This window comes from Paenibacillus glycanilyticus NBRC 16618 (assembly GCF_004000805.1).
Lineage (GTDB): Bacteria > Bacillota > Bacilli > Paenibacillales > Paenibacillaceae > Pristimantibacillus > Pristimantibacillus glycanilyticus.
The window spans coordinates 57,672-115,342 of record NZ_BILY01000001.1 but is presented as its reverse complement, the minus strand read 5'-3'; the positions used below and the strand labels follow the sequence as shown (position 1 = coordinate 115,342).

The window sequence follows — 57,671 nt, the reverse complement described above, 5'->3', positions numbered from 1 at the left end:
AAGGTAGATCCGTTTACGACGGCAACGAATTTGATTCCTCCGGCACCGGAGAGTCTGAAGATGGCATCCGTCATCGTGTGCACGTTGCCCGTGCTTGTCGTATATCCTTTCCTGCTGAAATATTTCGAGAAAGGAACGATGATTGGATCGGTAAAAGGCTAAGCGAAGGGAACCACAAGGTTCCCTTTCTATTTGAAGCAATAAGGAGGAATAGTTAAGCATGAAGAAGAAAATGCTGATGGTCGTATGGATAATGGCTTTGCTTCTGAGCGGATTCCCCGCAGGCGGCGTGCTCGCGGCAGAATCCCCGGATTCAAGCACAGGCTCCGGCGAAAATGCCGGAGCGGTCTTTTTCGTCTCGCCAAATGGAAGCGATTCCAACTCCGGGACTTTAGAATCGCCTTTTCTTACTCTGGAGAAGGCGAGAGATGCCGTCCGTCAATTAAAGCAAAGCTCGGGACTGCCAGGCGGAGGCGTTACGGTCTATTTAAGAGGCGGCGTTTACAACCGGACCGGAAGCTTTCAGCTCGAAGAGCAGGATTCGGGTACGGCGGATAAACCGATCACCTATAAAGCTTACCCGGGAGAATCCGTCAGCCTGAGCGGGGGCCGGAACTTGGAGAAGGACTGGTTCGAGCCTGTAACCGATGAAGCGGTATTGAACCGGATAATCAGCACGGATGCAAGAACAAAGGTATTGCAGGTAGATTTGAAGGCACATGGCATAACGGATTACGGCGTCCTGAGCCGGCATGGCTATTACAAAGCAAACGATGTCAGCCAGACGCCGCCCATGGAGCTGTATGTGGAAGGCCAGGGCATGACCCTGGCAAGATGGCCGAATAACGGGACGGTACAGATGGGCGATATCGTTGACCCCGGTCCAACCCGCAAGGATGCTGACCTGCAGACGCGGGGCGGCACGTTCAAGTATACTTACGACCGGCCGGCGTTATGGACGCAGGCGGACGATATATGGCTGGACGGCATTTTCGGCTATAGCTGGGAATGGTCCTACAACATGGTTGCTTCTATAGATACCGTGGGCAAAACCATCACATTGGCTTACGGGGAAATGAGCGGTTTGTTCAAGAACTGGTACCCGGACTTTCATTTTGCCCAGAACCTATTGGAAGAGATTGATATGCCGGGTGAGTACTATGTGGACAGGAGCCAAGGCATCCTGTATTTCATGCCGACAGCCGCTTTTCTTCAAAAAACCAATCCGGATATTACCGTAACGATGCTGAAGACTCCGATGATTAATACGGTCAATACGTCTTTCGTGAATTTTGAGGATTTAATATTGGAAAATGGCCGCGATTCCGCTGCGGTAATCATGGGCGGCAATCACGTGCGGATCGTGCATTGTGAAATCCGCAACTTCACCGAAGGCGGCGTGCGCATTAATACCCAAAGCCGGTGGCTTTACGATGACTTCGCCAAGGCTTCCGGGGTGAATCATGCGGTGATCGGTACCCATATCCACCATATTGGAGGAACGGGAGTCATTCTGAACGGAGGCGACAGGCTGACGCTGGAGCCGGGAAATAACGTGGTGGAGAACAGCCATATTCATGATTTTGCCTATTACCATAAAGCTTACAATCCTGCCGTCATCCTGACCGGAGCCGGTAACCGCATATCCCATAACGAGATTCATGACGCTCCGCACCCGGGTGTCCTTATCTTTGGCAACGATCACGTGGTCGAATACAACAACATTTATGACGTATGCAAAACGTTCTCGGATCTTGGCGCAATCTATATGAATCTAGGTGCGTCGCCGCAGGAACGGGGAACCGTTATCCGAAGGAACTATTTCCATCATATCGGGGAAGGCAAGGCTGGCGTGCAGGGGGTATATCCGGACAACTTTACGATGGGACTTACGATTGAGGAAAATATTTTTTACCGGATGGGCAATTCCGCGATTCTGAACAATGGCGGCGCCCATATTAAGACCAGCAATAATCTCTTTATTGACGCGAAGACGCCATATGAATATTCGGATATGTACCTGGGCGACGGTCCGGAGCAGCAAATCTCCAAAAACTACATGGGACCGTGGCATGCTTTATTCGACAAGTACAATAACTTCGTTGGCATGCCGCATCTGACCAAATATCCGGAGCTGGCGGATTTCTTCACCGAAAACCGCTATTATCCGGACACCAATACGTTTAAGAACAATGTTATTTACAATCCGACTAAAGCGAGAAGCAGCACGACAAACGCAAACGGCGCTTACGATAAGCTTAATCTGGTGCAATACGCAAACAACTGGGTGACGAACTCGGATCCTGGATTTGTAGACCTGGCCGGCGGGAATTTGAATTTGAAGTCCGACGCGGCGGTATTCCAGCAAATACCGGGCTTTGCGGATATTCCGTTTGGCGAGATGGGACTGACGGAAAAAGCGGGAACCTACCTGGCTCCAGACGTTATTCCTGTCGAAGGCGTGGAGCTGTATGAGGATAACCTTGCGATCGGAATCGGCAAATCTTACGATCTTTATGCGGCGGTGCTGCCATGGAATGCGACTAATCCTGCACTGGTGTACACATCAAGCAATCCATCCGTCGTGAAGGTGGATGCAAACGGCAAGCTGAAGGGAGTGAACTTGGGCAGCGCAACGGTTACGGCCGCATCGGCAGACAATCCGCTTCTCAAGGACGAGGTTCAAGTGACCGTTGAGGTCGGAGACGGCATTATGGACGATACGAACTTCGAGAACGGCAGGAATAGCTGGCCAACCGATCCTAACCGCAGCATTGTAGACGTTGGCGGCGGCAATCACATGTATAAGCTGCTCAAAGGCGCCACCGCGCTCAACGATAACGACTTCAGCAATTACGAGCTTGACTTCAAGCTGAAGACGCCGCCGGCTATTCCGGAGCTGGCTACCTTTTACGTATTCGACCGGTTGAATCCAAGCGGCAGCGGAGGAAGAATCGGTTACCGGAAGTTTGCGGACGGAACCTCCTCGTGGATTCTATATAATGGGGCATGGGCAACGATTAAGCAAAATACGTCAGCCTCCCAGGATCTGCAGCCCGATACCGTATACGATATTAAGATTATTGTGAAGGGACAGGAGATTAGCGTTTATGCCAATGGCCAGCTGAAGCTGAAAGCGTCGGATCCGACCTTTAATCCTTCGGGCAAAGTCGGGTTCTATGCCGGCGGCTTTGATTATTTGCTGTTCGACGATATTCAGTTCAAGGTTCCGACGACCGATGTAGCCGGCTTGCTGCTGGATAAGAGCAGCTTGAACATGGTCATTGATGAACAGCAGCAGCTGCAGGTGCAATTCGATCCGTCGGATGCCGCCAATCGCGCTGTTGTCTGGCAATCCATAAATCCGGATATTGCATCCGTCGACGAGAGCGGCAAGGTAACCGCCTTGGCAAAAGGCGAGACGACAATTACGGTCACCTCCGTTGCCAATCCGCAAGCTTCGGCTTCTATTAAAATAGTCGTCTCCGATATCCTTCTGTACACGGATTTCGATTCAGGAGCGAACAGATGGCCGGTTGACCCGAACCGGAGCATCGTAACCGTAAACGGCAATAAGATGTACCGCATTGTAGCGGGCGCTTCTGCTCTACATCCGAAGGTATTTACCGATTATGATTTAACCTTTAAGCTGAAGACGCCTGCGGAGATGCCGGCTCAGGGTACCTTCTACGTGTATGACCGATCGGCTTCCGGCACTTCAGGCAAGATCGGATACCGGAAGTTGGCGGACGGCACGTCGCAGTGGATTCTATACAATCCGAATTGGACAGTGCTGCAGACGAATAACTTCTCTGGTCAGGATCTGCAGCCTAATTCGGAATACAGCATCCGTGTTCTGGTAGACGGAGCAAGAATTAGAGTGTATGTCAACGGGGAGCTAAGGCTGGACGGCACGGATACCAAGCATAATGCATCCGGAACGGTGGGCTTTTATGTCGGGGGCTTCAGCGAGTTCTGGTTCGACGACGTCAAGTTTACGAGGATTGACCGGACTGCTCCGGTAACGGCGGCAGCTATGACTCCATCGCAGCCTGATGGCACCGGAGATTGGTATTCCAAGCCTGTAACCGTTGATCTGAGCGCAATCGACAGCGGAACTGGCGTGACAGGCACGGAATACAGCACCGATGGCGGGGTGACCTGGCTTCCTTATCAGAGCCAGCTAATGTTTAGTGAAGACGGGAGTTACTCGCTGCACTACCGGTCGGTTGACTCGGCCGGAAATCGAGAAGAGGACAAATCGATAAGCTTTAAGCTTGATACTAGTAAACCCGAGGCTTCTATAACGGGATTGGAAGAGAAGGCATACGCAAACTCGGAAACAGTGACCTTGTCTTGGGCGGTCACGGATACCGTCTCCGGAGTGGATGAAGGCAAAACAACCGCGCAGCTGGATGGTCAGACACTGCAGCAGGGAGCAGCTATTCCGTTGTATACGCTGGCTGCAGGGTCCCATACGTTTACGGTTTCTGCCATTGACCTGGCAGGAAATACGCGGCAGAGCACGGTGACCTTCACCACCTATGCCGACATCGGTTCGCTGAAAGAGTTAGTTGCGCAATTCTATGAGCTCAACTGGATTGATAACCAGGGCATCGCTAATAGCTTAACGATGAAGCTGGACAACAGCAGTTTGGAAGCTTTTATTAACCATGTGGAGGCGCAAAGCGGCAAGCATATTCAGGCTGAGGCAGCCGCTTATCTTCTGCGGGATGCAGCGTATGTTTTGCAAGGGAATAGCTTAACGGTGTAAGTGGAAAAAGCGGTGCAGGGGCAAGCCTCTGCACCGCTTTTTGTGATTTTGGGTCTGCTCAAGCCAGCTTGGATTACGTACGTTGGATTTTATCCAATAAAATGGTACTGCTAGCAGCATCTCACGGGCTACGTTGGATTTCGTCCAACGAAATGCGCTTAAAACGTGGCAAAGGGAAGAAAATCGAAGATTTTACTGGAGTGAATCCATCCTAGTGCCAATGATTGGCCCAAATAAGAGGAATATAGTGGATGAAATCCAACGTACGTCGTTTTGCTGTTTAACATGTAAAGAAACAAGGTTCTACCCGAGTCGTTAATGACTTTGGTAGAACCTTGTTTCTTTTTACAGCAGCTCGGGGAAAACCCAAGCGTAGGACTGAAAATAACCACTGCTTTTGTTCCGGTTGCCGATGATCGGGCGGTATGGGGAGACGAATTGATCGTATTCGGGATCTTTGAAAATGTTGGACATCGCTTCATAGAGATCAAGAGGCCAGGTCTGCGAAGAAAGAGGGTCCGGGACGTTCTGGCCTTTCTCGTATGGCCACTCCCCGGCACGGCCGTTGGCATAATAAAGCAGCGTATCTAGCGCTTTCTTGATGGTATTGCCGCTAGGGGAGGTCCAGCGGAACAAGTCCTCGCCGGTATAATCCAGCACCTGCTTGGCCGCAGCCGTGAGAGGAGCAAGGGCAAAATAATGGTACCAGATCGAATTGGTTCCTCTTAGCGTTTCTTCCGGGATAAAGCCGGTAAGCGACAGGGAAGAGTCGATATGCTCCTTCAAATGAGCGACCTCCTCCGCAAAACCAGCTTGATCATCCAGGAAACGATAGAGCAATAGCTGGGCGTACAAGCTCCAGCTCCACCAATTGTTCCGGAGCGGGATACGGTCCCACTCCGGTAATAGAACAGTAGTAATCCAAAGGATAAATGAATCCCGATCCTCCTGGCTCCATCCCGGATGACCTTTTAGCCACTCCGCCGCTTGAAGAAAGCCTGATCCCAAATAAGCGGACACCAGCGGACCGTCATTGTCCGTGAGCTCCCGGTTAATAGAAGCCCAGCCCTGCAGCAGCTCCACTGCTTTGTCCGCATAGATGGACTGACCGGTAACCCGGTAAGCCAGCGCTGTCGCGTAAGCGGCTTGCGCATCGGCCTCCATGAGTTTTTTCGCGGCCTGGTGACCGGCGGCATCGAAATAAAAGCCGGGAATATGCCAGACGGGAACGGCATGACAGCTGACGGACATACTCTCCTTCGCTAAACGCAGAAGTTCATCCTTAGCTGCAGCAGCGGTTTGGGAAATGAGTTCCTTTTTGCTCATGAGGACGTTCCTCCTATTTTATTTAGGCTCTACTTCGTCGAGAGTCAGCTTGTATTGCAGATGCTTCATCGGAGTGCCGTCCGTATTTTTTAATACCATGCCAATCCTGATATCCTCTTCCGTACCGTCCACAATGGCAATCAGGCGGTTAATTCCGGCTTGGAGAGTAATCTCTTGATCCGGCGCGTCCACCGGGCTGCCGTTTATATAAATCATGCAGGAGCTGTTGGTTGTAATCTGTAGCCGGCCCTTCTTTACTTCAGACGAAGGGTCCAGCATATAAACAAAGCAGCTGAGAAACCAGCGATCTCCGTTTGAATTAACAATGCGGAATGTTCCGTCATCGCGGCTGCGCTCTTTTTTCTGCATCCAGCCGTAAAGTCCTTCGCCTAGATTGTTAAGCGAGAACTCGGAATCGATATAGTAGGCTTTCATGGCTTCATAATCGACGTAAGGCCGGCAAGGCATGGCCATGATTTTCTCCACGGCCCATTGACCGCTGCCTTTGACTGCCGACAAGAGACGGTCATCAAACGACGCGCCGAGATTAGCAAGCAATCTCGTATACAAACGAATCGACTTGTCGCTTTCCGGTTCCAGAAGAAGCTGAGAGAGCATAAACAACCCTTGGCCTGCCTGCATTTGAAGGAGGTAATGCCCGGCTGGCTGTTCTTTCTCCCGATTCAGTTCAACCAGAGCTAGTCTGCTGTATTCATCCGTATGCTGGCCGATGAAATAATCGTGCCACGCGGTACCTTCCACGCTCTTGCATAGTACGTCAGCGCCATCCACCGACAGGCTATGCGAAGCGAGAGGGCGGTTCACGACGTCCCTCGGAGACAAGAACACCTTGTCGTAACCAAACAAATCTACCGGACTAAAGCCTTGAACCGCCGGATCCGAATAGTCCGCTTCAAGATGATAGGTTACTTTCTCCCGGACGGTGACATTCCGACTAAGAAGTGCGGCCAGCGTAGCATCTTGCCCGTCTACTGCCGGGAGGAGGATCACCTTACCGCCTTTTGCCGCATATCCCCGTATAGCCGCAGCCGAATTAGGATCTGCGAGCAGATGCGGCTCAATCAGAATAAGGCCATAATCATCGAGCTTATTAGAAACGTCCGTAAGCCGATCAAAAACAAGGCTAATTGTATGCAGGAAAGCCTCCGTTTTTCCTCCCGGCTTTATGAACGCCCCTGCACGAAGGACGATCGTATCTTCGGCGTTCCCCGCATAAGCAAGCAAATTGCGAAGCAGGAGGCAGGCTTGCGGTACCCGGTGGAAGTTCGCCATCAGCTCCAGCTGATTGGCAACAAACAGCCCTTCCTTGCTCCGGTATTCCAGAAGCGGCGACCATAAATCTCCGCCATCCCCGAAATCTCCCGCGCTGCATTCCAGAAGCATCTTGAAAGGGCCTTTCACCGGCTTCTCGAAAGCGGCATGGATAATCGGTAGAGGCCCGTCTTCCCGAAGCTCTTCATGCCAAAACATGAAATCTTCGTTATCCAGTCCTTGAAGAACGGGATGGCTGTAATCCCCGGAATGAGCTCTCATGAAGTCTTGCCGGGAGATCGCCAATTCTCCAAAGGACAAATGAAGCTGCTCGAGAAGCACAATTCTGCCGCCTTGACCGGCGTACCGGTTAAGCGCCTCCTCAAGCCGTCCATCCGGATCTTCGAGTTTGCTTCCCGCCACGAGGAGATGATCAGGAGACAGCTGCAGAATCTGTTCCGCAGTGACGGGCTTGCATTCCGGAATCAATGTACGAATTATAGCGTAGTCGTGCTCGCCGCCTGTATAAACGACGGGCCGGTTGATGACGACGGGCTCCGTCTTATATCGGGAAGGATACAGCTTGAAGCTCAAATCCAGTTCATGCACAGGTACATTATCATGCAGCAACACGGCATGTAATTGAATAAGAGATTCATCATGAACGGATTCCGGCTTCCATCTTGTCGTTACCGTGGTGCGATTAGCGGGAGCTTGCCGGAACTCGAAAGTCTCCTTGTGAATGAGCCGTCCTTCCTGCCGTACTTCGCAGACAACAGTCGTCTGACGGGTATGCAGCGTTTCGTTATATACATCAAAGCTCCGGACAATTGGCTCATCATCAAAAAACGAGCGGTTGTATTCGGCCGGAATAAGAGTGGCGGGCTTAAAAGCAGCGGCCAAAATATCAAAGGACGGATTTTTCCGGTACATCGGATACTCCTCCGGAAGAAGGCCGTTATTAAGGGTTAGGGAGTACCGCGGAATCACTTTCAGCTGCGGACCTTCCGCTTCCGAATGAGGCAGCTGAAGCGGGATGTCCCGCTCGGGCATCGCACGCATGAAATAATGGGCGAAGTTAAAGGTGCACAAGCCGGATACCCCTTGCCGCCTTGCATATTCGATAAACAAGCGTTCCTTTTCCGCCAGCCCCTTTGTGCATTCCTCCGTATCCTTGTACGCAAGATGACCAACATACATGCTGCTGTTCTGAGGGCAAATATACCACCAGCCGCCATGCTCGCCAAAGACGAGAGGCGCCTTGCGTTCCCAACCGTCGATGGTTCCGTCGATATTGTAATGCCGGGTCTCTACTTCGGTTAATTCTTTGGAGAGAAGACGGTTATCTCCTTCCAGAATGATGGGACGGGTAGAGTCAAGCTCGCGAATGACAGCCATCATAGACGGGATATGCAGCTTGAAGCCGTCGCGCCCGTCCACCCAGCGCATCTCGTTCTGCAGGCTCCACAGAATAACGGAAGGATGATTCCTGTCCCGTTCCACCAATCTTCGGATATGGTTCTTGCAGTTCGTTATAAATTCGGGATGATCGGCCAACATCGATTTGCTGGAGCCGTAAATCGCGGTTTCGTCCACAATCAGCATGCCTTCTTCATCGGCAATGTCCAAATAATAAGCCGGATGCGGCTCCGCATGAAGGCGAACGCAGTTGACGCCGGCTTCCTTGCACATGCGGTACCAGTTCCTTACGTACTCCTTCGTTTGTTGAATCCCGCCTTGGAAATGCCAGGAATCGCCACGCAGGTTAAGGGGAATCCCGTTTAAATAAAATCGAGGACCTTCGGTAGTGATTTCGCGAAAACCAAACCGTTCCTCCACCCGGTCCAGTACACGGTTACAGTCTATTAGCACCAGCTCCAGCGCGTAGAGGAAAGGATGATCCGGATTCCACAGCTTGGCATCTGCCCATTCGATAGAAAAAACGGCTTGGCTGGATTGACCCTCATTCGACCATTCAGCCGAAACAGCCTCAGCTGCTATGATAATAGGGGAGGCTGCTTGCGAGCTGCTCTCCCTTACGCGCAGTTCAACTCTGATAGACGAGTCCAGCTGCTCCCTACAGGAATGGCTTATCCCGGTACTTACGTGGAGCCGGCCCTCCCGGACGGATGTGCGGATCGTTACATCCGAGAGCGATAGCAGTGGCCTGCTTACCAAATAAACATCCGCCCATAGGCCTCTCGCTAGAGCGCCAAACCAGGAGCCGACTAACCCGGTAACCTTTTGCTGTCCGGAAGGCAGCGTAACTTTGTCAAAGCTGCCGCACACGACATGCAGCTGGTGGCTGCTTCCCGCCTGGATCCGCTCTGTTACCTCCACGAGAAGCGGGAGATAACCATCCTCCCAGACAGCAACCAGCTGATGATCCAGATAGACGGCGGCTTTTTGCATAATGCCGTCAAACCTGAGGAATAGACGCTCGTTCTTCTCTACGGGCGCCTGAAACACCCGATGGAGCACACCGGCATCCGCCCGTGCCCATTCCTTCGGATAACCATACCAATCATAGGGAGCATATCCGTGATCGGCTATTTCCCCAAAGCTTTTGCCCGATGCCCGCACGTAAGAAGAACGCCAGCTGGACGGGACCTGTACTTTCCGTTCCTCGAAGATAAGCTGCTCGGGAAGAGTCAAGTCCGGTCCATGCTCATACAGAGGCATGAAATCCCATTCGCCATTTAGGCTAAACGTTGTTCTCATCGTGCATGCTCCTTGCCATAAGCTTCGCCTTCAAGCTGGAGCAGCAGGGGAATCTCCAGCCAGGCCAGGGATTTGCCGGCGTCTTGATCCCACATGATGAAGTGGGGATCCATTGCGGCTTGCCAATCGGAAGGCGTATTTGCGGTGTCAAGCTTGCCTGCATACGGTGGCGGTTCAATTGTAGCCGGCGATTCGGAATAGAAAAACAACAGATTCTCGTAGAGCGAGATCATACCGTATTTGTCTCCGTCACCGGGGCGCTCTTCCTGGTATTGATAATGGTAGAAAATATAGCTGGCCACTTGCTCCGGCTTCAGCCGCGCGATCCGGGCATAAGGCTGTGGCGAGAGGTGGATTCGTCGCCAATGCTCCGCGCCGGCAGGCTGCTGATAATGGAAAATATCCATCATCGGTACCCATCTCCGGGGCGTGTCCGTACCCGGCCATTGCTCAAGTCCGGATTCGCAGCGCTTGAAGAGAGCGTGCGGATCGGCATCCATTAAGGGGCTCTCATAGTAGAGAAAAAGCTTGGATCCATAGTGGAACAAGCTAAGATGGTGAACGACCGCTTCCTTCATCCGTTCTTGAAGCTCGCTTGCAACATCGCGGAAGTAGACGGAAGGATCTACGCCATGGCGGCAGTGCGCCAAATAATGATATCGCTGCATAAGGCACCTCCGGGTTCTATCATCAAGATGCCTTCATTATATAGCCGGACGAATTATTCTCTGTTGTGCTAAGATATAACTAAATTGCGATTCTATCTTTGGGGGAGAGATACAATTGGCATCTCGCATCGAGCATGTAGCACCGGGGCATAGCAGCTTTTTTCTCGCTTTCCGGGATGAATGGACGGAGGAGCATTTTTTGCGGTTTCATGCCCATCAAGGTCTTGAATTGCTTTTTATTCATGAGGGTCGCGGGGTCGTGGAGGTGGAAGGCAATAGCTACGAGCTTGAAGGGGGTTCGTTGTTCTGCTTTCAGCCGTATCAGCTGCACAAGCTGGAAATTCCGGGTCGGAAGAGTGCCCGCTATGTCCGAACCAATCTGACCTTTGATCCCCGGTTTCTGGAGCCTTATCTGGCGCCATTTCCGAAGCTGTTATCCTTTTTCCGTTACTTGACCAGGGGAGCGCTGCCCATGCCTAAGTTCTCCTTTTCGGAAAATCAATTTATGTCCGTCATGGAAGGCCAGGTACAAGCGATACGGGAGAACGGGGAGGAGCAGGAGGCTCGAATTTTGCTGCTGATTTCTTTGCTGCGATACCTGCAGCTGTCGGTTATTGCTCAGCCGCAGCTGTCTCCGGAAGAATGGTCCGCAGCCAAAACCGTCCATATCGAAGCGATGATGGATTGGATCGAGCGTCATTTCCGTGAGCCCTTCAGCCTTGAGCTGCTCGCCGAAGAGCTGCATTTGTCCTCTTACTACGTCTCTCATCTATTTAAGCAATATACGGGAGTTTCGCTGACGGATTACGTGACGGCAAGGCGAATGCGCGAGGCATGCGTGCTTCTCGGAAGCACCGACATGCCGGTGCGGCAGATCGCTGATGAGGTTGGCCGGTTAAGCGCTCCTTATTTCTGCAAGCTGTTCAAAAAGCAAAAAGGAATGACGCCTCTGGACTACCGCTCGGCGCTGCATTATGCCGCCAAGTAGCCGGCCCGGGTTATACCCGTCCGAATCTGACGGAACGGTATTGCCCTGGAGTCATGCCCGCTTGTTTGCGGAACAGCCTTATGAAGTAATTCGTATTCTCGATCCCGACCTGCTGGCCGATTTCGGATACGGAATACTCGGTGCTCTCAAGCAGCGTTTTAGCCTTTTTGATCTGCAGATTATGCAAATATTGAAGCGGACTCATCCCCGTATATTTCTTCAGACAGCGGGCGAGATAGTCGAAATGAAAATGCAGGGTCTGCTCCATATGCTTTGCGTCAAACGGACGGGTCAGATTCTGCTGCAAATAAGCGATCGTCTGATCGCAAAGCAGTCTGGACCGGGGAGCGAATTGGCTGCTTACCGCTGTCTGCAGTTCAACAAACAGTCCGGCTAGCAGCGTCTGGAGCGGCAAGGAGCTTGCAGGCGACAAGGTATGATGGAGCTCCAGCATCTGCTGCAGGAACGGCAGAATGTCGGTGGCGCGTATATTCATAAATTTCGGTAAGTACATAACCTGCCGGTGGGGAGTGAGATCGTCGACGGTCCCTTTGGTGAAAGGAATCGACCACGAGATTTGCCCGCTGTCCATCGTGCGGACCGGTGCGGGATGAGCGAAATGGATCCAGTAGATTTCGGTTACTTCCTCGCATGGACGATGGCCGATATGCATGCGGTTCGGCTCCAGCACAAGCATGGTGCCTTCCTTAATCTCGTAAGGCACATCGTCTTCGGTCATATACAAGGTTCCTTTCAGAACAAACAGCATGTCGTATACGTTAAACGATCTTGCCACATGCTGCTGTCCCGGCGTCCAGAAGGAATGACCGATCGTCAATAGCTGCGGAAGCGGAGGGATGACAAGTTCCAGGCAAAACATGGTGAAGGCTCCTTTGCGTTGTAATCGCTTACCCGATTGTATCACGGCCGTTATCCGTTAGGTAGAAAATGTGCTATAAAAAGTCGTTAATGAACCTGTCCGGTCAAACGCGGAACTTATATAGTTAAGGTAAACCGAACCGGAAAGGATGACAACTTATGCGTTTTCGCCAGGTCCATCTTGATTTCCATACCTCGGAGGCTATCGCCCCCATTGGTCAACGTTTTGACAAAAAGCAGTTTCAGGAGATGCTGCGGCTAGGCCATGTCGATTCCATTACCGTATTCTCCAAATGCCATCACGGCTGGGCTTACCATCCTTCGGAAGCAAACGAGATCCATCCGGGTCTCAGCTTTGATCTGCTTGCCGCCCAGATCGAGGCTGCGCATGAGATTGACGTCAAAACTCCGGTCTACTTGTCCGCCGGACTTGACGAGAAGCTGGCCAGACGGCATCCGGAATGGCTGATCCGCGACGAGAACGATACGACCGGATGGGTAAAAGGCTTTTTGGAGCCGGGCTATCATCAATTTTGCATGAACTCCCCTTATCTCAATATCCTTCTCGCGCAAATTCGCGAAGTGGTGTCGCGTTACGATGCGGACGGCGTATTCCTCGATATTGTTGGCGTACGCAAATGCTATTGCCATAACTGTATCGAGAGCGCAAGGCGGGAAGGCATGGATCCAAGGGATGAGCAAGCCATGCGCCGTTTATGGGAAAGAACGTATGCCAATTATACGGCAAAGGTGAAGGAAACGGTGGAGTCGGTTAAGCCGGGGCTGCCGATCTTCCACAATGGCGGACACATTAAGCGGGGACGCCGCGACTTGGCCATGATGAACACCCATTTGGAGCTGGAATCGCTGCCGACGGGCGGCTGGGGTTACGATCATTTCCCTCTGTCGGCCAGATACGCCCAAACTCTTGGCGTTGATTTCCTTGGCATGACGGGGAAATTCCATACGTCCTGGGGAGAATTCGGCGGCTATAAGCATCCGAACGCCTTACGTTACGAAGCGGCGCTCAGCATAGCCAATGGCGCGAAATGCTCCATCGGGGATCAGCTGCATCCGGACGGTTATATGGATAAAGCGACGTATGCGCTTATTGGTTCCGCTTATAGCGAGGTTGAGAGCAAGGAAGCCTGGTGCGCGGACACGTCAAATGTCGCCGATGTGGCGCTTCTGTCGCTTGAAGCCGTTGGCGTCCATGAGAAAGCGCGGGATGGGTTGTCCAAAGGGGCATCCGATGCAGGGGCCGTACGGATGCTGCTTGAGGGTAAAATTCTGTTTGACGTTATCGACAAGGAGCATGATTTCAGCACCTATAAGGCGTTGATATTGCCGGATTACGTAGCAATTGATGAACCACTGCGGAACAAGCTGGAGTTGTACATGCGGCAAGGCGGAAAGCTCCTCGCCACGGGCTGGTCCGGGCTTGATCCGGCAGGGGAAGCGTTTGCCGTTGACTTCGGAGTACGTTACCTGGGAGTGAACCCTTTTAACCCCGATTACTTCCGTCCGGGCTTTGCGTTAAAGAGTTTAGGAGAGGCCTCCTTCATCTTTTATTCCGAGGGTCAGAAGATTGAGCTTAACGGGGGAACCGAGCTGGGCAGGCGCGAAGATCCGTTCTTTAACCGGGAGGCCTTCACCTTCTGCTCCCATCAGCACACGCCAAGCAGCTACAATAACGGAGGCCCCGGCATGGTGGAGAGCGGCAGCGGAATCTACATCGCCTGGAACGTGTTTGAGGATTACGCGAAGAAAGGCAGCCTGATTCTGAAGGAAGCCGTTCTATACGCGTTGGATCGCCTGCTTCCGGATAAGACGCTTCAAACCAGTCTGCCCGCGCAGGGCATCGTTACCCTTCAGGAGCAGAAGGAACGGAATCGCCTTGTTAATCATCTCCTGTATGCTTCGCCGGTAAGAAGAGGCGACGGGGTGGAAGTCATAGAGGATATTATTCCTCTGTACAATGTTCAGGTTTCGGTTCGGACAGCTCGTCCCGTGAAGCAGGTCTATCTAGCGCCGCAGATGACTCCGCTGCCGTTCAGCAGCAACGACGGCGCAGTTGCTTATACCGTGCCTGAGCTGCAATGCCATCAGATGGTTGTTATGGATTACGAATAGAACTTATCTCATAAAGTAGAATGGAAGTGCAACTATGAAAGCTTTGACCGAATTTATCGACCGATTGACCTCCTGGCGCATTCCATGGGCGGAAGTAATGGTCATTCACCGCAATGAAACGGTATTCCGTTATCGTAGCGGATTCTCCAATCTGGAGAAAGAAACTCCTATTGAAGAGGGACGTATCTTCAACATCTATTCCATGACGAAAATCATGACCTGCGTGGCGGCTCTTAAGCTTGTGGAGCAGGGCAAAATGCTGCTGAACGATCCGCTGTCCGCTTACCTTCCCGAATATGCGGATATGAACGTCCGCAAGCGTCTTCCGGGCGGCAAGCTCGAGATCGAAAGAGCAAAGAAACCGATTCTTGTTCGCGATCTGTTTACGATGACGGCCGGCTTCTCTTATGATATCGGGTCTCCTTCCTTGAAGGAGGTTGCGGAGCAAACGAATGGAAGGGTGCCGACTCGCGCCTTTGCGGAGGCATTGGCCAAAGAACCGCTTCTTTTCGAGCCGGGCACCCGCTGGAATTACAGCCTATGTCACGACGTGCTTGCGGCACTTGTTGAGGTTGTGGACGGCCGGCGTTTCGGCGCCTATATCCGGGAGGAGATTACGGGCCCTTTGGGTATGAAGGATACGGCGTTTGATCTTTCCGGGGAGCAGCAGAGCCGCCTCCTGCCGCAATACGAATACAAGGATGAACAGGGCCGACCGGTCCGCAAAGACGGAAACGGCTACCGGCTTGGAACGGAATACGAGAGCGGCGGCGCGGGACTGCTCTCTACGGTAAGCGACTATGCTTTATTCCTCAATGCCCTCACCAATAAGGGAACAAGCCCGGATGGCGTGCGTATTTTGTCGCCGGCGATGGTTGATCTGATGCGGACGGACCATTTGACCGACCGTATGCGCGGGGATTATAACTGGGAGCAGCTGAAAGGCTACGGCTACGGATTAGGCGTCAGAACGCATGCGTCCAAAGCGCAAAGCGGATCGCTTAGCCCGCTGGGAGAATTCGGCTGGAGCGGTGCCGCAGGCTGCATGGCGATTATGGATCCGGACTCCGGGCTGACCGTCATGTATGCTCAGCATCTTCTCAACAATCAGGAGCCTTACATCCATCCTCGGTTAAGAAATATCGTATACGCCAATCTATAAGGTTGTTTAAGAAGGGAGCCGTTCCAGGAGGAGCGGTTCTTTTTGTTTAAGCAAAGGGATTGACTTGGAGTTCACTCCAGCATGTATACTCCGATTGTGTTCTTTATTTCATAGATTAAAGGAGCAGAGAAAACCTATGTGTAAATCTCATGTACTCAGTGTTGCAAGCGCAAAAGCGCCTTTCGAAAAAACAACGATTGAACGGAGAGCCCTGCGTCCGGATGACGTTCTAATTGATATTAAATTCAGCGGTATCTGCCACTCCGATATCCATACGGCCTTTGGCGAATGGGGCGAGGCAATCTTCCCGCTTGTTCCCGGGCACGAAATTGCGGGTGTCGTGGAAGCAGTGGGGTCTGAGGTTACGAAGTTTGCCGTTGGCGACCGCGTTGGGGTAGGCTGCTTTGTAGATTCCTGCGGCGAATGCGAATATTGCCTGCAGGGCGAGGAGCAGTTCTGTACGAAAGGCGTAGTCAGCACGTATAACTCCCTCGACTATGACGGGCAGCCGACTTATGGCGGTTACAGCCAGAAGATCGTGGTAACGGAGCGATTCGTTGTCCGAGTTCCGGACAGCCTGGAGCTTGACGCTGCAAGTCCTCTTTTATGCGCAGGTATTACAACATACTCTCCTTTGAAGCATTGGAATGCGGGCCCGGGTAAAAAGGTTGCCATCGTTGGCATGGGCGGCCTAGGCCATCTGGCCGTGCAATACGCTCATGCCCTTGGAGCGGAAGTGACCGTTCTGAGCCAGTCGATGAACAAGAAGGAAGAGGCCATCGCGTTTGGCGGGGATCATTATTACGCAACAAGCAACCCGGATACGTTCAAAGAGCTGGCCAACCGGTTTGACCTGATCTTGAATACCGTGTCCGCCAATCTGAATGTGGATGCCTATCTGTCCATGCTTCGCGTTGACGGCACGCTCGTTAACGTCGGCGCTCCTTCCGAACCGGATTCCTATCGAGCCTTCTCTCTGATCATGCAGCGCCGAAGCCTTGCCGGCTCGCTTGTTGGCGGCATCCGCGAGACGCAGGAGATGCTTGATTTCTCGGCGGAGCATGGCATTAAGCCGCAAATTGAACGGATCAACGCCGATCAGGTGGATGAAGCTTATCAACGCGTACTCCGCAGCGATGTCCGTTACCGGTTTGTCATCGATATGTCGACGATGTAAACTACTATTATATCGATTATGGATAGGAGGGACATTTCGTATGAGAATGGCCGAGGTCAGCGCCAAGTACGACCTGTCACAGGATACGCTCCGTTATTATGAACGTATTGGATTAATCCCGTCCGTGAACCGCAATAACAGTGGCATCCGGGAGTTTAACGAGGATAATCTCAGATGGGTGGAGTTTATCAAATGCATGAGATACGCCGGTCTCCCGATTGAAGCTTTGATCGAATACGTCAATCTGTGCCAGCAGGGCGATCATACGACGGAGGCGAGGAAAGAGCTGCTAATCGAGCAGCGGGAGCAGCTCCGTCTCCGGATCGACGAAATGACAAGGACGCTGGAGCGGCTGGACTCCAAGATTGAAAATTACGGACAAAACCTGCATCTCAAGGAACAGGAATTATACAAGCCGCAGGAGCGGGATGAATAGGAAGAGCGGGCCGTTTGCTTATGAACGGCCCGCTCTTTTTTATTGCGATATCGTTTCCTCTGATTCAGGTGCTATTATCGGCGGAATGACTTGCTTAAGCCTTTGAAAGGTAAAGGTGTCAGGGAGGACGTAGTCTTTGGGCTGAGCTTTCATAATACGTCTCCAAACTTCTTCATCCGTTTTTGAAAGGATAAAGTTTGGATCGAGAGGAGAAGCAAAGAGAGGCGCGAGGTTTAGCGTTTCAATTGCAGCCGGCACATGCTTCCTTCTTCGTTTATTAAACGGCTTTTTTGCCTTTTTTATCTTTTTAAACCTCTTATTTTTTTTCGATATTTTTTTGTTTTTCGAGCTGTCCGTTTTCTTTTTCTTGATGAAACCCATTTGCGCTCCTCCTCTGGCATTGAGATGGCTTGTTCCCCAGATTGAGCCTCAAAGGAAAGACGCTCCTCCTCATGTTTACTCCGCGCGAACTCATACAGCTCCAGAACCCGTGAGATCATCGTAGACAATGACCAGTGATGATGTCCCCACGCTTTCGCTTGTTCGGCCATCACGCTTAACAGCTCCGGCTCCTCCAGGGCTGTTCGAAGGCATGAATAAAGCTGCTCCGGGTCTCCCAAGCGGGATACCAACCCGTTCTGAAGATGGGTAACCATTTCCGGAATGCCTCCGGCATCAGAGGTGATGACCGGTTTACCCGCAATTTGAGCTTCAATGATCGCAAACGGCTGATTGTCCTGCATGCTGGGCAACACGACAAAATCAGCTTGCTGCATCATTTCGGGCACGTCCTCCCGGTGTCCCCAGAAAAGAATATGATTCGAGAGGCCAAGCTGATTGGTCAGTTGAATTAATTCCTCGCGCAGGAAACCGTCCCCGACCAGCCAGCATACCCAGTCGGAGCGTACTTCCTTTAGCTTGGCTAAGGCATGAATGAGAGTGGAATGTCCTTTGACGATATCGAAGCGGGCGGGGCATATAAATACCTTTTCGGCAAGGGGTTTAACCGTCTTTGGTTCTCTTAGCATTTTATTTTGAAATTCCGCGATATCAAATCCGTAATGACTGACCGTCACGCGTTCTTCGGGAACGGCAAAATCATTAACCAGCTCGTTTTTTAACCAAAGCGAAGGAGAAATCGTTACATCGCTAACCGTTGCGCCAAGATACTCCCGCAAGGACGAATAATGCCACAAGGGAGAGTTTATATTTTGGTCGGTCAAGCCCAGTTCCTTCAATTTAACAAACCATTCCTTTGTCAGACAGCCATGAATGGTTGTGACTAGGGGGATATGGGCAGGTTTAACGCGGGCTATCGCGTGTGCGCTTACGATATCCTGCGCGTGTATGACATCGTATTCGTTTAGCCCAAAATACAAAGCGGCCGCTTCCATGCACAATCTATCAACCTCTGCTTGTTTGATCCAAGGATCGAGACCCGGGAGCATTTGATTCAAATAAAGCTCCGTTTGGTGGGCAATGAGAGGTGCTAGCTTACTCTTCTCTATCAATAAATTTCTGCTTGGAATATAGAAGCCTTGCGCATCCGGCGTTGAGGAAAATATATCAACTTCATGGCCGGCACCTTGTAATCCCTTGACCAGTTGATTGACATAGGTATTTACGCCGCCGGCATGCGGCAGTGCCCACATGCAAGCGATTAAGATTCGCATGTATTGTCCTCCGATTGGTCCGTCGTCCCATTAGTATATGATTCAGCACATGTATTGTTAACGTACACGAACCTATTTCGCTCGCATTTTCGGACGGGCATTTCCCTATTAAACAGCCCCGTAAAATAGAAGGATTTCCAGCAATAATCGCCAAAGCATGGCATTTATCTCTTTTAGTCCGTAAATTCGGGATAAACTACTATTTTCATAGCCTTTAGACGTTAATCCAATGCTTCTCTGATTCATTTGCGTATCATGCTAGAAGATGAATTGAAGGAGTTGAAAGAGATTGGAGCTTGCCCTTAAATATAAAATCGCCATAATTGGCCTGGGGTATGTCGGATTGCCGCTCGCGAAGCTGTTCGTAGAGAAGGGGAATACGGTCTACGGAATCGATACCGATATTCGCAAGATTCAAATGCTGCAGAAACGTCAATCCTATTTATCCGACTATAAGAGAAACGATATACGAGAGCTTTTTAGCGGGAAAAACTTTCATGTCAGCCATTCGTTTGAAGTGATAGAGAAGGCGGATGTCATTATTTTGTGCGTTCCGACACCGCTTGACGAGCATATGCAGCCGGACTTGAGATTTGTGGTAAACGCTACCCGCTGCATACTTCCTCATCTGCGAAGAGGGCAGCTTGTAGCCCTCGAGAGCTCCACCTTCCCGGGAACAAGCGAGGAAATCCTGAAGCCGCTTCTGGAGAGCACGGGACTGGAGGTCGGGAAGGATCTTCTGCTAGCTTATTCGCCGGAACGAATCGATCCCGGATCGCATTGGGAGCTGTCGCAAATTCCGAAGGTTGTAGGCGGAGTGAATCCGGCAAGCACTTCGTACGCCAAGGAAGTCTATGGCACCGCATTTGAGAAGGTGGTGGTCGTCTCTTCCCCTCGCGCCGCGGAGATGACGAAGCTGCTGGAAAACTGCCAGCGATTCCTGAACATTTCTTTTATGAACAGTCTTCTTAAGTTATGCGAGGAGCTGGATATCAATCTCTGGGAAGTTATTGAGGCAGCAGGGACAAAACCGTTCGGATTTACCAAATATTATCCCGGTCCTGGAATCGGCGGACATTGCATACCGGTTGATCCCTTGTATTTGCTCTGGAAGGCGAGAGAGCATCAGATCGACATGCCTTTCATCGAGCTTAGCTCGCATGTCAACGAGAGTATGCCCGCTTATATCGTTGGGAGAGTTTCCAAAATCCTGAAGCCTAAAGTGCTGAAGGGCAGCAGCGTGCTGATTATTGGAGTCACGTATAAAAAAGACGTTAACGATATGCGCGAATCCATCGCTTTGCCTATTATTGAACAATTGCTGCAAGAAGGGGTCCATGTCGGGTTTTTCGATCCCTACGTTAACGAGCTTCAAGTCGGAGGAACAACCCTCCATTCGCTTCCGCTTACTGCAAGGAATATGAAAAATTACGATTGCACCGTCATTCTGACGGATCATTCCAATATTCCATACGAGCTTATTGTCACTCATACCCCTATTGTCCTGGATACGAGGAATGCAACCGGCAAACTTGCGGACCGGAATAACGTGATCCTAATTTAAGGAGGGAATTCTCTTGAAGATATTAGTAACGGGCGGGGCAGGATTCATTGGCTCCCATCTTGTGGAAAGCTTGTTGGCGGCAGGACACACCGTCACGACATTGGATGATTTCTCGAACGGAAAGCACGAGTTTCTCGTTCACTTATCCAATCATCCCCGTCATAGGCTTATCGAAGGCTCGGTACTGGACCGGAAGCTGGTGAAGAAATGCATGAGTCAAGCGGATACGGTCTATCATCTGGCAGCCGTGCTTGGAGTGAAAAATACGGTAGAGGATCCGATCAAGGTCATTGAAGGCAATATCGACGGGACCCGAAATATTCTTGAACTGGCTTATCCAAGCCGCACGAAGGTTATATTCGCATCGACCTCGGAGATCTACGGGAAAAACGAGAAGCTGCCGTTTAACGAAATGTCGGACCGCGTATACGGCGCGCCTTCCATTCATCGCTGGAGTTACGCGACGGCCAAATCCATTGACGAGCATATGTGCTTTGCGTATGCTGCGAAAGGACTTCCGGTAACGGTGCTCCGTTATTTCAATGCCTACGGACCTAGACAAACTAACTCGCAATACGGTGGGGTCGTAGCCAGATTCATTACCGCCGCATTAAAGGGAGAACCTCTCGAGGTATACGGGAGCGGTACGCAGCGGAGATGCTTTACCTTTGTGGACGATACCGTAAGCGGAACGATCGCGGCGCTTGGCCCGGAGGCAAACGGTCTGGCTATTAACATCGGTTCGACTCATTCCGTGACGATCATTCAGCTTGCGCAGCTGATCATTCAGCTAAGCCGTTCTACATCGCCGGTAATACACAAATCCTATGCGGAGGCTTACGGTCCGGGTTACGAGGATATGCCGGCCCGCGAGCCTGACTTAACCCGGGCGGAGACTATATTAGGTTATAGGCCATCCGTTTCCCTGGAGCAAGGACTTCTTAACACGATTGAGTGGTACCGTGAACGGATCAGCTTGGAGACGGTCTAGCCGGAGGAGGGAAGCGGAATGAAGATTGCCCTTGTTTCCTATTGGTGTATTCCTTATTCCGGCGGAGTTTCCACGTATACGCTGGCATTAAGGAAGGGGCTCGAAGACCTGGGACATGAAGTGGATATTATCTCCCATAACGAAACGGGGATGAAATACCACATTGTAGACAAGGGGAAAACCATCGATAAACCGTTGGTTTCGGCGGCGGTAAAGCGGCAGATCGGTACACGATACAATCATAAGATGCCTTCCTTTGACCCTTGGCTGGCTGATATGGAAAGCGAGCGCATCGCTTTCCGTCAAGCGTTATCCCTTTTCGGATTGGAGAATTACGATCTCATCCACGCGCAGGATGTCATATCCGCGATAGGCGCTCATGAAGTGAAACCACCGCATATCCCGCTGCTATTAACTCTTCACGGAGACTTGGCCGCGGAATGGATGCATCAAAATGTTGTCTCAAAGCGCTCCTTATCCCGGGAATGGGCCAAAGCGCTGGATCATTACGGAAGACTGGCAGCTGACCAGGTTATCTTTCCATCCAGGTGGCTTAAGGGGCAGTATGACGTCAAACCCGGCCGAACAAATTTCACGGCAGCCGTTATCGCTTACGGCTTCGATACGATGAAATTCCTCCATCAATCCGCCCTTTATACGCCTGCCTTTCATAAAAACGGTTTGAAATTAATTCTATGTCCCGCGCGCCTCGATCCTGTAAAGGGGCATCGAGTGCTGCTGCAAGCTTTGTCTAAGCTAAAGGAAACCCGATCGGATTGGATTTGCTGGCTGGCAGGGGACGGTCCCCTGCGCAGCCAGCTGGAACAATCGGTAAGCCGGTTGGGGTTGGGACAACAGGTCAGCTTTCTTGGTCACCGAAACAATATGGCACTTCTGCTGCAGGAAGCGGATCTGATTGTGCTGCCAAGTATTCATGACAATTTGCCGTTTGCCGTAATGGAAGCGCAGGTGGCTGGAAAACCCATCATTGCCTCAGACACAGGGGGAATACCCGAAATGATCGATAACGGAAAGACCGGCGTGCTTTTTCCAAGCGGGAACGCGGATCTGTTATGCGGGGGCTTAAATCAACTGCTCGGTGATGAAGACCAGAGAAAGAAGCTGGCCAATCAAGCGAGATATCAAGGTCTTCGAAATTGGTCTTTACAGACCATGATTAACCGGACGGTTCTTCTCTACGAGAGAACGATAGCTTCGAAGCGTGCTGACAGCCTATGAAAATTCTTATAGCCACGTATTGGCTGATTCCGCATGTAGGCGGGGTATGGGTCTATATGCAGGATCTGAAAGCTAGTCTGGAGAAGCTGGGGCATGAAGTAGACATACTCGCGAGACATCCGGACGAGAACAGCTACTATATCGTGAATTCCGGCCGCAGGGTTGAGAAAAAGCTGTTTAGACCTTTGATAGAAAAAGAAATAAAAGCGGTGTATGCCTCGCAGCCGATTCCAATCGACCCTTGGATCGTGGACCAGGAAATCGAGTTTTGCTCTTATGCGCTGGCGGCTTCGTATTTGGGCCTTCGGGGTTATGATATCATCCACGCGCAAGATGTGATTTCCTCCCGTGCTTTATGGCAAATCAAGCCGAATGGCGTTCCTTTGATCAATACGATACACGGGTGCCTCGCTACCGATTTCTGGGTTTCCCTGGAGGGCCGAGCACCTTCCGATTCAATTTGGAAGTATGCTTGCGCCAGAGAATATTACGGGGCTACCTCGAGCGATTTGGCCGTCGTACCGACCAACTGGCTGCATCGGACGCTTGGCAGTTATTTGGTGCCCGGCGATCATATGGAGGTCGTGCCTTACGGAATGAACATCGAGCATTTTTTGCAGCGCACAAAAGAAAGAACTTCTTTCAAGCTACCAAAAGACAACTGCAATATTCTATGTCCAGCCCGCCTGGATAAAGTAAAAGGACACAGCAGCTTGTTGGATGCCCTGCACCTGCTCAAACAATCCAGAAACGATTGGAGATGTCTGTTTGTTGGCGACGGCAATCTCCGGGCAGAGCTGGAGATCAAAGCGCTTGAACTCGGCTTATCGCCTTATGTTGTATTTGCGGGAAGCAGGAATGACGTGCCTTCGTTAATGCGGCAATCGGATATCATCGTCCTTCCAAGCTTGAATGACAACCAGCCGTATGCCGTCATGGAAGCTCAGCTTGCGAGCAAGCCGATACTCGTTTCGGATGCCGGAGGTATTCCGGAGATGGTTCAGCACGGTCAGACCGGTCTGATGGCAAGAGCCGGGGATAGCGGCGAGTTGTCAAGATGCCTGCAATTGTTGATCGAGAACAAGCCGCTTCGCAACCGTTTAGCCAAGAACGGACACAGCTGGGGCCTTAAGCAATGGTCTCTCCCCGCAATGGCAGAACGAATCGAAGAGCTGTATGAACGGCTTCTGAGCAAACAGCATATCCGCAAGGCTTCCCATCCGCCTAAGCATCCCGGTCACCATGGGGCGAAAATATGCACCTATTTCCGGAATGCATATCAGATGGACATTCCTAAGTCTTTTTCAATCGTAGACGACCATATTGTCGGCTCGATCTTGTTCCAAGCGAACCAGACATAATAAATAATTAGAAAGGAGTAATGATAATGGCAAACCAACAAATTACCCCTTCCGGACCTCAGCAGGAGCCGTCCATTGCGCTTAATACGCTTGACCAGTCTACCATCGTGGTAACAACAAATGATTTGCGTTCGGGCAACAACATGACAACGATCTATCGGTCGATTAACGCAGGGGTATCGTATACTCAAACCTTACTTTCACCTCCACCGGGATTTGACGCCTCGGGAGATGGAGTTGCCGCTTTTGGTTATGGTCAGACCTTTCTCGTCGCCGCTACCGCGCTCACTGTAAACCCTGTGCAGAACTCGTCTATTATCGTCTATCGTTCAACCGACAACGGAGCTTCTTTTTCTGCTCCAATCATTGTCAATCAGGGCTTCGGGACGGCCGTTTATAATGATAAACCGGCGCTAGTGATTGATACGGCGAATGGCAGCCCTTATTTAGGGCAGGCTTACGTGGCGTATACCCGATACTTTAACAATTTCACGCAGTCGGAAACCCTGTTTCAACGGTCCCTTGATCAAGGACAGACTTGGTCTCCGCCAATTCTGCTGACGAATCAAGTGCAAGGCGTATCAAGCTTTGGATCTACGATTGCGATCGGACCGCAAGGTGATGTGTATGTCGGATGGATGCAATACGGACCTGGGACGCCGCAATATTTAATGCGCAGATCGCTGGACGGGGGAGTAACCTTTGGGCCAATCGTAACCGTGTCCACGGTCAGCCTCGTACCAACCCCTCTTCCGGTTCCAACCTTTGGCTTCCGTGTCTTAACCATAGCCTATATGGCAACGGATATTTCGCCGTTTAACGGCCAAGGTATCGTCTATGCCGTCTGGCAAGATAACCGTACGGGCAGTGCGCATATCTTTATGTCGCGTTCGACGGACAGGGGCAATACCTGGTCAGCCGCCAAGCAGATTGATGACAGCCCAGCCGGTACGCAGAACTTTTTGCCCAATGCGACAGTTTCCCGCGACACCGGCGCATTCAAGGCTATGTACTATACGAACCGTGTAACCACTAATCTCATTGATGTGTATTTGACCGAGTCGAATGATGCCGGCAATACGTTTCTGCCTAACCGCCGGATTACCAGCGTCTCCTTTGATCCAAACGCAGACCCGTCGATTGGCGAACCTACACCGTCCATTGGCGATTATAACGACCTGGAAATCAACGCGGCAGGGACAACTTTCATTGTATGGATGGATACGAGAACCGGATCGCAGAATATTTTCGAAGACAGGTAAACAAAGAAGCGGTTGGTTAGCCGGAATCCAGCTAACCAACCACCTCAATGTTGCCTGCTTACAGATAGACCGTACCGTCAAGATGCACGGGGCCGGTTAAGGTAACCGAGTTTTGTCCAACATGTTCAACGGTGAGGGAATATTGCTGGAAGGTACCAACCAGACCAGCCGTTGCCGTTTCCGTATGCTGGAAGGCCGTCGTGAAATCAAGCGCTACCCATGGGCCTTCTTGTACTGTTCCGATAAAGGCTGAATCCATTGTCTGGTACACTACCGGAGCAGGAGCAGCTATGCCGCCGCGCCGGATCCGGAAGAGCAGCTTTGGAACAATATTGAGCAGCAGCAGCTGTGCTTCCCAGCCAATCGATGCTTTGATTTCAATCCGGTTATTGATGTTGTTGATTTGGAGAAAAACGGAAGTCAGCAAGTATTCTGTCCCCGGAGAGATTGTGAACGGAAGCGAGCCCGTTCCGGCAGCAACTTCTTGGTATTGGTAGTCTACAATCGTAACTGTCATGCTATCACCTCCTTTCAAAAAGCAAAATCATCAGGAATACCCGATTGTTGTTCCTTTTAGTACGATCGGACCCATTACCGTTATTGTGCCGATACCGGCTGATTCTGCCGTCAGATAATAGGACTGATATAATCCGTCTGTTCCAGGCTCGGGAGATTCCACGTGATAAAAGGTGGTTGTGACAGAGGTTGGCGACATATTGTTAGTCCAGTAGCAGGAGTCAGCGATTTGAGAGACTTCGGGGAAAGCCGGAGTAACGCCGCCGCGTCTTAGCCGGAGTATGATTTTCGGCACAATGGGCAGCTGAGATGCTTCGGCTCTCCAGCAGACGGAGGCTTCGATAAAGATTTTACTCTCAGGGCTAGAGCACTTCAGAAATAGGGATGTCAGCAAGGTTTCTGTACCGAAAGAGATAGGAAGCGGGAGGGAATGAGTGCCCGGCAGTACTCTTATCGAAGCGGAATCTTGAATAGCCATCGTTTTTGTTGCCCTCCTCTTTTTATAGGTTAAACGTTCCGCCGATAAGCGTGATTGGCCCGGAGATTGTTGCCATGCCCGTTCCCGCGAGCTCTGCTGTCAGGCAGTATTGTTGATAGGTTCCAATGCTCTCTGAACTTGGCAGATCGGTGAACTGCAAAGATAAAGTCTTATCTAGCGTTAATATGGGAACGTCATGGCCTAGGGAGACGGAATCGACGACCCAGCAAATTAACTTATGAGCCGATGTAAACCCGCCTCGGCGAATTCGAAAAATCATGTTGATATGCTGCGTGTTCTGTAACAGAGGAGTTTCCCAGCCGATTGTTGCATAACCGTTAATCCGGGTTTGATGATCCGCAATAGGAAGAAAGATAGAAGTTAGCAAAATCTCGGTACCCGTGGCTATTGACAACGGCAGCGATCCCGTTCCGACAGAAACCTCCTGCGCAGAAAAATCTATCCAGTCGCTCAAGCTGATCTCCTCCTCGTTTCTGCTTTTCATATATTAGATTCATAGATTTAGAAGATTGCAATGTACAGATATCCCCCGGTAAATATCTGTTATGCGGAATCAAGTTTGGTTTTATGGTTACTGGAGGCGAAAAAATGGATGACGAAATTGCCAAGATGGAACGAATGTATGCAACGTCAGTAGACGATGCCATGCCGGATCATTACTATCGCTATCAATATGCGGTACGTTTTATCCGCCCTGGCGATATTTTGCTCGATGCAGCCTGCGGTTCAGGTTTCGGTACGCATTATATGGCCGCTCATTCTGCATGTACATTAGCGGTCGGAGTGGATAAGTCTCAGCACGGTTTAGATTGGGCGGTTCATCACTTCTTCTCCCACAAAACCGTTTATTGCCAGACTGATTTATCCGGCACCTTTCACGAGGAGCTCCCGCTGCCAAGCTACGATATCATCATCTGTTTCGAGACCGTCGAGCATATGAAGGATGACCAGTCATTTATCCGGAAGCTGTATCAATGCTTGAATAAAGGCGGGGTGCTGCTTATATCGGCGCCTAACGAGAACGTTATTCCTTATTTAAAGAACCCTTACTTTTTGCATGGGGTAAACCCTCATCATTTTCGTCATTATCGTCCGAAAGAGCTGCGCAATCTGCTTGTTAAGAATGGCTTTCATATCCAGCAAGCCGTAACGCAAGATAACGAGACGTACGAGATTGTGCCCGGAAGAGACGATGGATTTACCATTATTTATGTGGCCACTAAGTGAAGGAAATGAAGCAGAAAGCTAATATGCCGCTGGCTGCAGCGGCTATTAGCTTTCTTGTTATTTCATTGGCACATGCTGATAGGTTTGGGAGAGTCCTTCAAACAGACTGCTTGCAGGCCGCCAGCCTAGAAGTTGATTGGCTTTTGTATTATCCAGGCAGCTGTCCATAATATCGCCCGGCCGCTGCGGACCGTAATGGATGTCGACATTTTGACCATGGATAAGCTTTATCATATGAATCAGATTGTTAATGGAAGTGCGCAGTCCCGTGCTGATATTGACCGTTTCCTGGTCTCCATGATGGATAGCTGCCAAGTTCGCTTGCACAACATCCTGCACATAGATGAAATCCCTGGTTTGATTGCCGCTTCCGTTTACGTGAAGGGGGAGGCCTTGTTTTAACTTATTCATAAAAATGGAAACGACGCCGCCTTCCCCGGTAGCGTTCTGCCGCGGGCCATACACGTTGCTGTAGCGCAATATCGTATAGGGGAGACCGTACATTTTGTGAAACAGCCGGATATAGCTTTCTCCAGTAAGCTTGGACAGTCCGTAATAGGAGATGGGTGCTGTAACGGCATCCTCCAAATTTCTTTCTTTATTGGCATCGCCGTAAACAGCGGAGGTAGAAGAAAAAACAAGCTTGCCGACTTCAGCCTGCCGGCATGCCATCATCAGGCGAATCGTTCCGACAATATTGATCGAAGCATCAAAAGCCGGGTCAGCTACCGAACGCTGGACATCGACCTGCGCGGCCATATGAAATACGATATCCGGTCTGACTTGCTTTATGGTCTGCATAGCCTCATCGCTATTCATATCCAGCTCATGGAGAACCGCTTCAGGATGAACGTTGTGTCTGAAGCCTGTAGATAAATTATCAATGACATGGACAACGGCGCCGCTTTGAACGAGCGCATCTGTCAGGTGGGAGCCGATAAAGCCGGCGCCTCCAGTAACTAAAGCTTTCATTATTCAACTCCTCAATTGACGATATGCTTCATAGTACGTGCAAGCCTCGAGCTCGGAATAAGGTATATATCTCATAGACTGGAGCCAATTTATTCGAAGCGGACACAAAGACAGCAGGAACGCGACTGCTTTTTCCATTTGTTAATTCAACAAGAAAAGCTAGGATTAGACAAAAATAGCGGCTGAAAGACGGGAATTTTAGGAGCAAAGTAGGATGTGGAGCGAAGAGGCAGGAAGTAAAATCGAGAGCGTGGAGCCCTTCATAAAATGACGTGCTCCACCTTTTTGGAGCTTTAAGAAACCGGTTTCATGAAACCGTTTTCTTAATTGTCCAGACCATTTCAATTTAAGGGGGAAGACGATTGAAACCGTTCAAGCTTAAGAAAAGAACCGCGGCAGCGATGCTGGGTACCGTCATCAGCCTTACCTCGCTGGGGAGCCCGACTTATGCGGCAGAGACTGCAAAGACAACGGTCACGTATGATGCCGTCGTAAAAGTCGATGCCTCAACCACCTTCCAGACCATCGATAACTTCGGAGCGTCCGACGCCTGGAGTATGGAGCAGCTCGGGAAGAACTGGACGGAGGAGAATAAGAACAAGGTAGCGGACCTGCTCTTCTCAAGGGACAAGGGGATTGGCCTTACCGCTTGGCGTTTCAATATCGGGGCGGGCTCAACCGAGACGGACAAAACCATCATTACCGATCCTTGGCGCCGCGTCGAATCGTTCAAGTCCTCCGAGAATGGCGATTACGACTGGAGCAAGCAAGCCGGTCAACAATGGTTCCTGCAGGCAGCCAAAAACCGCGGCGTAGATACGCTTATCGGTTTCGTTAACAGCCCTCCGGTATGGATGACGAAGAACGGCCACGCGCAGCCGGATTCCACGGTTGGATCCACGAACCTGAAAGACGGGTATGAAGATGAGTTCGCGGCCTTCTTGACGGATGTCATTGAACATTTTAAGGAACAAGGCATTAATTTGAACTATATCAGCCCGATTAATGAACCGACCTGGGATTGGAACAAAGCAGGCCAGGAGGGCAACCGATATAACAACGACGATATTAAGCTGGTCATTCTCGAGCTGTATAAGCAATTGCAGGCCAAAGGGCTTGAGACGCAGATCAGCGCGCCGGATGGCGTAGAGATTACGGCGCTTCTGGATGACGAAGTATTCAAATCCTTCTCGGGCCAAGAAAAGTATAGCGGCGGTTCCAACAGCCTTGGCGTTGGCAAATACCGCGAATATATTAAAGACCTGCTTGGCGATCCGGAGCTTCAGGAAGCGGTTGGCCATCATATCGCTTCCCACTCCTACTGGTCGGATTACAGCAAGACGGGAGATGACCGTTACGGTACGTTAAGAGATTTGCTGTTCTCCAATTTGAACAAATACGACCGCGAAGCGGTTTACTGGATGAGCGAATATTGCATTCTCGGGGACTACGGTCCCGGCCGCGACCTTGGCATTGATCCGGCGCTTTATATCGCGAAGACGATCCATTTCGACCTGTCGAGAGCAAATGCTTCCGCTTGGCAGTGGTGGACGGCGGTATCCGCGGGAGATTACAAGGACGGCTTGATCTATACCGACTTCCATAACCCGGGCGACGAACAAAATATCCTCACTTCCAAAATGTTCTGGACGCTTGGCAACTACAGTAAATTTATCCGTCCGGGCGCGGAGCGCATCGCGCTCTCCGGCCTTGACGATAACGCGCGTAACGGCGCGCTGCTCGGATCGGCTTACAAGCATGACGGTGAAAATACCGTTACGACGGTGTTCGTCAACGACAGCGCGAAGGAGCAGCATATCAAGGTTGAAGTCAGCGGCATCGACAAGCATGAGGCGGTTCATGTATTGAAGCCTTACGTCACATCGTCAGACAAGGACCTGGAGAGAGGCGCGGACATTCCGGCATCGGCAGACGGCTCGTTTGATGCGGTAATCCCGGCCCGTTCCATCGTGACGCTTAATGGCGATGTCGTAAAAGTAAACAAAAAGCCGGATGCTCCTCAAATCGTGAAGGTAGAGCCGCTTAACAAAGGCCTTAAAATCGACTTCAATGCTCCAAAAGGCGCTTATGAGTACGAAGTGGAATACGGCAGCAAAAATGACAAGAAGGTATTAAAACTGTCGAATATGTCCACCGATACGGTTATCCTGCAAGGTCTGAAAAATGATCAACAGTATGACGTAACCATTCGGGCAGGCAATGACAAGGGCTTTGGCCCCGCATCCAAGAAAGCTTACGGTACGCCTAAGCTGCTTGCGCCATCCGGCGTAAAAGCAGCAGGCACGGATGGAGGCTTTATCGTCGCTTACGATACTCAGATTGGCGTATCTAACTATCGCGTTCGTTATGGCACCGAGTCAGGGAATTACGACAAGCAAGTTTTGGCCGAAGTACCTAACGGTAAGATACAGATTGACGGACTTGCGAACGGAACGGCGTATTACGGCGTTGTGGAAGCCGTGGACGGCAGCAGCTCCAGCAAGCCTACGGCTGAGTTTACGGTAAAGCCGGACATTGCGGCACCGGGCAAGCTGGTGGCGATTCCGGGCAACGGGGAAGCTCTGCTTACGTTTGGTGCCGTTGAAGGAGCTGCAGGATATACGGTTCAAACCTCTCTGAACAACAATGTCCAGCAGATCAGCGGCAACAAAACCGTATTAACCGGTCTAACTAACGGAGAAGCGGTAACCGTGCGCGTCTCGACGATTGGCAAAGGCGGTAAAGGAACCGGCTATACCGAAACCTCGGTAACGCCTGAGAATGGGGAAATCCGGTTCAAGGACGATTTCACAAGCGGAAATCTGGCGGGCTACACGCAGGATGTCAGCAAATGGGTGATGGAAGACGGACTTCTGAAGCATGCTTCCGGCGGTAATAACCGCGGCGAGATTGGCGTAAACAATCTTTCGATCATTGACGGTACCATTACCGCGGTAGCGAAGCATGCGCTCGGCGAAGCGGATTGGGGAATTACTTTCCGCGGCAGCAGCTATTCGAAGGGTTATGTGTTCGGCTTTGAGAACGGCATTCTGTTCCTTCGCAGAGACGGGCAAAACTTGGCCGAAGCCGTACCCTTCTCGCCCAAATTAGGCGAGTATTACAAGATGGAGGTACAGCTTGACGGTCAGCATATTCAAGCCTATCTGGACGGCAATCTCATCTTTGACGTAAAAGATTCCACGTACACAAGCGGACGCGTTGGACTGCATAGCTGGGCGGACGCGCAATTCGCTTACCTACAGGTTGCCCGTAAGCCGGAAGACCTGACAGCCGCACCGGAAATCTATCAGATCAAAGAGGGCGACGGGCAGGTTGTGCTTCAATACAGGGAAGTGGACGGAGCGGACAGTTACTTGATCCGTTACGCGCCAAAGAATGGAGGAACGGCGGCAGAGGTTACGGCAGCACCAGGCTCATCGGTTGTGACGGGCCTTCAGAACGGCACGGCTTATTCGTTTAAGGTCGTTGCCGTTCGCGGCGAAGCTCTTTCGGAATCCGCTCCAATGGATGCAACGCCTAACTCGAATAACAAAGTCGTCTATTATGCGGATGCCGGGGATGGAACGCCTGGCACGCTGGAGGACGGCGAAGTGCTTGGCATATTCCAATCGCAAGAGGAGCAGGAATACGGCCTTGATCCCATTACGGGCATGATGTGGGGCTATGCAGCCGATGACGGAAAGACATGGGCTCAATCCTCGCCGGTAGACGCTTACGAGACGATCCGCCAATACGACGGCAACGAGAACGGCAAAGGAATCGCTTACCGTTTCCAGCTGCCGGATGGTACGTATAAAGTAACCGTTGGCTTCTATGACCCATGGAAGGCTAGCGACCGCAATATGAACCTGACCATTAACGGAGAGACTAAGTTGAGCAATTACGTCATTGGCTCAAACCGTGAAGCGAAGGTATTCGACAGTATTGCGCCAGTAAACGGCGAGATTGTTGTAAAAGCGGTTAAGGCCGGCAATTCCAAGCCGATGATTGCCTGGATTAAGATCGAGAAGTAACGGATTAATTGCAATAAGGCCGGTATCCTGGAGGATACCGGCCTTATTGCGTGCGACATAATTTTTTGAAAAATCGCATTTTGCGGAAAGGGGATTGAGGGCACGAAATGGAAAACAGTGGGGAAGGATGATAGACATTTGCAAGACCAAGCCGGTTGCTATCGCGCAATTGGAAAACGGACGGAGGAGATTTCTATGAAACGACCTAATATAATCCTATTTTATTGCGATGATTTGGGGTATGGAGATTTGGGCTGCTATGGCTCCGATGCCATGAAGACGCCGCATCTCGACCAGTTGGCCCGCGAAGGCATCCGGTTTACGAATTGGTATTCCAATTCGCCGGTCTGCTCTCCGTCCAGGGCATCGCTGTTAACGGGCAAATACCCCGCGAAAGCGGGAGTCACCTCTATTCTTGGAGGCAAAAGAGGAACGAAGGGGCTTTCGCTAGAGCATACAACTCTGGCATCCGCCTTGAAAAGTCATGGCTATCAGACGGCATTGTTCGGCAAATGGCATTTAGGAGCATCGGCAGAGTATGGGCCAAATGCTCACGGGTTTGACCAGTTTTACGGGTTTCGCGCCGGTTGCATTGATTATTACTCCCATATTTTTTACTGGGGGCAGGGTGGGGGTATTAATCCCGTTCATGACTTGTGGCGGAACGAGACCGAGGTATGGGAAAACGGCGAATATATGACGGAAGCCATTACGAGAGAAGCGACGGCTTTTATCGATGCTGCTCCCGATGATGAGCCTTATTTTATGTACGTCGCTTATAATGCGCCGCATTACCCGATGCACGCGCCAAAAGCTTATTTGGACCGTTTTCCGGATCTGCCACCCGACCGGAGAATTATGGCTGCGATGATTGCGGCCGTTGACGACGGAGTAGGCGAGATCGTGAAGGCGTTGAAGCAAAATGGTGCTTATGAAGATACGATTATTTTCTTCTCCAGCGATAATGGCCCATCTACCGAATCCCGCAATTGGCTGGACGGTACAGAGGATTTATATTACGGAGGCAGTGCGGGACGATTCCGCGGTCACAAAGCAAGTCTATTCGAAGGAGGTATCCGTGAACCGGCTATTCTTAGCTATCCGGCTGGGCTTGCCGGTCGGCAAGGGCAAATATCGGACGAAATGTTTGCCATGATGGATATTTTTCCAACGATGCTCGAGCTGTCCGGAGTTGGAACGGAAGGATACGATCTGGACGGTCATAGCATATTTGACGCACGAAGCGGAAACGCCCTGAGTCCCCACAAGCAGCTATTTTGGGAGTACGAGGGGCAATTGGCGGTCCGCGAAGGCAAGTGGAAGCTTGTGCTGAACGGCAAGCTTGACTTCAGCCGTACGGAAGCCGATGCCGTACACTTGTCCGATCTGGAACAGGACAGCAGCGAACGGATCAATCTTGCCATGCAATATCCGGAAATCACTCAGAGGCTGGAGAGGGATGTCAGGCAGTGGTATCAATCCCTTCAAGAGGAGGCGTAATGGCATTGAAAGCGATCCCGGAGGAGCAACCTACCATAGTCAATATACAACCTGAGGTTTCCGCGGGCAGTTGGCGAGCATGACTGGTGGGCCCAAAATATCATGCCCTTTTACAACGAGATTGCCAAGACGCCGCTATTCGTCTGGGATCCTAGGGATAAGCGGATGATCCAACATTTAATTCGGATAATGGCTCATCATGATGCTTCGCCAGAACAATATGAAAGATTAGGCCTTGAGAGGCATATGAAAAAGAAAAGCAGTCCCTCCTCAGGTTGAGGAGGGACTGCTTTTCTTCTGTTAAATCTTTTCCCTATATTTGATACTTCATTTCTGCTATTATGACAATTTTTCAATAACGATCGATGCGCTAACCACCGGTGTGCCTCCGCCAATGCTTGCTTGCAAGGTCAGAGCTCCCATATTATCAATCCGGTTTAAAGTCAAGGTACCTCCGGCTGTTAATTGGGCAACGACTTGACCTTGATAAGGATTGTTTCCTGCACCAGAACCGTAATTGCTGCAAAGAACCAAGGTTGGGAGAATAGGTCCCGCAGCGTCTGAATCAAACCACAATCCAAATGCCGTGTTGCCCGGCGTCGGGAAGACTTCCCAACTAATGAGGTAGAAACCGCTCTCCAGGATGTTAATCGTTGATGGCGCAGTAAACGAAACGGCAGTTGAATTGATAACTGAATGATTAAAGGTTACAGCTCCGCCTAACCCGCCAGGAGTTGGTGCTGCCGCAACCGTTTGGTCCACTGTGCTGCAGAGGAAGGCAAATGACCTTACTGCAGCAGGACCTTGAGGACCTTGCGGGCCTTGAGGACCCTGCGGGCCTTGAGTACCTTGAGCACCTTGAGCACCCTGAGCACCTTGAGCGCCTTGAGGACCTTGAGGACCTGCAGGACCTTGAGGACCTTGAGGGCCGGCAGGACCTTGTGGTCCAGGAGGGCCCGGAGGGCCTACTATTCTACCCATTAAGCTACACACTCCTTATAAATAGTAAGGGTCTTGAGGTTTAGGAGTATAACAATTCTCAATCCCTTTGGTATTCAGGAACAACTTATTCCTGATGCCGTTGCTTCGTGTCAAATCTATTAGTAAATTTTTTTATTCGGTTGTATTGTTGTCCATGCATTTTCTTCAATTCTACATACTTTATTTTAATGACTCTCTTAGAAGAATACGGGGGTAAATAGTGAACAAAACAAACCGTTTTGTAGGAATTCTGGTAGCTAATCAAGCGCAAAGGAAATCCGTTCTGAAACAATATCTTCCATACAAGGCAGCTGATTTAAAGCTGTTTTGTTTTACTCCGTCATCTATAGATTGGAACAAAAAAAGGATAACCGGCCTTTACCGATCAACCGGAAAATGGGTGGCAGGCAAATTTCCTTTTCCGCAAGTCTTGTACAATCGTTGCTATGATACAGATCAGGAGATCATTACGCGTTTAGAAGCAGAGATTGGCAGGCATAGATGCTTTAACCAAATTAATCGGTTCGATAAACTTGAGATTTATAATATGCTAAGCAGATGGCTTGCGGATTATTTGCCGGAAACCATTGCCTATGATGAGGAAAAAGCGGTTCAATTACTAGAAAACCATAAAATCATATATCTTAAGCCTTCATGCGGGCATAAAGGTATAGGGGTATATCGAGCCGAGTGGAAAAATGAAGAGGAAATTCATATCGGTCAGCACTATTTTTCGCCTGAAGTCATTGTTAAAGACACCATGCAATTTCTGGTTCATATGAACAAGCTGATAGATACTACACCATATATCATCCAAAAGGGTATTCCCATGCAACAAATAAAAAATCGGAACTTCGATATTCGCGCGCTCGTGCAAAAAAATGAAAAGGGATTATGGTCGGTTACGAATCTAATTAGTCGGGTCGCTTATAAAGGCAGCTATAATACAAGCATTTTCGATAATGCTTGTTTATCGCAAGATGTTCTTAAACGATTATTTCCGCCTAAAAAGGTCAACTCGATCGTCCGCTCGATTTATGATGTGAGCCTGCGTACAGCGGAAATAATAGATACGGAGAGTAATTATCATATGGGTGAGTTCAGCGTAGATTTTGTTCTCGATAACGACGCCCATCCATGGATTGTTGAATTAAACGGAAAGCCGCAAAAGGATTTGTACAACGGACTCCAAAGCCGAAGTGTTGTATATAGGAGACCCATTGAATACGCCCAATATTTGTGCAAACCTTAATTTCTGACAGTATATTAGGGATTGCTTGGCAAAGTTCCCCGTTGTATCAAAAGTAATTGACAGAATATTTCCTCTGTTTTATAGTGTACCTGATTCATAACGAAATGCGTTGACGAGGACAAGTAAATCCGGGGAAATACCGCTTCAGAGAACTGCCGGTTGGTGCGAGGCAGCAGGGATCCGGGTGGGTGGTAACGCGGAGCAGGCTCCGTCCCTTGCGGGGACGGGGCTTTTTTGCGTTCTACTATTAAAAATCTGGAGGGATTTGAATGTTTCATGCACTTGTATCATCACGCTTAACCTTAAGACCGCTTGAATTGGCAGATGGTGAGTTCATTGAACAATTAGCAGGAGATAAGGATGTAGCGGATACAACGCTCAATATGCCTCATCCCTATCCGGCGGGAGCTGCGGCAACTTTTATCCAAGCGAGGCAAGATGCTGCGGCAAGAGGAGACGGCTTCTCCTTTGCCGTAACCTTGACGGAGTCGGGCGCTTTCCTTGGCGTTGTTGGGCTTCACGTTATTAAGACCCATAATATGGCCGAGATGGGCTATTGGATTGGCAAGCCCTATTGGAGCAACGGATATTGTTCGGAAGCTGCGGGACGGGTTGTGCAATTTGCGTTTGACGAATTGGATTTAAACCGGGTTTATGCTGCCGCAATGACCCGGAATCCGGCGTCGTATAGAGTGATGGAGAAGATCGGCATGAAATTCGAAGGGGTATTGCGTAACCATATCCGCAAGGGAGATACGTACGAGGATTTGAGATACTACGGACTGCTTAGGACGGACCATTAGATTTTATCCGCATAATCCTTTATCATGAATCTATATGCTTAGCTTTATGAAACATTTCTTATATAGAGAGGATACGAGCCAATGCCTGAAACTGAAAAAATCAAACTGACTTCCTACTCCACGAAAGGCGGCTGCGGCTGCAAGATTGGTCCCGGCGACCTGTCGCAAGTTATCCGTTCCCTGCCAGTACCCGTGCCCGATCCCAATCTTCTGGTCGGCATCGATACGAGCGACGATGCAGGCGTGTACAAATTAAGCGACGATCTTGCGCTGGTGCAAACCGTCGACTTCTTTACTCCCATCGTTGACGATCCGTATTCATTCGGACAGGTAGCCGCTGCCAACGCCATCAGCGATATTTACGCCATGGGCGGCAGACCGCTGACCGCGCTGAACATCGTTGCTTTCCCGATCAAGACGCTGGACAAGCAAGTACTGGCGGATATTTTGCGCGGCGCGGGCGATAAGATGAAGGAAGCGGGCATTACCCTCGTTGGGGGCCATTCCATCGACGATAACGAGCCGAAGTTTGGTCTCGCCGTTACAGGCCTCATCCACCCGGACAAAGTGAGAACCAATGCGGGTTCGGTTCCTGGAGACAAGCTTATTCTGACCAAACCGATTGGCGTAGGCATTCTTACGACCTCCATCAAGAAAGACAAGCTGTCGGATGAAGAGGTTCAGCGCGTGACGGATGTGATGGCTGCATTGAACAAAACGGCGGCTGAAACAATGGAGCCGTATCATGTGCATGCATGCACGGACGTTACCGGTTTTGGCCTGATTGGCCACTCGCTTGAAATGGCCAAAGGCAGCGGCGTCGGAATCCGCATCCATGCGAAGGAAGTGCCGGTGCTGCCGCGCGTTAGGGAACTGGCCGAGGAAGGTTTTGTTCCCGGTGGCACCAAGAACAATTTTGCCCATGTGCAGGATTCGATTACCTTCCCGGATACGCTGGATCAGATCGGCCAATGGATTCTATGCGATGCGGTAACGTCCGGAGGATTGCTTATCTCCGTGGAAGGCAGCCAAGCGGAAGAGCTTCTGGGCAAGCTGAAGCAATCCGGCGTGGAAGCGGCTATTATCGGAGAGACGGTTGCCGACCATCCGGGACGTATTGTCGTACTGTAGCTTGATCGAATAAGGAGCGGTTAACTTGTTTCAAGATATCACCATAGAGGAATTGCTGGCATTACGGGATAAAAAAGAAATCGTTATGATTGACGTGCGTTCTCCCTCGGAGTACGCCGATTCTACCATTCCGGGCAGCTTGAATATTCCGCTCTTCGATGATTCGGAGCGGGCGGAAGTAGGCACGATCTACAAGCAGGTCAGCGTCCAGGCCGCCAAGGACCGGGGACTTGAATTGTTTTCGGCCAAGCTGCCGGCATTCATCAAATCCTTCGAGCAGATCAAAGACTCCAAAGCCGTATTCTGCTGGCGCGGCGGCATGCGAAGCAAGACGACGGCAACGGTGCTGTCGCTGATGGGAATCCGGGCTTACCGGCTGACCGGAGGTTTTCGAACCTACCGGAAATGGATTGTGGATACGCTCGAGCATCTCGAGCTCAAGCCGCAGGCGATTGTGCTGCAGGGCCATACGGGAACCGGTAAAACGGCGATATTGCGCGAGCTTCAAGGGGAAGGGTATCCTGTTCTTGATCTGGAAGGCATGGCGGGTCATCGAGGTTCGATCTTTGGTCAGGTCGGGCAGAAGGCGAATAAACAGAAGACGTTCGAGGCCTTGCTCGTGACGGATCTGATGAAGCTGCAGGAAGCTCCATACGTGCTGATGGAGGGGGAGAGCAAACGGATCGGCAAAGCCGTGCTTCCTCCATTCCTGATCGGCAAGAAAGAAGCCGGCATGCAGCTCTTTATCCGGCTGCCGCTGGAAGAGCGGGTCCGCCATATCGTGGAGGACTACAATCCGTATGAGAACAAGCAAGAATTGATTGCCGCGTTTAAGCAGATCGAGAAGCGGATGCATACACCGATTGCTGCGCAGATCATGCAGGCTCTAACGGAAGACCGGTTTGAGCAGGCAGTCCGTTTGCTGCTGGAGCATTATTACGATCCCCGTTACGAGCATTCGATGATGCAGTATAAGCAGGATAGAGTGGAGATAGAAGCGGGTACGATAGCGGAAGCGGTGCACAAGGTGAAGGCTTACCTTGCCGCCTCCTCGAAATAAGGATTAAAAAGGAAAGGCCATCCCACAAGGCAGAAGGGATGGCCTTTTTCATGTACTTTAAGCTTGTGGCGCAGTTGTTGTAATCATCCATCGTATACCGAATTTGTCCTCGATTTGTCCAAATAAAGCTCCCCAAAAAGCCGGCTCCAGTGGACAAATCACTTGGCCGTTTACCGCAAGCTTATCAAAGGCATCACGCGCTTCAGCTTCATTGGAATATTCCAGACTTAGATTAATCGCATTCCCTTGTCTGAGCGGCTCAAACACGGAGTCCGACATAAGAAAAGTAATGCCTGCTGCCGTCATGCTGAGATTCACAACCTTGTCCTTCAGCTCTTCATTTGACTCTGGAAGCTGACCGTGAGTGACCACGGACAAAATTTCCCCGCCGAGTGCCTGAACATAAAAAGCTGCCTGTGCTTTCGCGTCTTCTGACATCATGTAAGCCGTAAGTTTTGCCATTTGAATAACATCCTTCCATCGCTTGGTTTAGACTGTTTTCTTCAGCCTCTATGAAGACAACGAACGAGGGATGACCAAATCGACAAGGGTTACAAATTTTTTCAGAAAAAATTTTTTTCGAGCCGGGTCCTATAAAAGTTAGGACTTACTTGCGCATTGCTCCTACGGTATGATGCTGGTAATTTCATTCTGCTTCAAAGGGCAGGCAAAGGGGAGAAGGGACGATGCAACCAGCTTTGAGCCAAGTATTCATGAGGAAAATCATAAGCGCCGGCATAACCGCTTTCTTATTTACCATTATTTTCGCCGTATTGGAGCCGGATTTATTTCACATCCATAATAACCTTTCTTTAGGAGCGAGATTGCATGAGGCTTTTGGAGTTCTGTTCGTCTATATGATGTATGCCGGTCCCGTCATTTACGTTTACGGAGCGATGACTTCCCTCCTCAGTGAGATCATTGCACGGTTTGTTGCTCCAAGACGTTGGGTTCAATTGACGGTCTCCGCCGTGTTTCATTGCGTATTTGGACTTATTTTTTATCAAGTCAGCTTATTGGCGGCGGCTATCTTTTACTTGTCGGATACGATCCTTTCCGTTGTCCGGAAGAAGCCGCTGACTGCGAATCTAACGGTTGCTAGCGTACTTCTTCCTCTAGGCTTGTGGCTCGCGAGTTGGATTTATATTCGCATAACCGGTTAAGAAAAAACCTCATGCTTCAAGGCTGCTTCGTGTGAAATCCGAAGCGGACTTAAGCATGAGGCCGTATTAATTCATTTCCACCGTTTGATTGAGCTTGGTTCCTTCCGTATTTTTCCCCATCAACCGATTGAATAGGAACTTCACCATCTTGAACTTATTGCCGGAATCCCAATACTCGGCGGCTTCGGCATCCACCTTGATTAGAACAAGATTGGGATCGTCATAGGTCGTCTCCAATATTTCCTCGTAGGCTTTATTCCAAAACTCTTTAATTTTGTCGGTGCTGACCACAAGCTCCGCCACGCCGCGGATGGAGACAAAGGATTTATCCGCATAAGCAACGTTCACTTGCTTGTTCCGAAGCAGTTCATGAAATTTGTCCGTATCCTTCTTCGTCAGAAACCATAAGCTGCCGTCAAATTCGACATCCTGCGTTTTCATCGGGCGTGACACCAGGCCATCCTCGGACACCGTTGTCAGCATTGCGATTTTGATGTCTTTGATCAGTTCCCTTACCTTCTCGATGGCTTCCCGGTTATTTGTATTTGCATGCATGTTCATCACCCCGTCCTAAAGATTATGTATCGATATAGTATTACACAAGGAACGGTCCAGCTAATCAGTCACTCGTTCCGAAAAGCACGATAGGTCAGTTTTTGTCTGGGATCCTTTATGCTTTCCATTACGATGGAGGAGTATAACCGGATAAAAAACGGAATGCCGTTTACAAAATAGGGAATTATTCGTATTATAATAAACAATTATGGAAAACGCGATGAAGAGAAGAGTAAGGGAATAACGTTCTCGAACAGAGAGCTCCGGCAGCTGAGAAGGAGCGGAGGACGATTCCCCGAAACAAGCCTCTGAGCAGCATGACGGATCCTTACGGGTGATGGCATGACGGGAGCTCCCGTTACAGAGCTAGAGTATAACCATTGCATGCAATGCCGTACTCGAAGAGGTTAATATGGCGACATATTAACAAACTGGGGTGGCACCGCGGAACTTCGTCCCCAAGACTTAACGTCTTGGGGGTGGAGTTTTTTTTGTTTCACATTTCTTTTTAGGAGGAACTCGGAATGGACAATTCCAAGGAACATTTAGCGGAGCATCACATGTTTAGACTTATTAGCGAAGAGCTTGAACGGAAGCCGTTCAGCAGGGAAATGCGTACGAGATTTCCTCCCGAGCCTAACGGTTATCTCCATATCGGGAGTGCTTACGCGATTCTTACGAATGTTATGATTGCGCAACATTTCGGCGGCACTTTTCATCTGCGGTTCGACGATACCAATCCGTTAAAGGAAGATATCGAATACGTTAACGCGATCATCGAGGATATCAAGTGGCTTGGCGTAGATCCGAAAGAACATATCTATTACGGCTCCGATTATGCGGAGCAAATCTATAATGCCGCTATTACCCTGATTAAGAAAGGCAAAGCATTCGTATGCGATCTGACGCCTGATGAATTAACGGAGTACCGCGGAACCTTAACGGAGCCGGGAAGAAACAGTCCTTACCGGGAACGCTCGGCAGAGGAAAATCTGGAGCTTTTCGCAAAGATGAAACAAGGAGCGTTCCCGGCCGGCACCAAAGTATTGCGCGCGAAAATAGATATGGCATCCCCTAATATCAATCTGCGGGATCCGGTTCTTTACCGTATCCTTTATGGCGAGCATTATCGGACAAAACGCGACTGGTGCATCTATCCGATGTACGATTTCGCGCATCCCATGCAAGACGCGATTGAAGGGATCACCTACTCGCTTTGCTCGATTGAGTTCAAGGATCACCGGCCGTTGTACGAATGGGTCCTGAACGAGCTGGAGATGGCTGAGCCTCCGCGGCAAAGAGAATTTGGAAGGCTTAGCTTAACCGGAGTAGTCACTAGCAAGCGGTTCTTAAAACAGCTGGTAGAGGGCGGCTTCGTGGAAGGATGGGATGATCCCAGACTGCCTACTCTTCGCGGCTTAAGACGCCGGGGTTATACGCCGGAGAGCATCCATGATTTTATTAAAGAAATCGGGAGTATCCGTAATCAAAGCATCGTAGACATTTCGCTTCTGGATCATTTTGTGCGGCAGGACCTTAAGGAAAAAGCGGCAAGCGTTATGGCTGTTATGGAGCCGTTAAAGGTTACTATCACGAACTACCCGGAAGGGTCGGAGGAAAGGCTGCTGATTGAAAATAACGGTGAAAACGAAGCGCTGGGTAAACGAGAGGTTCCATTCTCCGGAACCATTTATATCGAGCGGGAAGATTTTATGGAGGAGCCGCCAAAAGGTTATCACCGGCTTCGTCCAGGCGGGGAAGTAAGGCTAAAGGGAGCTTATTTTATCCGATGCGAAGAGGTTGTTAAGGATCCTGTTTCCGGTGAAATCATGGAATTGCGATGCACCTACGATCCGCTTACGAAGAGCGGTTCAGGCTTTACCGGGCGTAAAGTGAAAGGGACGATTCATTGGGTTTCTGCGGCGCATTGCATCCGGGCGGATGTTAACCTATACGATAGATTGCTTCAGGACGAGGAGCTGCCGAAGGACGGCGAGGATTGGACATCCAAAATAAATCCCGAATCCTTGGTTCGAAAAGAAGTTCTGATTGAAGCACATGTTAAGCATGCCGAGCCCGAGCGAAAATTCCAGTTCCTGCGCCATGGGTATTTCTCCGTTGACACAAAACTTCGTACGGATGATCTCTTGGTGTTTAACCGGATTGTACCGCTCAAGGACAGCTGGAAAAAACCGAATTAACTATCGCATACCCCCAAAAAAAGGAGACCAGGGCGAATACTATATTATGCTCGATAGCTGTAGAATAATCGCTTATTTTGTTTCCTACTAGTACTAGAGGGCCATCTTAGAAGATGGTCCTTTTCATTTATGCGGAGGAGTATATATTAATAATAAGGAGGCTGTCCGAAGATGAAACATACGGCTGATCGAATACAGAGTTTCTATCAAAAACAGTACAAGCTCTGCTACATACAATCCTTTAATCTGGTTCGCTGCGAGCATGAAGCGGGGATGTTGACAGACAATTTGATCATAACGCTAAGTTCGCTTCCGCTTGACCAGGATGGTCCCAAATTAATCATTACGTTTGAGGATGTAAAAGATCTGAAAATAGGCAGCTTCCAGGGAGCTTTCCGTTTGGATATCAAAATCCAGGATATTTCATCCGATCAGCTTGAGAATATTAACTTCCGGGTAAAAGAACAAGAGTATGAGGCCTTTGCTTTTGTATGCAGATGCTTTGAATGGGTAAGGACTTATTAAAAGCACCGGTGGTATGGAGTCCCGTCCATACCACCGGTGCTTTTTCCATGCGAAGCTTTCCAACCTTATCCGGACAAACCAACTAAAAAGGCGGTCAGGGGTGCAATTGCTCCTTGCGTATTTGCTACAACCATCACCATCAATAATAGAGATAGAGCAACCGTGGCTATTCCGGATATAAAGTACGTTTTTTCTATGTATCTCCACTTGGAACCCATAGCTTTGGACCTTTTTATTAAGGAGTTCCACAGGAATAGGCCAAGTGCAACAAAGATGATTAACAAAGCCCCGCAAACGAATGCTTTTGCTGCATGAAACTCGATACGTGCATTTATTTTCTGCTGAATCATGGCGGGGATACTTTCATTACCTGACCTTATCCACTCTATAAAAGCATGACGCCATTCATCCTTGTAGGATCCTCCATCCGAGATTGCAAATGAATCAATAAACAAGGAGAAGCCATGCAACGGATAAAAGGTATTCGTCGCGTTTGCCACCACTATCAAAGCCATTAATAAAGTGATAAACAAGCTCATTATTCCGAAAGAGAAGTATACCTTTTTCTCAAAGCTCCATTTGGATTTGCTTACTATTGGGGTTCTTTTAAATTTTGCCCAGAATCTGATGCTAAGCCATGCAAAGAGGATAACCAATAGTCCGCCAACAATCACGAGCACCGCATGATACTTCGCATAATTATGGATGACAGCACTCAAGGCAGGATTAGCTTGCGAGCCTGATTCAATAACCTCAGACAACGCATTTTGCAACTCATTCACAATCAATTTCTCCTTTTTAATAGGTATATGGACGTTTAACAACTGCTTCTCAAGATTACCCAAAGCTGTGTCGATCCACTTCCGACATTTGTCGCTACTTTTACTGGACTTAGGTCGAATAAAAGCCGTTTTGAAGCTATACGATTAATCCATTTGATTAAAACCGAAACTATTCGCCTGCTCCCATCGTCTAACAACTAGAATTAATCCCTTATAATGGAATTGATGAATTTAGAGGTGATCGATTATTCAGCTGCAGAGAAGAACGATAGTCAAGCTTGCTGTAATTATTGTAGTAGTCTTATGGATCATTAGCTTCTTGTCCCCGCAGTTAACGACCCGGAGGTATATGTTGACCAGCTTCCATCTTGGAAGCGTATTTACGTCTAAAATTACCGACAAACATCGCTATGATCATCAATATGGGCATTTATACGATGTGACCAACTTCACAGACAGAGTTACCGGCGGGGGATTGAGCGTATTTTACTTAAAAAAGTTTGGACCGTTCTGGATCGTTTCGAGTGTTGGAACGGGACCTTAATGCAAGGGAGGGGGCTTGTCATGAATATAAGCGTAAAGAGCTGGAAGACACGGCTTATTGCTGCGTTAATTCTCGTGTTAGCAATGTATATCGGTTTCTATGTCTGGATCCTGCAAAGCGTTAAACAGAGCGTAACTTCGATCTATATGGAAGGGGAAAACGGAATAACGTTAGACAAGTCCTCTGTATCGGATACGGTTAGAGGCAAGTTTTTGAAGTTTGTTGATTTCCCGAGTCAAAAGCCCGATGACCGCATTCAAGTTCAATTAAGCACGGGGCATGTCTTTCATACCTTTACCAAAGGGACAGTATGGGTTCAGTACACGTACGAAGGCGTTGGTCAAGATGATCATGCCGCTATGTACGGGGCATCCAGAATTCCAATCAAGATCAAAACCAAGCTTGACCACGGTACATGGGTGATCGTCGATAAGGAGGAGCAACCGTAGGTCACCGATACAGACAGAGTGCTGTCTAGCAAAAACAACCGCTTTCCGTAATGACGGAGCGGTTGTTTTGCTTGCGAAAAGTATTAGATTGGTTTGCCGATAATCTCTTCGATTGGCTTTAGCAGCTTTGCGTTCTGCATCGTTGTGCTGAGTATTAATTTTTCTTTAGGAACGATTATAACCGCCAGCTGCTGTCCGATCTCTACCGCTGCGGAGATAACCGGTCTGCCTGTTATCGCGTCCAGCGTCATGATCAGATCCGGGAAGGAAGCTATGCGATCTCCGTTTATTTCCAGGGTCATGTATTCGTTCCAGAAGGTTAATTCCACTTTTTGGTTAATTGTCAGAATTCCGACGTCAAATCCGCCTTTGGTTTCAAGGCGGAACCCGGTAACCGTCCCCGTTACGGCCATGCTGCCGCCAAGCTCTTTCACTACGGCAGCAATCGCCGATTCTCCTTTATGGGAGAGTAAAGCTTGTCCGACGTTTATGGCCTGACGAATCGCTCCCGGAGATCCGTTCTGCTTGGCGTAAGCCACGGTCACAGGATTACGCGCAACGGCCACAACTCCGCCGGCTTCAATGGAAGCGTTCCGTACGACCGAAGCGGATTTTTCAAGCTTGCCGGAGACGCCGATTTCCATGTACCGGCTTCCTTTTCCGCCCACCGCCCCTTGATGCGACACGTAATCGCCCAGCTCGGTCAAATTCATGGCTCCCATCATTCCCGTTGGGTGAGCCCGGCCGTTGCAAGGGATATCAATGACCGGAATCCCGGTTAAAGCGGATTGAAACCATCCGTTTACGGTTGCTTCCGCGCCGTTCTCGTTGGTGATCAAGCCTTGAATCGGCTTGCCCGCCAGACGGGAAACAATGTCGAGCGCACGCGCATAATGCATCGGCTTTACATACTTATCTTTGGCAGCCGGCGCTCCGACCAACGCCACGGTTACGAGCAAATCCTCGTCATGCAATTCGTCTACCGTAATAAGCTTTGGATCTCCCGCCTCCAAGGCGAGACGCCCCACCTCAAGCCCTTGCTCGATCCAGCCGCCTCCTCCGCCGCCAAGCACGGCACCTCCATAGACCGCATATTCCACAGTTTGTTTATCTAGTTGTATGGTAGCCATTATTCTCACCCGTTTGTTTTATTTGTTAATTTTAAATACGGAGTTAAAGAAGCTGTATAGTGCATCCCCTGCAATAAAACCGGCAGCCAAAATGCTCATCGTGCTTTCGGCTTGTTTGCCTTTTGCCTTTAGTACAATTAAACGGATCGCGATCCCGGCAAGAACAGCCCAGCAGGCATAAGGAGACGTGATCAACAAACCGGTTGCGAACATGATGCCGATCTGTTTCTTCGATCCGCCAATCAGCTGCAGGATGGCACCGGGGATGGCCCATAAGAACAGCTCGAGCGCCACATGCGGCGATGCTCCCGCCGAAATTGTCGAGGCGTACACTTTATCGATCGGAGGGAAAAGATTATCCGAGAAATAGCTGTTGTAAGTAATAAGCACGGTAATCAGAGAAACGCCAAAAGCGATCATGCCGGTTATATATTGCTGGCGTCTGCCTTGAAGCTCGTATTCTCTGTCTTCACCGTTGCCCCGCAGGATATAGCCGGTCTTAAGGTCATATCCCATATCCGCAAAAGCAGGTCCCGTAGCTGCGCTGAAACCGGCCAGCAATGCCAAAGCCGTAGGCGGAAATCCGATCAGCATGCCGATTAATAGAGTAATAAACGCTACGGCAAAAGCAGGGAACCAGCCCGAATGCATAGCGGCTATGCCGACAATCATCTCATGAAGGAACGCGGCAAAAGCCGCAAAAAGAATAAAGCCGATCAGCATGCCTGCGGACATATCCGTCAACAAACCGCCTGCAAGGGCAATAATAACGGCAACAATAAGATAAGCGACAAAACCTGCTCCCAATACGCGTTTCGTTTCGCTTGTAGAACGGGTATAGGTTTCCGCGGTTTCGGCTTCCTCCTGGGAATCATGATTCTTGGGCTTTCGGAGCATCATGAAGGCGACCTGCACCAAAGCGACAATACCGGCGCCAATCATTAAGCCGTGACCGATGTAGGTTGTGCTTAGATCGAAGTTAAACCATGGCAAGGAATATTGCCGGATGAGTAGTCCGATGCCAAACATCGTTAAAGCTGCGATATTGCCAATGAAGGCGACGCCAAATGCGGACATGGAAATGCCGAAGTAGGAGCCGATTAAGCCTATAGCTGTGCCGATACCGAGCAAGCCTGCGCGTTTGCCGCCTTTATCTCCGGCCAGAATGGATTCCGCCGTAGCGACGCCAGGCGCCCAGGTTCCTCTCGCAGGAAAAATGCGGGAATCAAATAGCTTGTACAGCAGCGTGGCATCGATAAGCATCGCGAGCCCAGCGCCAATCAGCATGGGAATCACAAGCTCCGTGTTGCCCATGGCAAACGGAATGCCGATTGGGATCAGCAGACTGTTGGCCGCGCCAAAGGTTGCCGAAGAAATGGAGGTCTGAACGAGATTTTGCCGTTGGACTGACCGGTATTTTCTCATTATCGCAATGGGAATCCGTGAAATAAGCATGGCGGCAAGAGCGCCAATAATGGAAGTGCTAGGCGTAACCCCAAGAGTCACAATAATTTGCATGCCAATTATGGCACCAAGTACAGCGGTTACAACCGTCAGCAATAAGGTAAGCGGTTCAAACGCGGAAGGGTGCTTTTTGCTTTGCTCGGAATTCATGATGTTCCCCCTATGTTGTCTGGAATAATGTGATCAGGACATAAATCCACGAAAGGATGCTGCTCCGGCAAGTTTGCCGATAAGAGCTTGAATCTCGTCTCGTCCCCGGATTAACTTCTGCAGAGTTGGCTCCACCTTCTGTTGCGGCATTCGGAAGTCCGGGCCACCAACCGTTATGGAGGCAACAACCTCTTTGGACGAATTAAATAAAGGCAGCGACAAGGCAAACACCGATTCCGTATATTCGCCTACAGAATATGCCCATCCCGCGACACGTATCTTCTCCAGATCCTGGATGAGATCTTCTTTGGACGTAATCGTCTTGTCCGTAAACGGCTGAAGCTGTATAGATTCCAATTCTTCTTCCGGCAGAAAAGCTAGGATCACCTTATTCGATGCGCCTGCATAAAGAGGAGACCGACTTCCTACGGTAACGCCGTAACGGATCGTTTGCGAGCTTTCCACAATCTCCACGCAGATGCCCTCCAGCCCGTCCCGCCAAGTTAAATAAATAGATTCCCCCGTATCTGCCGACAGTTGTTGCATAATGGGCAGAATGACATCCGAAATACGGAATTGATCTCTCACGATAGCGCCAAACTCCATAAATTTCATACCCAAGGAATACTTCTTCGAGTCCTTGTCCTGAACAAGAAACCCGTGCTGCTCGAAGGTTGCCATAATCCGGAAGACGATGGAATGGTTCATTCCCATTGCTTTCGCCAATTCCCGGACGCCCCATTGGGGCGTTTCCTTCGTAAAATAATGCAATAGCTCGAGTGAATTATCCAACGTTTTTAACACAATGCCCCTCCTTAGTGTTTCTATAATAGAAACAGTGTTTCTAAAATGCGAATATTGTTGTCATTATAGCTTACTCTTCCCTTGAAGTTCAATAAGTTTTCTCGAACTAGCAGGGTCGGCATGTCCTATAGTTAAGAAGTTAATTACAAGAAATCTTGCGAGATAAGCGGATGCATGGGGCACAGCAAAAATAATTCTGACGCTGCAGAAGTATCGTATAACCTACTCTTCCTCTTTAGTTTTCTTTCTTTAAGTAAGCAGGAATACTTATCCAACTGTCGAATAGGAGACATTCGACCTACATTTGAACCAATAGGATGGTTTTGAAATTGAAAGAAATACCTCAGATGACAAACAACGAAAGTCAAAAGTCATACCGCCACTGGATCATAGGCATCTTATTGCTCCTCATTCCCTTTACGGTTGCCGTCTATGCTTATTGGCCCCAGTACTATAGCTTCACGACTACGGGCGAGATCGTCCCGATGGAAGAGATTGATGTCAACGGCAGCGTTAACTTCGTGTACGTCCAAGAAGGCGTCACTCGTAATCGCTATGAAAAGTATTCCGTTGGCCTTCGCGATTCGGAAGCCGAATTTACGAAGGTTGATTCCTCGGCTGAAGACGATCTAAGCGCGATGCTGGATTTCGAAGAAGATAGGCGTAATGAGACGATCCATTATGCCGTAGATTCGGCTTCCGAGGTGATCTCCTCCCCGATCGAACAAGACCGGCGAGATGAACGGCTTCAGCAGTTAATCGAAGAAACGTCGAATTATTACGGGGATTCGATCGGCCTTATGCTGGGGATTGGTCTTGTGGAAGAAGCGATGCAGGAAGATTTCTCTCAAGACGGTACGATTATTATCGCGGGCACGGGAACGCTGGAAGAGGACCATACAGTCGGCTCCGTTGGCGCTATCCGGGATAAGCTGCGAACGGCCGAAGCGGCGGGCACGGATATTTTCTTCGTCCCTAAGGATAAAGAGACGTTTATGTACCCGGGACTCAGCAATGAGCAAGAAGCCGAGCTAGCCTCGAAAGAACTGGATTTGAAGCTACAGCTTGTCCCGGTTGCGACATTAGAAGAAGCTATTTCCTATTTGCGGCAGTTACCTAATCCCTATATTCGGAGCGTGAACCAACCTTGAAATTGAAGTCAGAGACTTTGTCGAACGTATTGAAATTACTGCTGTGGGTGCTTGTTGGACTAGCTTGTGCCGATTTGGTGAGCTCCATTGTGTATACGGCAAGTCTGGATGCGTTCACCGCTTATATTTATGATTTCTACGGTTTTATTGAAATTGTATCCTCCGTTCTGTATTATATTGCCGCGGTTGTTTATTTGATCTGGATCTATTGTGTTCATCTCGATATGAATACGCTCTTTCCGAGCTTCGCCCGTTCACCCGGGAAATCGCTTGCGTGCATCCTGATACCCGTCTATAACTTATTCGGGATTCCTTCCATTTACCGAATGATTGGACGATGGTATCTGGAAGATACGGGCGGCGCTAAGAAGGAAGGGCGCTGGATCTGCAGCTTGGCCTTGCCGCTTCTTCTATTCATGATGCTCTCCAACGGGCTTGGCCGCATGGTTAATCAAGCCGACGAATTGAGCGGAACCATGCTTCTTATCCTGAGCTTTGTTACGCTGATTCTTTACATGATTTTTTTGATCCTCTGCCTCCAAGTATCGCGCGGCTTGCATATTGCGCGTTTAGAGGTTCTCTCAAGGCAATCCACCGCTGTTAATGCGGATGACTTTGAAGCAAGCCCGGCAGGGCAGCCGACTGCAACTCATCAGCTGTAATCTTAAACAGCAAATTACAAGCCAAGTACCTTGGGTACTTGGCTTTGTTTTGTTGTTGAGACCATTACAGCACACTTAAACCGGGATTTGTAAGAATTCTTTTATATGTTTTATACCCGGTAGGGGGTTCCTGAATTTGGTAATATAGGATTGTAACGTGAATTGAATAGGGTATAACTAGGAGGGTATCTTTATGGTTGATGTTTTTGCTGTCGCGGATATTATTGTTGAGCATATTAAAACGCATTACTCCGAAGATATTTCGATTGTCGGCTATTACGGATCTTATTTGCAGGGGCGGGCCACGGAACGTTCCGATTTGGATTTCTTCTTTATTCCGGTAACGGACAAAGGGAGACAAGCCGAGTGCCAGTTCATAATCGAAGGCATCAGCTTTGATTTCTGGCCAATCGGCTGGGATCGTGCCGAACGAATGGCAGCGTCGGAGGAGTGGAACACCACGATTATCGCGGACTGCCAACTATTGTATGTTCGATCAGAAGAGGATCTGGCCAGATTTATGGCGCTTCGAGACAAGATATCCGGCATGGGAAGCGAAGCCAATGCATCATCAATGGTTAACAAAGCAGAATCCGTTATAAAGGAATGCCTTGTCAGCTTGGCTAAAATGCGGATTTTCGCGGACTCCGAGAATCTGTCCTATTTTCGAATCCAAGCTCAAGAGATTACGGGAAACATTTTCAAGTCTCTTGGCTTCTTGAACCAAATCTATTATAAGCGAAGCTGGGGCCACTATCGCGAGCAAGCCAGAGATCTGAAGGTAAAGCCGGGTCATCTGGATCAATACCTGGATACGATTATGTTCAGTCATAATCCGGATGAAATCTTATTAGCGTGCGAGAAATTGGCTGCGGATACGATGCGTCTAATAACGGAGAAAAGAAGCAGCCTGGAAGAGAGACGCTCTTACCAAGAACGTATGAAAGGATACTACGAAGAGGAAAGAGGCATGATGAACAAGCTGTTGACCGCATGCGAAAAGGGCCATTACGAAACGGCCTTTTTTGTTGCTGCCGGTTTGCAAGACGGACTAGCCCGAATATTGTACGCGGCGGAAAAAGGACGCTGGCCTGGACTAGTTGACATTGGTGACTATCGGGAGTACTACGTTCGTTATGGATATCCGGATCTTGTGTCGTTGCTGGATCCTGTTAATTTTGAACCGTTACGGTTAGCCGTGCTGCAGCTTATCGGTAAGCTGGAGAAGCATCTCATAGCGGAGGGTGTAGTCCTAAACCGCTTTGACTCCGTTGCGGAATTCGAAGCATTTTATACCCGTAAATAATGATTTGCGAGGCCATAAAAGAGGATTTTACGTATACCTGCCAGCTCGCGAATGCGTTTGGCACATAAGGCGGGAGAGACTAGAAGCAAGAAAATGAGTATAGCGGTAAAATAGCGATCAAACCCAAGTAAAGAGACTGTCCAAAGGGCGGTCTCTTTGCTTCTGAACGAGCCGATAAACAAGTATTGACAGTTTCCGGAAGTCGGGAATATAATTAAAACCAGATTATTGTAAGCCTTTTCAATTGAGCTCCATAATTACCAATACCCATCAAAGGGTATTCATTTTTCAGCAATTATGAAACCCGTTTCATGAAATAGGTTTCAGAATAGGCTGAAACAGGAGGACTTATGAGCGGCATTAATGGACACGATAACGGACTTACTAACGAAGGTGCCTTTATTCAGATCAAGCCTGAGAATGGCTATGACGGCTTTGAAGGTTGGGGTACTTCGCTTGCCTGGTGGGGGCATATTGTCGGCCAGTGGAGCGACCGGGATAAGCAGGACGAGATCATGGATCTTATCTTTGATGCGGATAAAGGCCTTGGCTTAAACATTATCCGGTACAACATTGGCGGCGGGGAAAACCCGGAAATCCAGCCTAACACGCTGCGCCCAGGCGGTGATGTTCCGGGATTTCAACCGGAGAAGGGCATATGGAACTGGAATGCAGATGAAGGCCAGCGGAAGGTCTTGCTGGCAGCGATGAAGCGCGGGGCTGATATTGCAGAAGCTTTTTCCAATTCGCCGCCTTATTGGATGACGATAAGCGGTTCCGTTACGGGTGCGGAAGACGGCGGCAATAATTTGCGTGAAGAATGTTATGAACCATTTGCGGACTATTTGACGGAAGTGGTTAAACACTATAAGGATGTGCACGGCGTTGCCTTCCGGACGCTTAATCCGTTGAATGAACCGATCTCGAACTGGTGGAAAAAGGGCAATATTCAAGAAGGTGCACATTTCTCGCTCGATAAACAAATGGAGATCATTAAGCTAACGGCCCGATCCCTTCAATTAAAAGGCTTAACCGAAACGGCAGTCAGCGCACCCGATGAGAACAGCGTGGATGAAACGCTGGAAATGCTGCACGGTTATGACGAAGAGACGTTTAACAGCTTCTCGCAAATCAATACCCACTCTTATAATGGCGTTCAGCTTGAGGAGATTCGCATGCTGGCGCAGGAGAAGGGGAAGAAGCTGTGGATGTCGGAGTACGGAACCGGGGGTACCGGACCTCATGATCACGGGGATATGACCAGCGTGATGGAGCTGGCCGAGAGGATCATTACGGATCTGCGGCTGCTGCAGCCCGCAGCTTGGGTGTATTGGCAGGCCGTAGAGGATGAAAGCGCCAGGAATAACTGGGGATTTATCCACACCGATTTCAGACATGGCGACGGTCAATACGAAATGACGAAGCAATATTACGCGATGGCTCAATTCAGCAGGTTTATTCGTCCGGGCAGTCGCATTTTATGGCTGGATGACCGCGATTCCATTGCCGCTTACGATGAAGCCCGCAAGCAGCTGACAGTGGTTACGCATAACCGGGAAGGGCAACGACAAATCCGTTATGATCTCGGCCCGTTTGTCCAAGGCGATGCAGCAGCCAAGCTATATCGCACATCGGAGCTGGAAAACCTGGTTGAAGCCGAGCTGTCCATTCATAGCAATAAATTTACAGTTAACCTTGAAGCACAGTCCGTAACGACTGTGGTTATAGCCAATGTAACTCTTTAACAGAGAAATAAGGAGGAGCACTTCAGATGCAGGAAACCATCGTACAAACGAATGGACTGCCGCATATAAATATGGCGGTTCAATATAACGCATTCAGCTACAATATTAACGGAGAGCAAGTGTTCCTTAACAGCGCGGCCATTCATTATTTCCGGATGCCGAAGGAAGAATGGCGCGAGGTGCTTGTGAAGGCGAAGCTGGCCGGCATGAATTGTGTCGATACTTATTTTGCTTGGAACGTTCACGAGCCGGAAGAAGGAAAGTGGAACTTCGAAGGCGATAACGACTGCGGCGCGTTTCTTGATCTATGCCATGAATTGGGCCTGTGGGTCATTGCCCGTCCCGGTCCGTTTATTTGCGCGGAATGGGATTTCGGCGGATTCCCTTACTGGTTGAATAACAAAGAGGATATGAAATTCCGGGCCTTCGATAAGCAATATCTGACCTATGTGGACCTCTACATGGACCGGATTATTCCCATTATCAAGGAGCGCGAAATTAATGCCGGCGGCTCGGTTATTCTCGTGCAGGTGGAGAACGAATACGGTTATCTGGCAAGCGACGAGATTGCGCGCGACTATATGCTTCATCTAAGAGACATTATGCTGGACCGGGGCGTAACGGTACCGCTGATCACTTGCGTCGGCGGCGCGGAAGGCACGGTTGAAGGCGCGAACTTCTGGTCGGGTGCGGATCACCATTATAACAATCTGGTGCAAAAGCAGCCGGATACGCCAAAGATCGTAACCGAGTTCTGGACCGGCTGGTTCGAGCATTGGGGTGCGCCTGCGGCTACGCAGAAGACGGCAGCCTTATACGAGAAAAGAATGCTGGAATCGCTGCGGGCCGGATTTACGGGCATCAGCCATTACATGTTCTTTGGCGGCACGAACTTTGGCGGCTACGGCGGCCGTACGGTTGGCGCCAGCGATATTTTCATGGTGACCTCATACGATTATGATGCACCGCTTAGCGAATACGGGCGCGTGACGGAGAAATATAATACCGCCAAACGGATGTCTTACTTTGTCCAAGCAACGGAAAGCGTCCTGTTGAATGCCGTTGAAGGCGACGCGTCGCTGGCAGCTCTTCCGCAAGGGTTCTCGGCACGGGTTCGCGAGAAAGGCAAGGAGCGGATCTGGTTTGTGGAGAGCTCGAAGGATGAGCGCGAAACAACCAGCATGACGCTGCCGGACGGCCGGACCATTCCGGTTACGGTTGGTTCTTCTGCCGTTATTCCCGTAATCGACAGACTTCAGCTTGAACCGGGCGTTTATTTGACCTGCAATACGTATCTGATCGCCAATGAATGGATCGATGGCCAGCATACGCTTATCGTCTATGCGGAGAACGGTCAGCGTTCGTATATCGAGCTGGAATCCGATCAGCCGATTCTGGTCCAGGATGACGGGGTCAGAAGACAACAGCTGGATGGCGACGGAAGAGTTGCTTTTGATCTTTGCCACTTCCAGGAGGCGCAATTCGTTCAACTGACCGTTGGCGGCAAGCCTTACCGCATTGTGGTCATCAACAAAGACAGCGCGGACCGGGCTTGGCGGATTGCCGGCAAGAACGGCGCGGGCTGGGCGATTGGATACGCCGATTTCGACCTGATGGCGGACGGTACATTCCGGGCTGCTCTTCACGACAGCGATGCGGAGCCGATTCACCTGGGCAATTGGGGAGCTCTCCCTGGCGGACAGCTTGCGCCGTACGTGTATTTGCAAGCGCCGGTCCTTGAAGGCTGGAGCTCCGAAGCCTGCGAGCTGTCAGCGGCGCAAGGCCAGGAAGCCTCGCAGCCAACAGCCTTCTCCGAGCTTGGTCAGCCTTATGGCCATTTGCTTTATGAATGCGACATCGATGCCGACAATGAGAATGCTACGAAGCTAGTGCTCTCGAAGCTGGAGGATACGGCCAGAGTATACGTGAACGGTAAGCAGCAGGCGCTTGTGCAGAAGGTAGGAGCAGCGGCGGTAAAAGTGCAGCTTACGCCTAACAGCAAGAACCATCTGCAAATTCTGGTGCAAAATATGGGCCGTCTCAATTTCTCGCCTTATTTGGGCGAAGCGAAGGGGATTGCCGGGGCGGTCTATGCGGACGGACAATCGATTGACCTTCTTGGCGGATGGAAGCATGAAGAGGCAACGGTCCATCTGAATGAAGTCAATTCTATCGCGGGTGGCAGCATGATCAGCAGAACCTTTAGCGTGGAAGCCGGTTTCGACCGCGTCGTTCTGGTAGGCGCGATCAGCGGACGCCTTAGCATTAACGGCAAGGAAATCAAGCTGGAAGGCTATCAGGACTGGTTCCTGCATCACACGCTGGATATCTCGGATTACATTCAGGAAGGCTCCAATCTGATCGAAATGGCTTACGTTAAATCGCCGCTGCAGCGTCTGGAGCTTCTCGCGTCTTCCTCGAAGAAGGAGCTAAACGGATGGCGCATTGCCGATGTCCGGAAGCTTAACCGTAAGCCGTATGCGGGAGAGACAGGCGTTCCGGTATGGCATACCGTGCAATTCGACAAGCCGGTGCTTCCGGCGGATGTTAACGCCAAGCTGAAGCTGCGTTTAACCGGCATGAGCAAAGGAACGTTATGGCTGAACGGCATCGACCTTGGCCGTTACTGGCAGGTTGGTCCGCAGGAGGATTATAAAATTCCGATGGCATGGCTGAAGGACCGCAACGAGCTTGTCCTCTTTGACGAGAATGGAGCAAGCCCGTCCAAGGTACGTCTGCTTTATGACCAGGCGTCCAGCAAGCGCTGGATTTCTATTCAATCCTAGTATTCGCCGCAAAATAAAAAGGTTGTAAGCAACCGCTGCTTGGATGATGCGTTCAATTTTTGAATCAATCATATCGGGCAGCGGTTTTTTTTAGGAAGATTGGCGGATTGCGGCTGCTTAAATCCGTTTCTTTAGCAACCTAACTTTGGTATAATTTCAACTATATTAGATGTTCCAGAGGAGAACCTATCAGATGAAGCAAGTGACAGTGTACGATATAGCGAAGGAAGCCAAGGTGTCCGTTGCGACCGTTTCGCGCGTACTTAACGACACCGCTCCCGTACGTGCCTCAACGAGGGAGAAGATCGAAGCGATCATGCAAAAATATCAGTTCCAGCCGAATGCTAACGCAAGGAGTCTGCTGAAGAAAGAGACGGGAATTATTGGCGTTATTTTACCGGATATTACGAACCCGTTCTTTCCGGAAGTATTCTCAGGCGCGGAGCAGGAGGGCAGGGAGTCCGGCCATACCTTTTTCCTCTGCAATACGATAGGGCTGCACGACAAGGAATCGGAGTTCCTGACCATCATGCAGGAGAAGCGGGTGGACGGCATTCTGTTCATGGGCGGGCGTATTAACCTGAAGGATTGCAGCCCCGCCTTGGTCCAGGAGGTCGTTGAGCATTCGCAGAAAATTCCGATGGTGCTCGTAA

The 57,671-nt window shown here is 50.0% G+C and carries 47 protein-coding genes and 1 other annotated feature (2 of these 48 cut by a window edge); of the genes, 30 read left to right on the top strand and 17 right to left on the bottom strand.

The annotated features are described in order from the left end of the window. Positions 1 to 162 carry the 3' portion of a carbohydrate ABC transporter permease gene (locus PGL01S_RS00420; RefSeq protein ID WP_127490599.1) on the top strand. The gene continues 708 nt to the left of window position 1, outside the view, so 162 of the gene's 870 nt are visible here — the last part of the coding sequence; the start codon falls outside the window, past its left edge; it ends in the stop codon at positions 160 to 162. Between the two features lie 58 nt (positions 163 to 220). Next, entirely contained in the window at positions 221 to 4,774 is a 4,554-nt protein-coding gene (locus tag PGL01S_RS00415) for an Ig-like domain-containing protein (RefSeq protein WP_127490598.1), read from the top strand. Positions 4,775 to 5,119: 345 nt separating this feature from the next. Here the strand turns inward: PGL01S_RS00415 and PGL01S_RS00410 are convergent, their stop codons facing one another. From PGL01S_RS00410 to PGL01S_RS00400, 3 genes are read right to left on the bottom strand one after another with little or no spacing between them, the layout of a single operon-like run. Then, entirely contained in the window at positions 5,120 to 6,100 is a 981-nt protein-coding gene (locus PGL01S_RS00410) for an alginate lyase family protein (protein ID WP_127490597.1), read from the bottom strand. Between the two features lie 18 nt (positions 6,101 to 6,118). After that, on the bottom strand, positions 6,119 to 10,093 hold the full coding sequence (locus PGL01S_RS00405) for a glycoside hydrolase family 2 protein (RefSeq protein ID WP_127490596.1): 3,975 nt from the start codon (positions 10,091 to 10,093) through the stop codon (positions 6,119 to 6,121). Continuing rightward, on the bottom strand, positions 10,090 to 10,761 hold the full coding sequence (locus tag PGL01S_RS00400) for a hypothetical protein (RefSeq protein ID WP_127490595.1): 672 nt from the start codon (positions 10,759 to 10,761) through the stop codon (positions 10,090 to 10,092). The genes PGL01S_RS00405 and PGL01S_RS00400 overlap by 4 nt, the downstream gene beginning before the upstream one ends. Before the next feature lie 115 nt (positions 10,762 to 10,876). On the opposite strand from PGL01S_RS00400, the gene PGL01S_RS00395 reads away from it, so the two are divergent. After that, a complete protein-coding gene (locus tag PGL01S_RS00395) occupies positions 10,877 to 11,749 on the top strand; it encodes an AraC family transcriptional regulator (protein WP_127490594.1) in 873 nt (290 codons plus the stop codon). Between the two features lie 10 nt (positions 11,750 to 11,759). Here the strand turns inward: PGL01S_RS00395 and PGL01S_RS00390 are convergent, their stop codons facing one another. Then, a complete protein-coding gene (locus PGL01S_RS00390) occupies positions 11,760 to 12,629 on the bottom strand; it encodes a helix-turn-helix transcriptional regulator (protein WP_127490593.1) in 870 nt (289 codons plus the stop codon). A gap of 158 nt (positions 12,630 to 12,787) precedes the next feature. On the opposite strand from PGL01S_RS00390, the gene PGL01S_RS00385 reads away from it, so the two are divergent. The 4 genes from PGL01S_RS00385 (at position 12,788) to PGL01S_RS00370 (ending at position 17,536) form a co-directional block, all read left to right on the top strand. Further along, entirely contained in the window at positions 12,788 to 14,761 is a 1,974-nt protein-coding gene (locus tag PGL01S_RS00385; RefSeq protein ID WP_127490592.1) for a beta-galactosidase trimerization domain-containing protein, read from the top strand. A gap of 34 nt (positions 14,762 to 14,795) precedes the next feature. Continuing rightward, positions 14,796 to 15,923 carry a serine hydrolase domain-containing protein gene (locus tag PGL01S_RS00380; protein ID WP_127490591.1) on the top strand — a complete coding sequence of 376 codons (1,128 nt, stop codon included), beginning with the start codon at positions 14,796 to 14,798 and terminating at the stop codon, positions 15,921 to 15,923. A 136-nt stretch (positions 15,924 to 16,059) separates the two neighbouring features. Continuing rightward, entirely contained in the window at positions 16,060 to 17,100 is a 1,041-nt protein-coding gene (locus tag PGL01S_RS00375) for an NAD(P)-dependent alcohol dehydrogenase (protein WP_127490590.1), read from the top strand. A gap of 40 nt (positions 17,101 to 17,140) precedes the next feature. Continuing rightward, positions 17,141 to 17,536, top strand: a complete 396-nt coding sequence (locus tag PGL01S_RS00370) for a MerR family transcriptional regulator (protein ID WP_127490589.1) — start codon at positions 17,141 to 17,143, stop codon at positions 17,534 to 17,536. 39 nt (positions 17,537 to 17,575) lie between these two features. Here PGL01S_RS00370 and PGL01S_RS00365 read toward each other — a convergent pair whose 3' ends face one another. Together PGL01S_RS00365 and PGL01S_RS00360 are read right to left on the bottom strand one after the other, a co-directional pair. Next, positions 17,576 to 17,917 (bottom strand): hypothetical protein, encoded by a 342-nt coding sequence (locus tag PGL01S_RS00365; RefSeq protein WP_127490588.1) that lies wholly within the window; start codon positions 17,915 to 17,917, stop codon positions 17,576 to 17,578. Continuing rightward, positions 17,836 to 19,209 carry a glycosyltransferase family 4 protein gene (locus tag PGL01S_RS00360; protein ID WP_127490587.1) on the bottom strand — a complete coding sequence of 458 codons (1,374 nt, stop codon included), beginning with the start codon at positions 19,207 to 19,209 and terminating at the stop codon, positions 17,836 to 17,838. The genes PGL01S_RS00365 and PGL01S_RS00360 overlap by 82 nt, the downstream gene beginning before the upstream one ends. A 289-nt stretch (positions 19,210 to 19,498) precedes the next feature. Between PGL01S_RS00360 and PGL01S_RS00355 the strand changes: the two genes are divergently transcribed. The 5 genes from PGL01S_RS00355 to PGL01S_RS00335 are packed head-to-tail and all read left to right on the top strand — an operon-like array spanning position 19,499 to position 25,626. After that, positions 19,499 to 20,773 carry a nucleotide sugar dehydrogenase gene (locus PGL01S_RS00355; RefSeq protein WP_127490586.1) on the top strand — a complete coding sequence of 425 codons (1,275 nt, stop codon included), beginning with the start codon at positions 19,499 to 19,501 and terminating at the stop codon, positions 20,771 to 20,773. A gap of 13 nt (positions 20,774 to 20,786) precedes the next feature. Continuing rightward, positions 20,787 to 21,764 (top strand): NAD-dependent epimerase/dehydratase family protein, encoded by a 978-nt coding sequence (locus PGL01S_RS00350; RefSeq protein ID WP_127490585.1) that lies wholly within the window; start codon positions 20,787 to 20,789, stop codon positions 21,762 to 21,764. Positions 21,765 to 21,782: 18 nt separating this feature from the next. After that, positions 21,783 to 23,003: a glycosyltransferase family 4 protein gene (locus PGL01S_RS00345; RefSeq protein ID WP_127490584.1), complete on the top strand. Its 1,221-nt coding sequence runs from the start codon at positions 21,783 to 21,785 to the stop codon at positions 23,001 to 23,003. Beyond that, positions 23,000 to 24,364 (top strand): glycosyltransferase family 4 protein, encoded by a 1,365-nt coding sequence (locus tag PGL01S_RS00340; RefSeq protein ID WP_127490583.1) that lies wholly within the window; start codon positions 23,000 to 23,002, stop codon positions 24,362 to 24,364. Before PGL01S_RS00345 ends, PGL01S_RS00340 begins: the two co-directional genes overlap by 4 nt. A gap of 26 nt (positions 24,365 to 24,390) precedes the next feature. Beyond that, on the top strand, positions 24,391 to 25,626 hold the full coding sequence (locus PGL01S_RS00335; protein ID WP_127490582.1) for a sialidase family protein: 1,236 nt from the start codon (positions 24,391 to 24,393) through the stop codon (positions 25,624 to 25,626). Positions 25,627 to 25,684: 58 nt separating this feature from the next. On the opposite strand, the gene PGL01S_RS00330 is transcribed toward PGL01S_RS00335, so the two are convergent. From PGL01S_RS00330 to PGL01S_RS00320, 3 genes are read right to left on the bottom strand one after another with little or no spacing between them, the layout of a single operon-like run. After that, the gene (locus tag PGL01S_RS00330) at positions 25,685 to 26,143 is read right to left on the bottom strand and encodes a hypothetical protein (protein ID WP_127490581.1); all 459 of its coding nucleotides are present in this window, start codon (positions 26,141 to 26,143) and stop codon (positions 25,685 to 25,687) included. 30 nt (positions 26,144 to 26,173) lie between these two features. Then, entirely contained in the window at positions 26,174 to 26,620 is a 447-nt protein-coding gene (locus PGL01S_RS00325) for a hypothetical protein (protein ID WP_127490580.1), read from the bottom strand. Positions 26,621 to 26,642: 22 nt separating this feature from the next. After that, positions 26,643 to 27,095 carry a hypothetical protein gene (locus tag PGL01S_RS00320; RefSeq protein ID WP_127490579.1) on the bottom strand — a complete coding sequence of 151 codons (453 nt, stop codon included), beginning with the start codon at positions 27,093 to 27,095 and terminating at the stop codon, positions 26,643 to 26,645. Positions 27,096 to 27,229: 134 nt separating this feature from the next. Between PGL01S_RS00320 and PGL01S_RS00315 the strand changes: the two genes are divergently transcribed. Next, complete coding sequence (locus tag PGL01S_RS00315; RefSeq protein WP_164775332.1) at positions 27,230 to 27,868, top strand: class I SAM-dependent methyltransferase; 639 nt, start codon at positions 27,230 to 27,232, stop codon at positions 27,866 to 27,868. Positions 27,869 to 27,925: 57 nt separating this feature from the next. Here the strand turns inward: PGL01S_RS00315 and PGL01S_RS00310 are convergent, their stop codons facing one another. Beyond that, positions 27,926 to 28,840, bottom strand: a complete 915-nt coding sequence (locus PGL01S_RS00310; RefSeq protein WP_127490577.1) for an NAD-dependent epimerase/dehydratase family protein — start codon at positions 28,838 to 28,840, stop codon at positions 27,926 to 27,928. Between the two features lie 362 nt (positions 28,841 to 29,202). Between PGL01S_RS00310 and PGL01S_RS00305 the strand changes: the two genes are divergently transcribed. Both PGL01S_RS00305 and PGL01S_RS00300 read left to right on the top strand, forming a co-directional pair. After that, entirely contained in the window at positions 29,203 to 32,874 is a 3,672-nt protein-coding gene (locus PGL01S_RS00305; RefSeq protein ID WP_127490576.1) for a glycoside hydrolase, read from the top strand. A 195-nt stretch (positions 32,875 to 33,069) separates the two neighbouring features. Beyond that, entirely contained in the window at positions 33,070 to 34,374 is a 1,305-nt protein-coding gene (locus tag PGL01S_RS00300) for a sulfatase-like hydrolase/transferase (protein ID WP_127490575.1), read from the top strand. Positions 34,375 to 34,713: 339 nt separating this feature from the next. Here the strand turns inward: PGL01S_RS00300 and PGL01S_RS00295 are convergent, their stop codons facing one another. Beyond that, complete coding sequence (locus PGL01S_RS00295; RefSeq protein ID WP_127490574.1) at positions 34,714 to 35,355, bottom strand: collagen-like protein; 642 nt, start codon at positions 35,353 to 35,355, stop codon at positions 34,714 to 34,716. Between the two features lie 220 nt (positions 35,356 to 35,575). Here PGL01S_RS00295 and PGL01S_RS00290 point away from each other — a divergent pair, with 220 nt between their 5' ends. From PGL01S_RS00290 to mnmH, 4 genes are all read left to right on the top strand, one after another. Then, positions 35,576 to 36,607, top strand: a complete 1,032-nt coding sequence (locus tag PGL01S_RS00290; RefSeq protein WP_127490573.1) for a YheC/YheD family endospore coat-associated protein — start codon at positions 35,576 to 35,578, stop codon at positions 36,605 to 36,607. 269 nt (positions 36,608 to 36,876) lie between these two features. Then, positions 36,877 to 37,410, top strand: a complete 534-nt coding sequence (locus PGL01S_RS00285; protein ID WP_127490572.1) for a GNAT family N-acetyltransferase — start codon at positions 36,877 to 36,879, stop codon at positions 37,408 to 37,410. 81 nt (positions 37,411 to 37,491) lie between these two features. Further along, positions 37,492 to 38,541, top strand: coding sequence for a selenide, water dikinase SelD (selD, locus tag PGL01S_RS00280; RefSeq protein WP_127490571.1), 1,050 nt, complete (start codon positions 37,492 to 37,494; stop codon positions 38,539 to 38,541). Between the two features lie 25 nt (positions 38,542 to 38,566). Further along, positions 38,567 to 39,601, top strand: a complete 1,035-nt coding sequence (gene mnmH / locus PGL01S_RS00275; protein WP_127490570.1) for a tRNA 2-selenouridine(34) synthase MnmH — start codon at positions 38,567 to 38,569, stop codon at positions 39,599 to 39,601. A 57-nt stretch (positions 39,602 to 39,658) separates the two neighbouring features. Here the strand turns inward: mnmH and PGL01S_RS00270 are convergent, their stop codons facing one another. After that, positions 39,659 to 40,063: a VOC family protein gene (locus PGL01S_RS00270; protein WP_127490569.1), complete on the bottom strand. Its 405-nt coding sequence runs from the start codon at positions 40,061 to 40,063 to the stop codon at positions 39,659 to 39,661. A 224-nt stretch (positions 40,064 to 40,287) separates the two neighbouring features. On the opposite strand from PGL01S_RS00270, the gene PGL01S_RS00265 reads away from it, so the two are divergent. Further along, positions 40,288 to 40,764, top strand: coding sequence for a hypothetical protein (locus PGL01S_RS00265; protein ID WP_127490568.1), 477 nt, complete (start codon positions 40,288 to 40,290; stop codon positions 40,762 to 40,764). A gap of 66 nt (positions 40,765 to 40,830) precedes the next feature. On the opposite strand, the gene PGL01S_RS00260 is transcribed toward PGL01S_RS00265, so the two are convergent. Continuing rightward, positions 40,831 to 41,325, bottom strand: coding sequence for a pyridoxamine 5'-phosphate oxidase family protein (locus tag PGL01S_RS00260; protein ID WP_127490567.1), 495 nt, complete (start codon positions 41,323 to 41,325; stop codon positions 40,831 to 40,833). Positions 41,326 to 41,530: 205 nt separating this feature from the next. Then, positions 41,531 to 41,782: a binding site (T-box leader), on the top strand. 61 nt (positions 41,783 to 41,843) lie between these two features. Here PGL01S_RS00260 and PGL01S_RS00255 point away from each other — a divergent pair. Together PGL01S_RS00255 and PGL01S_RS00250 are read left to right on the top strand one after the other, a co-directional pair. Further along, a complete protein-coding gene (locus PGL01S_RS00255; protein WP_127490566.1) occupies positions 41,844 to 43,520 on the top strand; it encodes a glutamine--tRNA ligase/YqeY domain fusion protein in 1,677 nt (558 codons plus the stop codon). A 171-nt stretch (positions 43,521 to 43,691) separates the two neighbouring features. Then, positions 43,692 to 44,045, top strand: coding sequence for a PIM8 family immunity protein (locus PGL01S_RS00250; protein WP_127490565.1), 354 nt, complete (start codon positions 43,692 to 43,694; stop codon positions 44,043 to 44,045). 65 nt (positions 44,046 to 44,110) lie between these two features. On the opposite strand, the gene PGL01S_RS00245 is transcribed toward PGL01S_RS00250, so the two are convergent. Next, positions 44,111 to 44,827 carry a hypothetical protein gene (locus PGL01S_RS00245; protein WP_127490564.1) on the bottom strand — a complete coding sequence of 239 codons (717 nt, stop codon included), beginning with the start codon at positions 44,825 to 44,827 and terminating at the stop codon, positions 44,111 to 44,113. A gap of 244 nt (positions 44,828 to 45,071) precedes the next feature. Here PGL01S_RS00245 and PGL01S_RS31655 point away from each other — a divergent pair, with 244 nt between their 5' ends. After that, positions 45,072 to 45,371, top strand: coding sequence for a YjcN family protein (locus PGL01S_RS31655; protein ID WP_507763291.1), 300 nt, complete (start codon positions 45,072 to 45,074; stop codon positions 45,369 to 45,371). Positions 45,372 to 45,391: 20 nt separating this feature from the next. Continuing rightward, positions 45,392 to 45,820, top strand: coding sequence for a hypothetical protein (locus tag PGL01S_RS00240; protein WP_127490563.1), 429 nt, complete (start codon positions 45,392 to 45,394; stop codon positions 45,818 to 45,820). A gap of 83 nt (positions 45,821 to 45,903) precedes the next feature. On the opposite strand, the gene PGL01S_RS00235 is transcribed toward PGL01S_RS00240, so the two are convergent. The 3 genes from PGL01S_RS00235 to PGL01S_RS00225 are packed head-to-tail and all read right to left on the bottom strand — an operon-like array spanning position 45,904 to position 49,368. Continuing rightward, positions 45,904 to 46,950 carry an S-methyl thiohydantoin desulfurase domain-containing protein gene (locus PGL01S_RS00235; protein ID WP_127490562.1) on the bottom strand — a complete coding sequence of 349 codons (1,047 nt, stop codon included), beginning with the start codon at positions 46,948 to 46,950 and terminating at the stop codon, positions 45,904 to 45,906. A gap of 18 nt (positions 46,951 to 46,968) precedes the next feature. After that, positions 46,969 to 48,564: an OPT/YSL family transporter gene (locus tag PGL01S_RS00230; protein WP_127490561.1), complete on the bottom strand. Its 1,596-nt coding sequence runs from the start codon at positions 48,562 to 48,564 to the stop codon at positions 46,969 to 46,971. A 33-nt stretch (positions 48,565 to 48,597) separates the two neighbouring features. Then, positions 48,598 to 49,368 carry an IclR family transcriptional regulator gene (locus PGL01S_RS00225; RefSeq protein ID WP_127490560.1) on the bottom strand — a complete coding sequence of 257 codons (771 nt, stop codon included), beginning with the start codon at positions 49,366 to 49,368 and terminating at the stop codon, positions 48,598 to 48,600. A 329-nt stretch (positions 49,369 to 49,697) separates the two neighbouring features. Between PGL01S_RS00225 and PGL01S_RS00220 the strand changes: the two genes are divergently transcribed. The 6 genes from PGL01S_RS00220 to PGL01S_RS00195 form a co-directional block, all read left to right on the top strand. Beyond that, a complete protein-coding gene (locus PGL01S_RS00220) occupies positions 49,698 to 50,519 on the top strand; it encodes a hypothetical protein (RefSeq protein WP_127490559.1) in 822 nt (273 codons plus the stop codon). After that, positions 50,516 to 51,181 (top strand): hypothetical protein, encoded by a 666-nt coding sequence (locus PGL01S_RS00215; protein WP_127490558.1) that lies wholly within the window; start codon positions 50,516 to 50,518, stop codon positions 51,179 to 51,181. Before PGL01S_RS00220 ends, PGL01S_RS00215 begins: the two co-directional genes overlap by 4 nt. Positions 51,182 to 51,374: 193 nt before the next feature. Next, positions 51,375 to 52,487: a kanamycin nucleotidyltransferase C-terminal domain-containing protein gene (locus tag PGL01S_RS00210; RefSeq protein WP_127490557.1), complete on the top strand. Its 1,113-nt coding sequence runs from the start codon at positions 51,375 to 51,377 to the stop codon at positions 52,485 to 52,487. Positions 52,488 to 52,837: 350 nt separating this feature from the next. Next, positions 52,838 to 54,232, top strand: a complete 1,395-nt coding sequence (locus tag PGL01S_RS00205) for a glycoside hydrolase family 30 protein (protein ID WP_127490556.1) — start codon at positions 52,838 to 52,840, stop codon at positions 54,230 to 54,232. Positions 54,233 to 54,258: 26 nt separating this feature from the next. Continuing rightward, a complete protein-coding gene (locus tag PGL01S_RS00200; protein ID WP_127490555.1) occupies positions 54,259 to 57,018 on the top strand; it encodes a beta-galactosidase in 2,760 nt (919 codons plus the stop codon). A 193-nt stretch (positions 57,019 to 57,211) separates the two neighbouring features. After that, on the top strand, positions 57,212 to 57,671 hold the start of the coding sequence (locus PGL01S_RS00195) for a LacI family DNA-binding transcriptional regulator (protein ID WP_127490554.1). Its footprint extends 572 nt past the window's final position; 460 of the gene's 1,032 nt are visible here — the first part of the coding sequence; it begins with the start codon at positions 57,212 to 57,214; its stop codon lies beyond the right edge, outside the window.

What these genes read in the sequence shown, in the direction of transcription:
- PGL01S_RS00315 (WP_164775332.1), top strand. Translation starts at nt 27,230, where the DNA reads ATGGATGACGAAATTGCCAAGATGGAACGAATGTATGCAACGTCAGTA.
- PGL01S_RS00200 (WP_127490555.1), top strand. Translation starts at nt 54,259, where the DNA reads ATGCAGGAAACCATCGTACAAACGAATGGACTGCCGCATATAAATATG.
- PGL01S_RS00390 (WP_127490593.1), bottom strand. Translation starts at nt 12,629, where the DNA reads ATGTTTTGCCTGGAACTTGTCATCCCTCCGCTTCCGCAGCTATTGACG.
- PGL01S_RS00300 (WP_127490575.1), top strand. Translation starts at nt 33,070, where the DNA reads ATGAAACGACCTAATATAATCCTATTTTATTGCGATGATTTGGGGTAT.
- PGL01S_RS00405 (WP_127490596.1), bottom strand. Translation starts at nt 10,093, where the DNA reads ATGAGAACAACGTTTAGCCTAAATGGCGAATGGGATTTCATGCCTCTG.
- PGL01S_RS00385 (WP_127490592.1), top strand. Translation starts at nt 12,788, where the DNA reads ATGCGTTTTCGCCAGGTCCATCTTGATTTCCATACCTCGGAGGCTATC.
- PGL01S_RS00345 (WP_127490584.1), top strand. Translation starts at nt 21,783, where the DNA reads ATGAAGATTGCCCTTGTTTCCTATTGGTGTATTCCTTATTCCGGCGGA.
- PGL01S_RS00370 (WP_127490589.1), top strand. Translation starts at nt 17,141, where the DNA reads ATGAGAATGGCCGAGGTCAGCGCCAAGTACGACCTGTCACAGGATACG.
- PGL01S_RS00260 (WP_127490567.1), bottom strand. Translation starts at nt 41,325, where the DNA reads ATGAACATGCATGCAAATACAAATAACCGGGAAGCCATCGAGAAGGTA.
- PGL01S_RS00255 (WP_127490566.1), top strand. Translation starts at nt 41,844, where the DNA reads ATGGACAATTCCAAGGAACATTTAGCGGAGCATCACATGTTTAGACTT.
- PGL01S_RS00240 (WP_127490563.1), top strand. Translation starts at nt 45,392, where the DNA reads ATGAATATAAGCGTAAAGAGCTGGAAGACACGGCTTATTGCTGCGTTA.
- PGL01S_RS00340 (WP_127490583.1), top strand. Translation starts at nt 23,000, where the DNA reads ATGAAAATTCTTATAGCCACGTATTGGCTGATTCCGCATGTAGGCGGG.
- PGL01S_RS00335 (WP_127490582.1), top strand. Translation starts at nt 24,391, where the DNA reads ATGGCAAACCAACAAATTACCCCTTCCGGACCTCAGCAGGAGCCGTCC.
- PGL01S_RS00270 (WP_127490569.1), bottom strand. Translation starts at nt 40,063, where the DNA reads ATGGCAAAACTTACGGCTTACATGATGTCAGAAGACGCGAAAGCACAG.
- PGL01S_RS00400 (WP_127490595.1), bottom strand. Translation starts at nt 10,761, where the DNA reads ATGCAGCGATATCATTATTTGGCGCACTGCCGCCATGGCGTAGATCCT.
- PGL01S_RS00250 (WP_127490565.1), top strand. Translation starts at nt 43,692, where the DNA reads ATGAAACATACGGCTGATCGAATACAGAGTTTCTATCAAAAACAGTAC.
- PGL01S_RS00325 (WP_127490580.1), bottom strand. Translation starts at nt 26,620, where the DNA reads ATGGCTATTCAAGATTCCGCTTCGATAAGAGTACTGCCGGGCACTCAT.
- PGL01S_RS00230 (WP_127490561.1), bottom strand. Translation starts at nt 48,564, where the DNA reads ATGAATTCCGAGCAAAGCAAAAAGCACCCTTCCGCGTTTGAACCGCTT.
- PGL01S_RS00295 (WP_127490574.1), bottom strand. Translation starts at nt 35,355, where the DNA reads ATGGGTAGAATAGTAGGCCCTCCGGGCCCTCCTGGACCACAAGGTCCT.
- PGL01S_RS00415 (WP_127490598.1), top strand. Translation starts at nt 221, where the DNA reads ATGAAGAAGAAAATGCTGATGGTCGTATGGATAATGGCTTTGCTTCTG.
- PGL01S_RS00360 (WP_127490587.1), bottom strand. Translation starts at nt 19,209, where the DNA reads ATGCGAATCTTAATCGCTTGCATGTGGGCACTGCCGCATGCCGGCGGC.
- PGL01S_RS00235 (WP_127490562.1), bottom strand. Translation starts at nt 46,950, where the DNA reads ATGGCTACCATACAACTAGATAAACAAACTGTGGAATATGCGGTCTAT.
- PGL01S_RS00210 (WP_127490557.1), top strand. Translation starts at nt 51,375, where the DNA reads ATGGTTGATGTTTTTGCTGTCGCGGATATTATTGTTGAGCATATTAAA.
- PGL01S_RS00375 (WP_127490590.1), top strand. Translation starts at nt 16,060, where the DNA reads ATGTGTAAATCTCATGTACTCAGTGTTGCAAGCGCAAAAGCGCCTTTC.
- PGL01S_RS00380 (WP_127490591.1), top strand. Translation starts at nt 14,796, where the DNA reads ATGAAAGCTTTGACCGAATTTATCGACCGATTGACCTCCTGGCGCATT.
- PGL01S_RS00365 (WP_127490588.1), bottom strand. Translation starts at nt 17,917, where the DNA reads ATGGGTTTCATCAAGAAAAAGAAAACGGACAGCTCGAAAAACAAAAAA.
- PGL01S_RS00330 (WP_127490581.1), bottom strand. Translation starts at nt 26,143, where the DNA reads ATGACAGTTACGATTGTAGACTACCAATACCAAGAAGTTGCTGCCGGA.
- PGL01S_RS00285 (WP_127490572.1), top strand. Translation starts at nt 36,877, where the DNA reads ATGTTTCATGCACTTGTATCATCACGCTTAACCTTAAGACCGCTTGAA.
- PGL01S_RS00265 (WP_127490568.1), top strand. Translation starts at nt 40,288, where the DNA reads ATGCAACCAGCTTTGAGCCAAGTATTCATGAGGAAAATCATAAGCGCC.
- PGL01S_RS00410 (WP_127490597.1), bottom strand. Translation starts at nt 6,100, where the DNA reads ATGAGCAAAAAGGAACTCATTTCCCAAACCGCTGCTGCAGCTAAGGAT.
- PGL01S_RS00310 (WP_127490577.1), bottom strand. Translation starts at nt 28,840, where the DNA reads ATGAAAGCTTTAGTTACTGGAGGCGCCGGCTTTATCGGCTCCCACCTG.
- selD (WP_127490571.1), top strand. Translation starts at nt 37,492, where the DNA reads ATGCCTGAAACTGAAAAAATCAAACTGACTTCCTACTCCACGAAAGGC.
- PGL01S_RS00205 (WP_127490556.1), top strand. Translation starts at nt 52,838, where the DNA reads ATGAGCGGCATTAATGGACACGATAACGGACTTACTAACGAAGGTGCC.